Annotated in this window: 45 protein-coding genes and 1 tRNA gene (1 of these 46 running past the window's edge); 21 read left to right on the forward strand and 25 right to left on the reverse strand. The window is 34.9% G+C overall.

All coding sequences use genetic code 11. The features are described from left to right. The first annotated feature begins 158 nt into the window (after positions 1-158). The 3 genes from IPZ78_RS08860 (at position 159) to IPZ78_RS08870 (ending at position 1,921) form a co-directional block, all read left to right on the forward strand. Positions 159-602: a hypothetical protein gene (locus tag IPZ78_RS08860; protein ID WP_225552818.1), complete on the forward strand. Its 444-nt coding sequence runs from the start codon at positions 159-161 to the stop codon at positions 600-602. Between the two features lie 319 nt (positions 603-921). Then, positions 922-1,224 (forward strand): hypothetical protein, encoded by a 303-nt coding sequence (locus IPZ78_RS08865; RefSeq protein WP_225552820.1) that lies wholly within the window; start codon positions 922-924, stop codon positions 1,222-1,224. A gap of 355 nt (positions 1,225-1,579) precedes the next feature. Continuing rightward, on the forward strand, positions 1,580-1,921 hold the full coding sequence (locus IPZ78_RS08870; protein ID WP_225552822.1) for a hypothetical protein: 342 nt from the start codon (positions 1,580-1,582) through the stop codon (positions 1,919-1,921). Positions 1,922-2,050: 129 nt separating this feature from the next. Here IPZ78_RS08870 and glpT read toward each other — a convergent pair whose 3' ends face one another. The 9 genes from glpT to IPZ78_RS08915 all read right to left on the reverse strand — a co-directional run bounded on the left by glpT (position 2,051) and on the right by IPZ78_RS08915 (position 16,640). Beyond that, positions 2,051-3,391 (reverse strand): glycerol-3-phosphate transporter, encoded by a 1,341-nt coding sequence (gene glpT, locus IPZ78_RS08875; protein ID WP_225552824.1) that lies wholly within the window; start codon positions 3,389-3,391, stop codon positions 2,051-2,053. Between the two features lie 18 nt (positions 3,392-3,409). Then, a complete protein-coding gene (locus tag IPZ78_RS08880) occupies positions 3,410-4,318 on the reverse strand; it encodes a glycerophosphodiester phosphodiesterase family protein (protein WP_225552826.1) in 909 nt (302 codons plus the stop codon). A gap of 44 nt (positions 4,319-4,362) precedes the next feature. Then, the gene (locus IPZ78_RS08885; RefSeq protein WP_225552828.1) at positions 4,363-6,324 is read right to left on the reverse strand and encodes a calcineurin-like phosphoesterase C-terminal domain-containing protein; all 1,962 of its coding nucleotides are present in this window, start codon (positions 6,322-6,324) and stop codon (positions 4,363-4,365) included. A 76-nt stretch (positions 6,325-6,400) separates the two neighbouring features. Further along, the gene (locus tag IPZ78_RS08890) at positions 6,401-7,966 is read right to left on the reverse strand and encodes a DUF5689 domain-containing protein (protein ID WP_225552830.1); all 1,566 of its coding nucleotides are present in this window, start codon (positions 7,964-7,966) and stop codon (positions 6,401-6,403) included. 11 nt (positions 7,967-7,977) lie between these two features. After that, positions 7,978-9,411, reverse strand: coding sequence for a SusD/RagB family nutrient-binding outer membrane lipoprotein (locus tag IPZ78_RS08895; protein ID WP_225552832.1), 1,434 nt, complete (start codon positions 9,409-9,411; stop codon positions 7,978-7,980). Between the two features lie 17 nt (positions 9,412-9,428). After that, positions 9,429-12,665 carry a SusC/RagA family TonB-linked outer membrane protein gene (locus tag IPZ78_RS08900; RefSeq protein ID WP_225552834.1) on the reverse strand — a complete coding sequence of 1,079 codons (3,237 nt, stop codon included), beginning with the start codon at positions 12,663-12,665 and terminating at the stop codon, positions 9,429-9,431. Between the two features lie 120 nt (positions 12,666-12,785). Next, positions 12,786-13,511, reverse strand: coding sequence for an MIP/aquaporin family protein (locus IPZ78_RS08905; RefSeq protein ID WP_225552836.1), 726 nt, complete (start codon positions 13,509-13,511; stop codon positions 12,786-12,788). A 28-nt stretch (positions 13,512-13,539) separates the two neighbouring features. Continuing rightward, positions 13,540-15,042: a glycerol kinase GlpK gene (glpK, locus tag IPZ78_RS08910; RefSeq protein ID WP_225552837.1), complete on the reverse strand. Its 1,503-nt coding sequence runs from the start codon at positions 15,040-15,042 to the stop codon at positions 13,540-13,542. 32 nt (positions 15,043-15,074) lie between these two features. Further along, positions 15,075-16,640, reverse strand: a complete 1,566-nt coding sequence (locus tag IPZ78_RS08915) for a glycerol-3-phosphate dehydrogenase/oxidase (protein WP_225552838.1) — start codon at positions 16,638-16,640, stop codon at positions 15,075-15,077. Positions 16,641-16,768: 128 nt separating this feature from the next. Between IPZ78_RS08915 and IPZ78_RS08920 the strand changes: the two genes are divergently transcribed. Together IPZ78_RS08920 and IPZ78_RS08925 are read left to right on the forward strand one after the other, a co-directional pair. Then, on the forward strand, positions 16,769-17,530 hold the full coding sequence (locus IPZ78_RS08920; RefSeq protein WP_225552840.1) for a DeoR/GlpR family DNA-binding transcription regulator: 762 nt from the start codon (positions 16,769-16,771) through the stop codon (positions 17,528-17,530). Positions 17,531-17,572: 42 nt separating this feature from the next. After that, positions 17,573-19,357, forward strand: a complete 1,785-nt coding sequence (locus IPZ78_RS08925) for an ABC transporter ATP-binding protein (protein ID WP_225552842.1) — start codon at positions 17,573-17,575, stop codon at positions 19,355-19,357. On the opposite strand, the gene IPZ78_RS08930 is transcribed toward IPZ78_RS08925, so the two are convergent. The 3 genes from IPZ78_RS08930 to IPZ78_RS08940 all read right to left on the reverse strand — a co-directional run bounded on the left by IPZ78_RS08930 (position 19,354) and on the right by IPZ78_RS08940 (position 22,900). Beyond that, the gene (locus tag IPZ78_RS08930) at positions 19,354-19,950 is read right to left on the reverse strand and encodes a DUF4126 domain-containing protein (RefSeq protein ID WP_225552844.1); all 597 of its coding nucleotides are present in this window, start codon (positions 19,948-19,950) and stop codon (positions 19,354-19,356) included. The two genes, IPZ78_RS08925 and IPZ78_RS08930, sit on opposite strands and share 4 nt — an antisense overlap. A gap of 107 nt (positions 19,951-20,057) precedes the next feature. After that, positions 20,058-21,617, reverse strand: coding sequence for a PorV/PorQ family protein (locus tag IPZ78_RS08935; RefSeq protein ID WP_225552846.1), 1,560 nt, complete (start codon positions 21,615-21,617; stop codon positions 20,058-20,060). 59 nt (positions 21,618-21,676) lie between these two features. Next, a complete protein-coding gene (locus IPZ78_RS08940; RefSeq protein ID WP_225552848.1) occupies positions 21,677-22,900 on the reverse strand; it encodes a hypothetical protein in 1,224 nt (407 codons plus the stop codon). 172 nt (positions 22,901-23,072) lie between these two features. Here IPZ78_RS08940 and proS point away from each other — a divergent pair, with 172 nt between their 5' ends. The 4 genes from proS to IPZ78_RS08960 all read left to right on the forward strand — a co-directional run bounded on the left by proS (position 23,073) and on the right by IPZ78_RS08960 (position 27,007). Next, positions 23,073-24,545, forward strand: a complete 1,473-nt coding sequence (gene proS / locus IPZ78_RS08945) for a proline--tRNA ligase (RefSeq protein WP_225552851.1) — start codon at positions 23,073-23,075, stop codon at positions 24,543-24,545. Positions 24,546-24,611: 66 nt separating this feature from the next. After that, complete coding sequence (locus IPZ78_RS08950; protein ID WP_225552853.1) at positions 24,612-25,385, forward strand: NAD-dependent epimerase/dehydratase family protein; 774 nt, start codon at positions 24,612-24,614, stop codon at positions 25,383-25,385. A gap of 106 nt (positions 25,386-25,491) precedes the next feature. Further along, entirely contained in the window at positions 25,492-26,223 is a 732-nt protein-coding gene (locus IPZ78_RS08955; protein ID WP_225552959.1) for a DUF3658 domain-containing protein, read from the forward strand. 1 nt (position 26,224) lies between these two features. Beyond that, complete coding sequence (locus tag IPZ78_RS08960; RefSeq protein ID WP_225552855.1) at positions 26,225-27,007, forward strand: TIGR02757 family protein; 783 nt, start codon at positions 26,225-26,227, stop codon at positions 27,005-27,007. Positions 27,008-27,037: 30 nt separating this feature from the next. Here the strand turns inward: IPZ78_RS08960 and IPZ78_RS08965 are convergent, their stop codons facing one another. The 5 genes from IPZ78_RS08965 to IPZ78_RS08985 all read right to left on the reverse strand — a co-directional run bounded on the left by IPZ78_RS08965 (position 27,038) and on the right by IPZ78_RS08985 (position 32,910). Then, positions 27,038-27,472: a GNAT family N-acetyltransferase gene (locus tag IPZ78_RS08965; RefSeq protein WP_225552857.1), complete on the reverse strand. Its 435-nt coding sequence runs from the start codon at positions 27,470-27,472 to the stop codon at positions 27,038-27,040. Further along, positions 27,469-28,467, reverse strand: a complete 999-nt coding sequence (gene gap / locus IPZ78_RS08970) for a type I glyceraldehyde-3-phosphate dehydrogenase (protein ID WP_225552859.1) — start codon at positions 28,465-28,467, stop codon at positions 27,469-27,471. The genes IPZ78_RS08965 and gap overlap by 4 nt, the downstream gene beginning before the upstream one ends. 4 nt (positions 28,468-28,471) lie before the next feature. Continuing rightward, positions 28,472-29,104: a peroxiredoxin family protein gene (locus IPZ78_RS08975; protein ID WP_225552861.1), complete on the reverse strand. Its 633-nt coding sequence runs from the start codon at positions 29,102-29,104 to the stop codon at positions 28,472-28,474. Positions 29,105-29,239: 135 nt separating this feature from the next. Next, on the reverse strand, positions 29,240-32,230 hold the full coding sequence (gene secDF, locus IPZ78_RS08980) for a protein translocase subunit SecDF (RefSeq protein WP_225552863.1): 2,991 nt from the start codon (positions 32,228-32,230) through the stop codon (positions 29,240-29,242). A 203-nt stretch (positions 32,231-32,433) separates the two neighbouring features. Then, entirely contained in the window at positions 32,434-32,910 is a 477-nt protein-coding gene (locus IPZ78_RS08985) for a hypothetical protein (RefSeq protein WP_225552865.1), read from the reverse strand. Positions 32,911-33,236: 326 nt separating this feature from the next. Between IPZ78_RS08985 and guaB the strand changes: the two genes are divergently transcribed. The 6 genes from guaB (at position 33,237) to IPZ78_RS09015 (ending at position 41,405) form a co-directional block, all read left to right on the forward strand. Further along, positions 33,237-34,712 carry an IMP dehydrogenase gene (gene guaB / locus IPZ78_RS08990; protein WP_225552867.1) on the forward strand — a complete coding sequence of 492 codons (1,476 nt, stop codon included), beginning with the start codon at positions 33,237-33,239 and terminating at the stop codon, positions 34,710-34,712. Positions 34,713-35,109: 397 nt separating this feature from the next. Next, on the forward strand, positions 35,110-37,686 hold the full coding sequence (locus IPZ78_RS08995) for a phosphoenolpyruvate carboxylase (RefSeq protein ID WP_225552869.1): 2,577 nt from the start codon (positions 35,110-35,112) through the stop codon (positions 37,684-37,686). A gap of 71 nt (positions 37,687-37,757) precedes the next feature. Next, positions 37,758-38,315 carry a hypothetical protein gene (locus tag IPZ78_RS09000; RefSeq protein WP_225552871.1) on the forward strand — a complete coding sequence of 186 codons (558 nt, stop codon included), beginning with the start codon at positions 37,758-37,760 and terminating at the stop codon, positions 38,313-38,315. Between the two features lie 234 nt (positions 38,316-38,549). Further along, a complete protein-coding gene (asnB, locus tag IPZ78_RS09005) occupies positions 38,550-40,238 on the forward strand; it encodes an asparagine synthase B (protein ID WP_225552873.1) in 1,689 nt (562 codons plus the stop codon). 122 nt (positions 40,239-40,360) lie between these two features. Beyond that, positions 40,361-40,434 (forward strand) — tRNA-Asn (locus IPZ78_RS09010). Positions 40,435-40,493: 59 nt separating this feature from the next. Continuing rightward, positions 40,494-41,405, forward strand: coding sequence for a PfkB family carbohydrate kinase (locus IPZ78_RS09015; protein ID WP_225552875.1), 912 nt, complete (start codon positions 40,494-40,496; stop codon positions 41,403-41,405). Positions 41,406-41,441: 36 nt separating this feature from the next. On the opposite strand, the gene IPZ78_RS09020 is transcribed toward IPZ78_RS09015, so the two are convergent. From IPZ78_RS09020 to murB, 3 genes are all read right to left on the reverse strand, one after another. Further along, entirely contained in the window at positions 41,442-41,684 is a 243-nt protein-coding gene (locus tag IPZ78_RS09020) for a cytochrome b5 domain-containing protein (RefSeq protein ID WP_225552877.1), read from the reverse strand. 24 nt (positions 41,685-41,708) lie between these two features. Beyond that, positions 41,709-42,212 carry an RNA polymerase sigma factor gene (locus tag IPZ78_RS09025; protein WP_225552878.1) on the reverse strand — a complete coding sequence of 168 codons (504 nt, stop codon included), beginning with the start codon at positions 42,210-42,212 and terminating at the stop codon, positions 41,709-41,711. 204 nt (positions 42,213-42,416) lie between these two features. Beyond that, on the reverse strand, positions 42,417-43,433 hold the full coding sequence (gene murB / locus IPZ78_RS09030) for a UDP-N-acetylmuramate dehydrogenase (protein WP_225552880.1): 1,017 nt from the start codon (positions 43,431-43,433) through the stop codon (positions 42,417-42,419). A 108-nt stretch (positions 43,434-43,541) separates the two neighbouring features. Between murB and IPZ78_RS09035 the strand changes: the two genes are divergently transcribed. Continuing rightward, a complete protein-coding gene (locus IPZ78_RS09035; protein ID WP_225552882.1) occupies positions 43,542-44,150 on the forward strand; it encodes a TetR/AcrR family transcriptional regulator in 609 nt (202 codons plus the stop codon). On the opposite strand, the gene IPZ78_RS09040 is transcribed toward IPZ78_RS09035, so the two are convergent. The 5 genes from IPZ78_RS09040 to IPZ78_RS09060 form a co-directional block, all read right to left on the reverse strand. Further along, positions 44,147-45,118: a YpdA family putative bacillithiol disulfide reductase gene (locus IPZ78_RS09040; protein WP_225552885.1), complete on the reverse strand. Its 972-nt coding sequence runs from the start codon at positions 45,116-45,118 to the stop codon at positions 44,147-44,149. The genes IPZ78_RS09035 and IPZ78_RS09040 overlap by 4 nt on opposite strands. Before the next feature lie 6 nt (positions 45,119-45,124). Continuing rightward, positions 45,125-47,269 (reverse strand): FUSC family protein, encoded by a 2,145-nt coding sequence (locus IPZ78_RS09045; protein ID WP_225552887.1) that lies wholly within the window; start codon positions 47,267-47,269, stop codon positions 45,125-45,127. A gap of 137 nt (positions 47,270-47,406) precedes the next feature. Then, positions 47,407-47,994 (reverse strand): YceI family protein, encoded by a 588-nt coding sequence (locus tag IPZ78_RS09050; RefSeq protein WP_225552889.1) that lies wholly within the window; start codon positions 47,992-47,994, stop codon positions 47,407-47,409. Positions 47,995-48,086: 92 nt separating this feature from the next. Next, on the reverse strand, positions 48,087-49,178 hold the full coding sequence (locus tag IPZ78_RS09055) for an MBL fold metallo-hydrolase (protein WP_225552891.1): 1,092 nt from the start codon (positions 49,176-49,178) through the stop codon (positions 48,087-48,089). 151 nt (positions 49,179-49,329) lie between these two features. Then, complete coding sequence (locus IPZ78_RS09060) at positions 49,330-50,043, reverse strand: FadR/GntR family transcriptional regulator (RefSeq protein ID WP_225552893.1); 714 nt, start codon at positions 50,041-50,043, stop codon at positions 49,330-49,332. Positions 50,044-50,173: 130 nt separating this feature from the next. On the opposite strand from IPZ78_RS09060, the gene IPZ78_RS09065 reads away from it, so the two are divergent. The 5 genes in view from IPZ78_RS09065 to IPZ78_RS09085 are tightly spaced (at most 50 nt apart) and all read left to right on the forward strand, a layout consistent with a single transcriptional unit that may run on beyond the window. Continuing rightward, a complete protein-coding gene (locus IPZ78_RS09065; RefSeq protein WP_225552895.1) occupies positions 50,174-53,533 on the forward strand; it encodes a SusC/RagA family TonB-linked outer membrane protein in 3,360 nt (1,119 codons plus the stop codon). Between the two features lie 20 nt (positions 53,534-53,553). Beyond that, on the forward strand, positions 53,554-55,107 hold the full coding sequence (locus IPZ78_RS09070) for a RagB/SusD family nutrient uptake outer membrane protein (RefSeq protein ID WP_225552898.1): 1,554 nt from the start codon (positions 53,554-53,556) through the stop codon (positions 55,105-55,107). Positions 55,108-55,150: 43 nt separating this feature from the next. Continuing rightward, positions 55,151-56,068 (forward strand): dihydrodipicolinate synthase family protein, encoded by a 918-nt coding sequence (locus tag IPZ78_RS09075; protein ID WP_225552899.1) that lies wholly within the window; start codon positions 55,151-55,153, stop codon positions 56,066-56,068. A 50-nt stretch (positions 56,069-56,118) separates the two neighbouring features. Beyond that, entirely contained in the window at positions 56,119-57,192 is a 1,074-nt protein-coding gene (locus tag IPZ78_RS09080) for a Kelch repeat-containing protein (protein ID WP_225552901.1), read from the forward strand. A gap of 20 nt (positions 57,193-57,212) precedes the next feature. Continuing rightward, a protein-coding gene (locus IPZ78_RS09085) for an MFS transporter (RefSeq protein WP_225552903.1) crosses the window boundary here: on the forward strand, positions 57,213-57,671 show its start. The gene runs 768 nt beyond the window's last position; 459 of the gene's 1,227 nt are visible here — the first part of the coding sequence; the start codon lies at positions 57,213-57,215; the stop codon falls past the right edge of the window.

Genomic DNA, 57,671 nt, shown 5'->3' on the forward strand with positions numbered 1-57,671 from the left:
TTTCAGGGGATCACTTTGGCCTGGCGAAAGGGGGACACTTTGCTTTGGCAGAAAGGGATCACTTTCCTTTGGTAGAGGGGGACAGTTTCTGATGGTTTAGGGGGATCATTTTGGAGTGGTTTATCCAGGTATCAGAAAATTCGAGTGAATTAAGAAACATGATAAATGAGGGCGACAGCTTGTACACCGATTATTTTCTTCTTCAAGAGGAGGTTGATAATAGCCTTTTTTATAAAATTCTTTTCCCACAAGTTTACAATCAAAACCTTAATAGAATCACGGAAGTGGGTGTAGAAACTAACTATTCTGCTTATGACAAAAATGTTAAACTTCCTATTGAAGTGTCAATTAATGTAGTTGATAGTGAGGAGAATTATCTCTATGTTGATCATTATTTTATTTACGAAAAGGAGAATGAAATAATTCCATTTTTACAATTTTATAATAATCAACAAATCTATGATTACTATTGTAAGAACTGTACATCTTATTCATTTGATAAATATGGACGGATACCTCGTGGGATGACTATTTCTCAAGAAACTATTGAAAGCCAGGTTGATTACCTTGAATATTTATCCGTCAGATTAGCTGAGTCATAATTAGACTTGACAAGTAAACTTATTGGAAAATTCGAGTAATAATAAATGAATATTACATTTTTTACGCAAAAAGTATATATACGATTTATATCTTTAGATTATCAAGGTAAATAATATTTGGTGGATAATACAGGCTGAATTGTAGAGTAATTCTTTCGGGTTGTGTTAACGTATTTATAGGAGACTAATTATGAAGATATTAATTTATATGATCTATTTTTTGATCTTTACGTTTTGTTATTATTTTTTGAATCGTAAATTATCTAATAAATGGATATTGATAGGTTATCCTTTATTATTTGTTGTGTCAATTTTACCAATGAAAATTTTAACGGATTTGTTGATTAAAGAAATTGGAAGACAACCTGCTAAATATATTATGGTATTGATTTTAATGGCATTAGCTTCTTTTACTTTGTTTAATTTGTTTTATGCAATTGTTAATTTCATGATTGGATTACAGAAGACATTTCATCAAGAGTTCAATCAATCTAATCTAGGGAAAAATCCCGTCATGTATTTTATTGACAATGCTAGTAATTTAAGAAATATGTTACACTTACTGTTTTATTTTGCGGGCGTAATATTGTATGCTGTCTTTATCTATAAATTTAAAATTTGATTATGAAAAATATAAAAAGTATTATTATTGTTGTTGGAGTATTGTAGCCTTACCATTAGAGAGAATTTTAATGTTAAATTTTTGGAAGAAGACCCGGAACAAAATGAGTTTGATGATTTGTTAGACCAAATGATTGCAGATAGTAAATCAAAAAAACAGTAAAAAAGAATCCAGACAAATACATCAAAAACTAAAGTCATATGGAAGAATTAAGTGATTTGCTATACGATTCTATCGTTGCAAACTTAGATAAGGGAGACTAATTATGAAGATATTAATTTATATGATCTATTTTTTGATCTTTACCTTTTGTTATTTTATTTTGAATAAGAAATTGTCTAACAGGTGGGTTTTAATGGGATATCCTTTGTTTTTTGTTTTGTCTCTTTATCCTGCTTTCCTATTTTCAAGACATCTTATTTCTGAAATTGGTGAAGAAGATGCTTCTGAATGGGTGAAATTAATTTTATTTGCGTTGGCTATGTTTACATTATTTAATTTTTTTTATGGGATTATTAATCTAATGGTTAATGGACAGAAAAATTTTCATGAAACCTATAATTCATCGAATCTGAATAAAGGGTCAGTGAAACTTTTTAGGGATAATGAAAATGGAATTAAAAATGCGGCTCACTTTTTCTTTTATACCGGTGGAGTTATACTTTATGCTATAGTAATTTATCAATCAAAAATTTAAATAGGAGAGATTCTTATGTTATTTTGAATAGGTAAAATAATACCCCTTGTTGATCAAATGAAATTATTTTGATAAAAAGGGGTATATGATTACAATCCCACTATTTTATAGGATTAATATTATTGAAAGCTATTTTGTTTTCAAAAATTCTTTTTCTCTTTGCCAAGTGAAAGCTGTAAAAATAATAGCTAGTACACAAGCTGCTGCTATAGCTTCGAAAGAAGCGTCCCAACCATTGGTATCTACTAAACCACCTAATGCTGCATTCGCTAATAAGTCTCCTATAAAATAACCAAAGAGTCCTGTCAGACCTGCTGCTGTTCCTGCTGCTTTTTTGGGTACAAGATCTAAAGCTTGAACGCCAATAAGCATAACAGGACCATAAATTAGAAATCCTATAGCCCAAAGTGAAATGTTAACTAACATTTGTGATGTGCCTGGTGTTAACCAATACATCAGTACTGCAATCAGTGTTAACGACATATAGATTATAGTAACAGGTGCACGTCTACCTTTGAATAATTTATCACTCATGATACCACACAAAATAGTACCAGGTATAGCGGCTAATTCGTAAATAGAGGCTGACCATGTCGCTTCGGAAGCGGTAAATCCCTTTGCTTCTTGTAAAAATGTAGGAGCCCAGTTAATAATTCCGTTGCGTACTAAATATACAAAGGCATTGGCTATAGCTATGAACCACAATAACTTATTGTTGAAGACATATTTAAAAAAGATATCTTTTGCAGAAAACTCTTTTTCTTGTGATTCCTCGTATGTTTTTGGGTAGTCATCTTTGTATTTTTCAATAGGAGGGAGTCCACAGGACTGAGGTGTATCTCTGACCAAAAAAAGTGTAATTATAGCAACAAGCAAAGCCGCTAAACCAGGAAAGTACAATCTCGCTTGCCAATTTAGGAAGAGTTCAACTCCTAGTATAGCTAATGGCCCTACCAAAAATCCTCCTACATTATGTGCTAAATTCCAAATGGACATGGTCGTTCCACGTTCTTTGATGGAGAACCAGTGTACGACTACTCTTCCTGATGCAGGCCAGCCCATGCCCTGTACCCATCCGTTAATAAATAACAGGACAAACATAATCCCCACAGAAGAAGTCGCTAAAGGCGAAAATCCCATGAATATCATTGTTAAAGATGATAAAATAAGTCCTGTAGCTAAAAAGTAACGTGCATTGCTACGATCAGATACATTACCCATCATGAACTTACTAAGACCATAGGCAATAGAAATCGCTGACATAGCAAACCCTAATTCGGCCTTAGTATATCCTAAATTATCTTGTAAATCTTTGACCGCAAAGGAGAAATTTTTACGTACGAAATAGTAAGCGGCATATCCAAAAAATATACCAGCAAAAACTTGAAGACGTAGTTTCTTGTACTCTGAATCAATTTTATCTTCAGGAAGTAATTCTTTATGCTTCGGTGGTTTTAAAAAATTCAACATCTAATTCTATAATTTTAATTAAAATAAGTTAGGGTAGTCTGAAATAATACCATCGACTTTTAAGGCTTTTAAAGCTTCAATTTCTTCTTTTGTATTCACTGTCCAAGGAATAATTTTCACACCCAATTTGTGTGCACTTTCTACGAATTGTTTTGTGACAATCTTATAATTTGGGCTGATAATAAAAGGTTTGTAGCCTAACTCATCTACTAATTCTTGGGGTGACTTTTTGTTTTTTGCATCGATCAAAAATGAAGTACGAATAGAAGGGTATTCTTTGTTGATATACTGTATAGTTCGCTTGTCAAAAGATTGAATTACCGTACGACTTTCAATGCCTTTTTCAAATACTACTTTCAACAATAAATCAGAAAATTCTTTTGGCTCAGGGTGTGCTTTATTATCTTTTTTCTCGCTACTCTTTGTTTCGATATTATAAAACATCTTTTTGCCTTTAGATGCAGCATATTTTTCAGACTCATCGACCAAATTTTCCAACAGATCGATTTTGGTAGAGACTTTCTTTTGTTGCGGGAAATCTACATTTCCTTTCAATCCCAAATCAAATTGTTGTAATTGTTTATAGGTATAATCGTATACTAATCCTTTAATATCTTTTCCTGCTAATTCTTTACCATTAGCGTAGGTAACAAATTTTGGGTTTAAAAAATCATCGTGAAATACCACTACTTTCTTGTCCTTGGTGATATGACAATCCATCTCCAATGTGGTAACAACTGGTAAATCTATGGCAACTTTCATCGCACCAGTCGAGTTCTCAGGATATAATCCTCTGGCTCCTCTATGCCCTTCGTAGGCGAATGAAGGAAAGTTTGAATCTATATTTATTGAATTTTTCACTGCGCAGGAATAATTAAATGCTAAAGTTGCAATAATTGCAATTGATAATTTATAAGTTTTGTGCATAGTCCGTATTTTCAAAAATAGTTAATTATTATATGTAGGGAATTTTATTTCATGGAGGTTGAGAAGGCTTTAGGTCTAATCATAGTTTCTCTATATATATTACCGAACTCATCTTCAATTGTAATTTCTATTGTAGAAGTAGGGGACGAAGCTTTAGTCAAAAACATATGTGACGTGTTATACGAAACAAAAGAAGAAGTCGGATTGGCATTTGCATTTAGCCTTTTCATTGGATATGAAATAATGTGTAATGGGTCATATTTCGTGACGCGACGAACAATCAAATCTTTATTGTTTTCCCTAACATAGATTTTCCATTTGGGACTATATCCCCAAATGTTTAATAGGATTTCATTAGAAGTATTTGATTTTGCATATTCGCCAGCATATTCTGCGACTTTAGCTTTAAAGCTACTATTTGCATTTATAGCGTATTTTTCGGCAGTAATATGGATTGTATTTAAATCATATGCTCTAAACTGATACTCTTTAGGATAGCCGATGCTCTTATAATAAAGTTTTTGCTGAGTACCATCGTTCTCTAATAGACCATAACCTCCTGGACTACCATCTTTACAAATATGATTGTTGGAATAACCGTCTTTGCCCGTCCACCACCAAGTTGCACTGACAGAAGCAATGTTATATTCTGATATTTTTGTATTTTCTTGTACAGCAGTCGAATTAATGTGGGTATGACCAGACATAATTTTGACGTTGGAAAAATCTGCTAAAGCTCCTACAAATTCAGTTGCATTGGTTAATTTGGTGGAAAAGCTATTTTCAGTATTGGGTGTAGAATAAAATGGGATATGCATTGCTACAACGATGGGGGTAGATTTGTCATTGATCATTGCCAAATCTTGTTTCAACCAGTTTATTTGATTTTGTGTAATTGTAGCTTTGTAATTTCTGTCACCAATAACACCATTATTAGCATCAGCATTTAGCCAAAGATTATTATCAAGTACAATATAATGGACTTTACCAATATTGAAGGAATAATACGTTGGGCCGAGTGTATTTCTATATTTATCTTCCGCTAGAAAGTCATTTGAGCTATATGGATCGTTGTCATGATTTCCCATCACATGAAAAATAGGGAAATCAAAATCTTTTATTTGATTTTTGAATTCTTGCAGCCCATAATTATTTTCATACCAATAAATATCCCAAGTTTGATCTCCCAATGTCATAGCATAGAATTTCTTGTTTTGTGCACGAGCTTCTTTTGCTAAATTATTTATATCAACCTTGAATCCATTGTTAAATTGAGAAATATCATTATTACGATTCGCTAAATGCATATCTGCTAAGAAAGCAATTACATGATCATTATTATTAATTGGAGTTAATTCAAAGTCAATTATTTCTGACGTCTGCTGATTAAAGGTAACATATTTGAAAAATTGAGGAGTAGAATTGACTGTTTTGACTTCATAATTTGATGGGATTGATATAAATACATATCCATTTGTTTTTTTTGAAGGTAGATGATATATCCCATTTTCATCTGTTTTGGTAACAGATTCTCCATCAGAAACGACTACATTCGCTAATCCCTTAGAATTACTGAATACTGTACCTTTGATGGTCATTCCAGTTTTATCAGAAATATTAGCGTTGAACGCTTTTAAAATGTTGGTTTCCCCGAGAAGCTTACTGAAATTATCTCTTTTGACAAAAATCTCGTATTTACCATCTGTAAGGCTGGGGGATAATGAAATTACAATATTAGAAGGATTCAATTTCGTGATTTCACATTTTATATCTACTGCGATCGATTTATTTCTTAAAACAATGCTATCAGAGGATTTAAAGCCATGACCACTTAAAGTAAGCAATCCAATATTATCAATATAATATATAGGTGATATGACAAATTCTTTTATTTGAATATCATTACCTATTGATGTGATTACATCTTTCTTATCTGGTGATTGACTTTTACATCCTAACAAGAGTATAAGACATAATAGCAAATGTAGAGTATAATATATTTTCACAGAATTATAGGATATTTTGGTTATTCAGATAATATATAACATCAGCTGTAAATCATACAGCTGATGTTATTGCATATTAGTCTTCTTGAATTGTTGTTCCGTCACCAGATTCGATTTCGGATAGCACAGAAGCTTTTGTTAATGTTGTAAATGTATACCCTCTAGGTGTAGTCCACTGACGTTTTGTAGTGTTGAATACTCCCCCTAGTTTCACAAATGCACCTAGATCTGTAGGAGTAATATGTGGAATTCGGTATGTATTTGTTCCCATCGAGAAGAACGGCTGTAAAGAGCTGTCATCAGTATTCGTGATTCTATAATGATCGTTGTTACTAATGCGGTAACCTTTTTCATTTTCCACGTCTACGATAGTAGTGTTGCTGTTTCCTCCAAACCATACTACATCAATAGGTACAGATTTTTCAGTAACATTTACACCAATAAACACAGCCATACCACCTGCATTTCCTGAATTTGGCAGTAGCCCAGAGCTCGCATTACCTAATCCATCACCTGCTGTATTTGAATATTGAATATATCTAGCCCAATTCGCACTATTTATTGAGGTAGAGTTAGGGCCATTGATTCGACGTTGATGCCCACCTACATAAAAGTAATCTCCTTTTTTTACAGCTCCTTCAGTAATATTGAATTTGTAAGTTCTTCCACCTCCTGTAGCCCATCCTGCGCCTGGTGCTGCACCTGGGTTAGGTGTTGCTGCACCTGCATTGGTACTTAAGACTAGTGAGAATGGAACCTCATTGAAGTTAATATCAACGTTTGCTTTCAACTGAATATATTCATAATTTCCATCTCCACCATTTGGATCATTTAGAAAACCAGTAATAATTAGAGGATTGGAACCAATATATTCAGGTACTTCAGGATCAGATATATCTTCAATATCTTTTAAATGTCTAGGAAAGATATCAAATTTATAATTTTCACTTTTTGTACCTAGTGGAATACCTGTAACATTGATATTTCTTGGTAATATTTCATTTGCAAAAGTTGCAGAGGCAAGCGTAACTATATTTACGGTATCAGCACCATTAATCATTGTCTTACTTCCAGTAAGTGTTTCTTGAGCTGTAGGTCTTGGATACATTTCGCCTCCTACGATTTTTATAATAGTACTTTCGAACTCGTTAGGTTTAGCATTAAGTGTACCTGCATTTGTATTTCTTACCGTGAATTTATTTCCACTAGAAACTTTCTCTATATCAGATTCTGATATACCATCTAAGTATAAGAAACCGTCTTTATTAAGAGATTTATCTGCTATGTTAATTACAAGTGAATCTCCGGGAAGGTAAGAAGCAGCATTTAACATTTTGAAAGCGATACCACGTGTGCGATTTCTTTTATCCTGTTGAATAATTACGATGTCTTCAGGTAAGTTACTATCAGAATGGTCTGATACCACAACACCATAAATCTTTTTAGCATTGCTAATTTTTTCGCTTGTTAATTTGACTTCACTTCCTCGATATAATGCTCTGATATCTTCAATTGCGATATATGGACTGAATTCCCCAATATAGTTTTGTTCTTTATTTTCACATGATGATAAAAGTGCTACACTGGCGAACAGACCAACGAAAGCTTTACCTATATTTATTTTATTCAATATGCTTTTCATAATCTATGAATTTATGGTTTTTGCCACCAAACTAATGTGTTGACATCATCTTGCCCTTGTCTCTGTACTGCGATATTATAGTTTTCTTTATTGGCAGATTGGACATATACTGGGTAATTTAATCTAGCTGGCATTTTTCTATCGTTCAAATGCCCTGATAAGATAGGAAGTTCTGGTAAGCCAGTACGTCTATATTCAAACCAAGATTGTAAATCTGTGAAGAAAAGGGCGTAGTATTTTTGCTGATGAATCAATTTCATTTTCGAATGTACATCTGCAGTTTCATTCCAAATAATATGTTCGCCAGTCAAATAATTAGTAGGTAATTCTAATCCCCACATTTCTATTGCGCTCTTTGTACCTCTTTCGTAATAAGTTTGTGCAGATTTACTAGTGTATCCTTTTACAGCCGCTTCTGCTAGAATAAACTGCAACTCAGCATAATTTAAGATATTACCTAATAGTGGCTCTACCATAAGTGTAGTAGGGAAAGCCGATTTTCCTAATGGATTACTTCCAATAGGATATCCACTAGGCACACCCGCATACTCCCCATCATATAGGGAAGCCCATTTTTGAATTCGAGGGTCTGACCATTCATTTAGATTATCGACAAAGAAAGTTGATAATTTCGGACCATACCAATCTCCAGGTCTCCATGTTGCAAATGGAGAAACATATGGAGAAACACCAGTCCATCTTAAAATAGCCGACTCCTCATTGTTTCCTATAACAGGAAAATCACTAGGAGATTCATCCACCATCTGTTTGATTTTATTAATAGCATTTAATTCTGTCTTATGCGCAATTCTCAATAATAATCTCAGATGTAGTGAATTTCCAAATTTGCGCCATGAAGCAACATTACCTTGATAAATCGGATCACTAGAACTAGGAACATTCGTGGCACCTCTTAAATATACATTAGCTGTATCTAATGCTTGTGAAATCCCTCTGTACACATCCATTTGAGTGTCAAAGGTAGGTGTAACATTATTTTCACGTCCTTGTAATGCATCAGCAAATGGGATATCTCCATATGTATCAGTTAAAATGGAGAATAACCATGCTTGGCAGATTAGTGATATACCCATGAAAGATTTATCTCCTTGTTTTTCAGCAAGATTATATATATCTCTGAAATTGTTTAATTGTACGTATGCATTGTTCCACATGTAATCGGCAACATTCGCGCGTATGTCATACCTGAATATTTTACCATCACTGTCTCCCATATTTACTGTGACTTGCATTAATTCATTAGTAACACCTTGGCTTCTGTTCATGCTGTATTCTACTGATTTTTTTAGCGCAGGAGCCAGTAAGTTACTAGGAGTTACATCAGATAATCCATTTGGGTTGGTATTGATATCTTCAAAGTTTTTATTACAAGATGAAAACCCAAGTAATAGTACAAATGATAAGATTATATTAACTTTTTTCATGTTTTTCCTTTCTTCTTTTAAATACCAATAACTATATTAAGACCAAATGTACGAGTAGAAGGCATTTGCCCTAATTCAAATCCCTTATTGATATCTGAGCCACCTAACGTACCAAATTCAGGGTCAAAAACTGGCCATTGTGTCCAAGTGAATAAATCTCTACCAAATACACCGATTGTAGCTCTTGTAAGTCCTATTCTGCTTAATTGTTTAGGTGATAGTGAATAGTCTAGTCGTGCTTCACGTAATTTTAAAAAGTCTGTTGAATAACTAGTTCCTTCCACATTGTCATTACCAAGGTGAGCATTATAGTAGTCCCAAATGTTTTCAGCGATATAATCATTCGGTCTGTATGTACCATCTCCATTATCAATTACGCCATTTCCAATAATTCCATTGTAACGTCCTGGAACTGTGTTTTTTGTCTTACCTTGATTAGCAAGGTTGGCTGCCGTTAATGAATAAGCTACAGCACCTATTTGCGCATCAAACAAGAAGCTTGCTCTAAATTGCTTGTAACGGAATTCGTTGTTAATACTTGCTCTCCACTCAGGATTTGTATTTCCAATATATTGCATTTCAGCACCTAATTGAGGGATACCATTTTCGTAAATTATGTCGCCATTAGGTGAACGTAAATAACCTCTGCCGTACAAGTCACCCATACTTCCGCCTACATAGGCGATAATAGCTCCTCTACTTCCTGGACCATTTTGTAAAATTATATTAGGTAATATGTCAGTTAACTCAATTACTTTGTTGCGGTTAGCTGTATATGTACCATTCAATTTCCATTGAAAATCTTTCTTTTGAATAGCTGTTGCGGCAGCTTCTATTTCGATACCACTATTACGTATTTGTCCTGCATTTAGAAGAATAGTACTATAACCAGAAGCTCTATCTGTAGTAGCTTGTAGATGTTGATTATATGTATTACCTACATAATAAGTAAAGCCTACAGTAAATTTATTCTTTAATAATCTCAAATCCGTACCAATCTCAAAACTGTTCGTGCGCAATGGCTCTAAGTTTGTATTTGGAATAGCGGTAGGGTTGGATGCTCCGCCGGGGAATGTAATCTCTGGATTATATGTATATGAAGTTAAGTATGCTTTCATACCTCCGCTACCCACACTAGCTATTGAAGAACGTAATTTCCAATAAGAGATAGCTTTTGGTAAATCAAATATCTCATTCAGAATTAAACTTAAATTGGCTGATGGATAGAAGAATGACGAATTACCTTTTCTCAAAGGAGTTGCTAAGGCACTATTCCAATCATTTCTTGCTGAAACGTCTACGAATACATAATCTCTGAAAGAGAAAGTTCCGATACCAAACCAGCTATTCAATACTAAACGGTCTTCTAATGGTGAAGTAACTACTAACCCTGCAGCATTAGCTAAGGTATAGTTGCCAGGTACTGCTAATGAATCGGCGTAATTTCTTTCTTGATTTCTTTCATTACGAATTGTACTTGTACCTATTGAAAAACTAGTTTTTATATCTTTATTAATTTCTTTATTGTAGTTAATCATTAAGTCGGCTCCGGTCTCTTGGTTGAAGATTGACTGGGTTCTATACATACCTTTTTTAAATTTTTCTGTATCGAAAGGACGTTGTTGTGATCGTCTCTCCAAACCCAAATCCAAATTGGTACGCGCCATAATGTTTAAGTTCTTTGAGAACTCATACCTAACTTCCACATTTCCAGTAATACCATGTCTATTGTTCTTGTTCAACATTTCATAAGAGATCAAGTAAGGATTATCAGGAAATGAACTGAATGGGTAATTTTGAAATTCATTTTCTTGGCCATTAGCCCAATAGTTTTTCAACCAATCTAATGGTGCATTTGGCATCCAGAATATATTCCAATACATCAGAGATTGATTATTGTATCCGGTAGAAGGTAAATTATCACTCTTATTTTGTTTGTAATTGATACGCGTTTGAATTTTTAATTTATCAGTTACTTTATGACTAGCATTTACAGATACCGTATTTCTATCATAACCCGTATTTGGGATTATCCATTTGTTATTCAGATTTGTGTATGAAAAACGCATATTGGTTTTATCATTACCACCGTCCAAAGTAACAGAATTTGTAAATGTTCTTCCAGTATCGAAAAATTCTTTTCTCGCATTTGGATATGGTAACCAAGGCGTTCTCTCTGTACCCCTAGTCTGGGTGATTGGATCAAATTGGTAATACATTTGCCCATCAAATTTAGGTCCCCAAGCTGAACTTGTACTTCTTGTACTTGCACCATCTGGAGATGCATTGTAAGAATAGTAATTAGCTCCCTCGACACCTTGACCATATTCATATTGATAATCTGGCCATCTAGAGATAGACTCTATTGTTGAATTTGAAGTTATAGTTACACCGACTCCTTTTTTATTTTTACCTGATTTTGTAGTAATAATAATGGCTCCATTTGCTCCCCTTTGTCCATACAAAGCTGTTGCATTAGGGCCTTTTAGTACCGTTATATTTTCAATATCTTCAGGGTTGATATCTGATAATCCAGATCCGTAATCAGCAGGTGAATCGCCTGAAAGGTAAGCGCCGTGGCCAGTACCGGTCATTTGTGCAGAACTAGAACTTACTACTATTCCGTCAACTACTATTAACGCATTGTTATCTCCAGTTAAGTTATTCTCGCCACGTAAAATGATTTTGTTAGATCCCGCAGGTCCAGCACCTGATCGTACTAAATTAACACCCGCTACTTTTCCTGATAATGCGTCTGTCCAGTTATTGGAAATGGCGTCGGTTAATTGTTCACCTTTTAATTCTGTGGCTGCATAGCCTAATGCTTTCTGTTCTCTTTTGATACCTAAAGCAGTTACAATAACCTCATCAATATCAGTAGATGATTCTGATAGTCGAATAGTGATATTGTCAGAAGAAGATGCGAATTTCTGAGAGTAAGATTCATATCCGATCAAATTAAATTTTACATCAGCACCAGCGGGTACATCAATTGCAAATGATCCATCAGCTTTTGAAGATGTTGAAGTTTTTCCATTTATTTGAATGGAAACATTTGATAGGGCTTGATTTGTATTACTGTCTAATACCTTTCCACTAATTTTGATTGTTTGTTGAACAACAAATGCATCTGTAGTTTCTATATTGGATGCATACACATTTCCTACAAATGGACTAGTTGTTAGTGCTAGCCAAAGAAATTTGGAATTAAATGGTTTTTTATACCCATTTCGCCATTTTTGATTATTAAACATAGGTGTATGATTATTTCGTTGCTAAATTGCGAAGTTTATATTAAGTAAATGTTAAGCTTTTGTTATGCTAGTTTTTTCTTAATTTTTATTTTAGGATTACTTAACAGTGGCCTTGAAGGATTAATAAATTAAAATATATAATCCTACTGCTACTGCGGACCCAATAAATGGTCCTACTATAGGAACCCAGGCATATTCTGAATTAAAACTTGCTTTATTTTTAATTGGTAAAAGGGCGTGAATTATTCTGGGACCCAGGTCGCGTGCGGGATTGATTGCATATCCTGTGGTGCCACCTAAGGAAAGACCAATAGCCCAGACTAAAAATGCCACAGGCAAAGCACCTATAGAACCTAAGCCAATAGGGGTGCTGTTGTCAAGTGCCGCATCTTTAAAATGAAGTATTGTAAATATTAATACAAAGGTTCCTAATATTTCACTCAATAAATTTCGAGGTAGATTTTTAATGGCTGGAGCGGTACAAAAAACAGCTTGTTTAGTACCTGGATCTTCTGTCTGGTCGAAATGATCTTTATACATTGCCCATACCAAAAACGCACCTACCATAGCACCTAATAATTGAGCTGCCATGTAACTTAAAGCTGTCGATAGAGTTAATTTCCCCATCATCAATACAGATAACGTTACAGCGCAATTAAGATGTGCTCCACTGTAAGGACCTGCTATCGTTACGCCTACAAAAACGGCAACTGCCCATGCGGTAGTAATTACTATCCAACCTGAATTGTTACCTTTTGTACCATTCAATACCACGTTTGCAACTACTCCACCTCCTAAAAGGATCATAACTGCAGTACCAATAAATTCTGCTAATATAGGTGTCATAATATTTGTTTTTTATTAGTAATAATTATTAGTCATTATAATTAGCCCAGAATTTTGCTGTTTCTGTAGCTCTTTTCCATTCACGCAACAATTCTTTATTTTTTGAAGAATCTGTTGATTGAGAAAAAGTTTTATCCTCTTTCCAAAGTGATTTCAATTCATCGATATCTTTCCAAAACCCAACAGCTAAACCTGCTAAAAAAGCAGCGCCCATTGCCGTTGTTTCTGTGATTGCTGGTCGGATTACCTTAGTTTGTACAATATCCGCTTGAAATTGCATTAGAAAATTGTTCCTAGTTGCACCACCATCTACTCGTACTTCTTGAATTTTGTTGGTGGAGTCATTTTCCATTGCTTTTAAGATATCATAGGTTTGATAGGCAATGCTTTCTAATGCTGCACGAGCGATGTGCGCATCTTTGGAACCACGAGAAAGACCCACAATAGTTCCACGTGCATTTGCATTCCAGTGTGGAGCACCCAAACCTGAAAATGCAGGTACTAAATATACCCCATTACTGTCGGATACACTTGTTGCTAATGCTTCAACTTCTGATGATTTTTTGATTATTCCCAATTCATCACGTAACCATTGGACAACAGCTCCACCAATGAAGATACTACCTTCTAAGGCATATTTCACATCGTTGCCGATCTTCCAGGCGACAGTCGTTACGAGTTTGTTTTTAGAGATTACGGGCTTGTTTCCGATGTTCATCAATAAGAAACATCCTGTTCCGTAGGTGTTTTTTACCATTCCTTCTTCGGTGCACAATTGACCAAAAAGCGCAGCTTGTTGATCTCCTGCAATACCCGCAATTGGAATATTGACATTACCAATTTCTAAGGAAGTATGTCCGTACAATTCCGAACTACTAGCTACCTGTGGTAACATAGATTGAGGTACATCAAAAATATCTAACAATTCTTGATCCCATTCTAATGTATTTATATTTAGTAATAAAGTTCTAGATGCGTTGGAAACATCAGTGACGTGTTTTTCACCATTGGTCAAATTGTAAACTAACCAAGAATCTACTGTTCCGAAAGCAAGTTCACCATTTTCAGCCATGCGTCTAGCGCCTTCTACATTATCTAAGATCCAATTAATCTTTGATGCCGAAAAATAGGCATCAATAAGTAAGCCTGTTTTTTCTTGAATTAACGTGTCTAATCCCCTTTCGGCAATTGATTTACAATAATCTGCTGTCCGACGATCTTGCCAAACAATAGCATTATAAATAGGTTTGCCCGTTTTGCGATGCCAGACGATAGTTGTTTCACGTTGATTGGTGATGCCTATACCTTTTATAGAATCAAGTTTGACATGCGCTTTTGCAATAGCCTCAGTCATCACAGCAAGCTGTGTAGACCAAATTTCTTGTGCGTCGTGTTCCACCCATCCAGATTTAGGATAGATTTGTTTAAATTCTTTCTGTGCGACTTCCACAATCTCCCCATTGTGGTTGAATAAGATAGCACGAGAACTCGTTGTACCTTGATCTAAGGAAAGAATGTATTCCTTTTTCATCTCTAATTTGGTTTATATCGTTATCTATTATTTTATAATGTGTAGTTTTTGACTAATGCATTATAACTTGCTAATTGCTCATCAATCCAATTTTGATCTTTTTGAAGTTCTTGAGCCATCAATGCTGCTACTCGCGGAGCGGCTTCTAAGGAGGATTTCGCATCTAATAAAAGAAAACGAATCCTGCGGGCTAAGAAATCTTCAATATTATAAATCATTTCGTTTCTACTAGCCCATACCACTTCAGCTTCTATGAAATCAAATCTTTCATGTAGTTTGTTTCCTAATGATGGTGTTTCTATAATTAATTTTTTAATTTCTTCAGTGTCTGACCCATAAACTTGCCAGTGTCCATCACGTTTTTCTGTTGAATATCCATGAATTTGTAAAGTAGTAGTTGTACATTCTTTGTATGGTAAGGCAGCTACTGAGATAGCCATATTTACAGTTTCTTCAGCCATTTTACGATACGTAGTCCATTTACCACCCGTAATCGTCACTAAACCCGAATTACTTTTGATTAATTTATGATCACGAGAGATTTCTTTAGTACTGTTGCTGTCGCTACTAGTCGGAGCAGCAAGAGGTCGTAATCCAGCAAATACACTTAATACATCTTCTCTTTTTGGTGCATTTTCAAGATATGCATCGGCTGTGTTTAATATAAATTCAATTTCTTCTTCCAGTGGTCTTGGTTCAATCTGGTGTTCGTTTAAAGGCGTGTCTGTAGTTCCTAAAAGAACTTTATCATGCCATGGCACACCAAATAGTACACGACCATCACTAGTTTCAGGAATCATTAATGCATCAATATTTCCCAAAAACTTTTTATCAATAACAATATGTGCTCCTTGACTTGGACGTACTAAGTTTTTGTGTGTAGCTACATCTAATTTTAAAATATCATCTACAAAGATGCCTGTAGCATTAATAACTGATTTTGATCTGATTGTATATTTTTTATTTGAATCTCTTTCGATAAACTCTATGCCATTCACTATGCCTTCACTATTTTTCGTAATCGCTGTTACATCTGCATAATTTAAAACCACTGCTCCATTTTCATGGGCTGTTTGTCCAAGGTTTAATGCTAATCTTGCATCATCAAATTGTCCATCAAAATATTGGATACCACCGATGAGATTCTTTTGCTTTACTTTAGGTAATTTTTCGACAACCTCAGCTTTATTTAATAACGTCGATTTTCCAATGCGAAGATTTCCAGCCAACCAATCATAAAGTTTTAAACCAATTAAAAACTTCATTTTGCCAAAAAAATTATACGATGGAATCACAAAGCTTTGTACAAAAGAAACGTGAGGTGCATTTTTGAATATAAGCCCTCTTTCTTTAAGAGCAGACATCACAAGTTTTATGTCCCCATTCGCCAAATAACGGACACCTCCATGTACTAATTTGGTACTTTTACTTGATGTGCCTTTTGCAAAGTCATATTTTTCAACGAGTAATGTTTTATAACCTCTGGATGCGGCATCTACAGCTATACCAAGCCCAGTTGCGCCACCCCCAATTATTGTAACATCCCAATCTTGTGTGCTTTCAATGCTTCTTATAGCTTCGTTTCTAGTAAATTTCATTTTGATATGCTGTAATTATGTTTTGGTTATGAGGTAAAAATACTAAAAAACGTAAATAAACGAAAGAAAAGGAAAATATATTTTTCTTTTTCTTTCGTTTTGGAATATTTTGATAATTTTAAACTATTATGAACAATGTCGAACGCCATCAGCACATTATAAAAGAAGTAAATCTTAAAGGACATGTTTCTGTAGTAGAGCTATGTGAAACTTTGGGAGTATCTTCGGTAACCATTCGTAAGGATTTACAATTTCTAGAAGATTCTGGATTAGTGTATCGTACACATGGCGGTGTAACTAAACAAAACCCTTATCAGACCGATCGTTCAGTAATTGAAAAGGAAAAGATTCATGAGGATGAAAAACGAATAATAGCAAAAGCAGCAGCTAATTTTGTGACGACAAATGATTCTATTATAATTGGTTCAGGTACAACAACTCAATTTTTTGCACGTGAAATTTTGCCACAGGGACATCTTACTGTTGTTACTTCAGCACTTAATGTAACCCTCGAGTTGCTAAAGTATATTAATGTCGAAGTAATACAATTAGGAGGACCGGTACGTCATACATCTTCTTCTGTTACGGGGCAATATGCTATCCATATTCTAAATCAATTTTTTTGTTCCAAATTATTTTTGGGGGTCGATGGTATTGATTTGGATTATGGAATATCGACAACCAGTGCACAAGAGGCTTTATTAAATCAAAAGATGATAGATGTAGCACACGAAGTAATCATATTGGCAGATTCTAGTAAATTTGGACGTAAAAGCTTTGGTAAAATAGCGGATTTCTCGAATATTGATGTGATAATAAGTGATGATATCCCGCCAGCTTTTCAGGAATTGTTTGATTCTCTTGGAATCAAGACAATAGTTTGTAAATAATTCTTTTTAAACAAAAAGGGTTACTTATTGTTATATTCACTTATGACAATAAGTAATCTGTACAAAAATATACTACCATTTGTAAAACCCTACAAGAATCTCATATTTATCGCATTAGGATTGACTGTAATTGGTTCATTTGCAGCACAGATTAATGCCTTTGTGCTGAAATATACAGTCGATAAAATAAGTGACTTATTAGTAAATAAGACGCCTCTTAATCAGGGGCTTCATATCGTTGGTATCATTTCGGCTATTTTACTGGGGAAGGAAATCATTTATTCGATAGTCCAATTTGGTCAGAAATTTTATGGTGAAAAGCTGAAAATCATGATTGCTCGCGACTTTTCACAAAGTATTGTGCAAAAAATACTGACCTATAGAATGGCTTTTTATACGAATGAAGAGAATGAATCGGGTAAGCTTCAAACACGGATTGATGCAGGAATCAGCTCATTAACTAGATTAGTACAAAATTTCTTTATCGATATATTACCACTCTTTACTACCGCTATAGTTGCATTGGTATTTATGTTTCTTGCCAACTTTTATGTAGGGTTGGTTGGGTTAATTACAGTTCCTATTTATTTTTACATTTCGCAAAGGCAAGCTGCTCGGCTTTCTGGATTTAGACGAAATATGCGTTATTTCAGAGAGAACAAAAACAATCAAATAATTAATCTTATCGACTCTATCACGGTTATCAAATCATTCGTACGTGAAAAAGAAGAGGCTGCCCGTCATCAGCAAATACAGTACGATATGACGGAAAATCAAATGTCAACGCGTAAGACGAGCTATATTTTTGATAGTCTCAAAAGTTTTATTGAACAGATTGGTATTGTGCTTGTTATTATTTTGACTGCTTATTTTGTGTTAGATGAGCAGATGACATTAGGCGCAATTATGTTTCATATTATGTTGTTTAATAATGTATCTGCACCTATAAGACAATTACATCGTATTTACGACGAAGTTAATGATGCATTAATATATTCGGAGAGTTTTTTTGTTATTCTAAAAGCTGATGATCAAAAGGAGTCAACTGGAACCTATCGTCCTACACATATAACAGGAGCTATTGAAATGCGCAACGTGAATTTTGAATACCCGAATGGGATATCTGCTTTGCATAATGTATCCATGAAAATCGAACCTAATCAAATTACGGCTTTAGTAGGTTTAAGTGGCGCTGGAAAAAGTACGGTTATAAATGTTTTAGATAAGTTTTACTATCCTTCATCAGGTCAAATATTTTTAGATGGAGTTGATTTGAGTGAATACGATACACATTTTCTACGCGAAAATATTGGGTTGGTTTTGCAAAAGAATCATATTTTCAAAGGAACTATCGCTGATAATATTCGCTATGGAAAGATTGATAGTTCTATTGATGAAGTAAAGAGAGCTGCTATGAAAGCTTATATACATGAGCAAATTATAGAATTGCCCAAAGGATACGATTCAGAGGCACATTTGCTTTCTGGCGGGCAGCAACAGCGAATTGCTATAGCACGAATGTTTTTGAAAAATCCACCTATAATTTTTTTGGATGAACCTACAGCCAATTTGGATGCCATTGCAACAGAGCAAATCAAAAACAGTCTTGATGCCATTAAAGTGGGAAGAACTGTAGTTATCGTTTCTCATTCCATCTCTCAAATTATTGATGCATCTCATATTATTGTGATGGAAAAGGGGAGGGTTGTAGAAGATGGTACGCATGAAGATTTATACGATTTGAAAGGTGTTTATCATCGTATTTTCTCAGCTATGGCTAATAGCTTGAATCTTGATAAGATAACGAAAAGTATGCAAGATAATTAGGATTCAGAATTACTCGGTTTTGAAGAGTTTTTGTTCCATATTTTTCGACCAAAGCGAAAGAAATAGTAAAGTATAACAACCGTTATTATGGTAGCTAGTATTGGAAGAAAAACAGCTAGTACACTCATTAGTGTTGCGCCTGTGTTTTCTACTGTTGATACGACAGAATTTCCTAATCCACCAGTGCTTGTTGAAGAAGCTACACGTAATCCTGATAATGCGGTACTTATTGTTGCTGCAGTACCCCCACCAGCTATAATGCCAAGACCCCATTTTAGTATTTCATTGCTTTCTGCAAATTGTGATGAGAATAAAACTGTCCCAGCTATTGCTGATAATGGAATAGCTATTGAGTCCATTATATTATCAACGAAAGGAATATAATAAGCTAGTATTTCAAATAACATCGCCACACCTAATACAATAAGTGCTGGTAAAGATGCTAACCAAATCCAGTCTTCTTGCATTGGAATCCAATTGAAATAGGAGGCTAAGCTAACAAAAAATAAGGGTAAAAAAACGCGGAACCCAGTTGCGGAGGCTAATCCTATTCCAATAAAAACACTTAATAAATAAGAACCTATTTCTCCCATGGTTTTGGATTTATACTTAAAAGTAAGATTCTTAAATAAATAAAACAAAAAGAGTGAAAACAAAATAAAGTCTTCACTCTCACTATATATCTTTAGTAAAAGGTCTACTAAAACTTAGCACCTAATGTCAATACAGCGTTGGTTCTATTATGTTTAATATCAGCTACAGGTTCGTAACTTCCATTGTCGTGCCAAAATTGACTTAGTGTATAAGGAGATGAGCTGTAAGAATTCACCTGATGTACTACTGCAAGATCCATATATATACTATTACTTAATTTGAATCCAAGCCCAGCACTTCCGCTCATATTTGAATCGTCAGCATATTGGTAAGGATTTCCAAAATAATTAAATCCAGCACGTGCGCTTATCATATTATTAAGTAGGTATTCTCCTCCTAGACGCACATTTAAAGCACCTTTCAACTCGTCTTTAATTATATTATTAATTTCAGTATATGAATTTAATCGAGTAGGATTATTATAACGAATGGTATTGTAAGTCAAGTACTCCATCTCCGCGCTGAAAAGTCCTCTGTTAAAGAATTTAGTAGCTCCTAAAGCAAATTTCCAAGGCGTGGTAAGACTATAATCTTGGTCGCTAGAGTACATGTCTGACTCGTAAGTATGAAAACTTGTTGTTGAATTTATATCTGGATAAAAGCTAACATCTGTAAAAGCATCAGTTCTTTCGGAGATACTTAACCATGTTGGTGTAGTCAATGTTAATCCAATATTCCAGTCTGTAGCAGGTTTAAATATCATACCTAATTTAAAATCTACTCCAGCTCCCTCGTTTGTCTGAGAATAATCATCTAATAAATGATAGCTTTTGTCACCAAATTTGATATAATCAGCTGAATTAGGATTAGCAAAATCAGAGTCAGGATTATCTTTAGCTACGTCTTGCGCTAGCTTTGTAAAACCATTTTCTTCGAAAATTTTACTTTTCTCGTATTTGAAAAAGGATAAACCTAATGTAGCACCAATATAAAATGTATTATTGTAATTTCCGCCAATTGCTATGGCTGTATTACTGTGTGATCCTTTGGTCAATACATCATTTAGTTGATCTTTGTCGTAAAATTCTTCTGCTAATGGGAAATAACCTAGAGAGTTATCTTTGAATTTTTCAACTAGATATGAATCGTAAAAATCATTTCTAAAATCAATGTCAGCATCCATTAAATCTGTTAAATTGTTAACATAGGATGTTGCAGAATTAATTCCATTATAAATTAGTGAATTGTTGAAATCTTGCTTTTTGTTATAGCTTACCCCCATATTGAAGTTTTGCCAACCTGCATAATCACCAATTTGATTGTGGTTAGGAAAGTTAAATACCACGCCTACCTGCCCAATTCCAAATTTCCCTTTGTTGCTAGATGAGTTAGTGCCTAAAAAGTCAGTTTTGTTGCCGTTTTGCAAATAATCAAATGTAATGGATATATCGGATTGGCTAAAGAAACCCAATCCAGCAGGATTACCGTTAATAGAAGTAATATCGCCTCCGAGTGAAGTTTGAACATTTCCCATCCCTTTAATACGGGCAGATGCCGGGTTGTCATCTTTACTAAAAGTTACAGCATCATTGACAGATTGTGCATTCGCATATCCCCAGTAAAGGCTTGAAACAAAAATGGATAAAACTATATTTTTAATTTTCATGTTATCTTAAATTGTTTTTATGTAAATGCCAGTCTAGAAAGACTGGCATTATTAATATCTTAACGTCTTGAAGATCTGCCACTAGAACCTGAAGAACTTGACCCACTTGATGATGATCCACTTGATGAACCTCTTGATGATGATCCTGAAGAGCTTGATGGTGTATACGACGAGCCACTACTTCTAGATGAACTAGGAGGTGTGTATGATGAACCAGAATCTCTAGACGAACTAGATGGAGACGAATTTGTTGGTCTAACGCTTCTGTCCGAAGTAGTAGATCTTGTAGAAGAACGATCGGTAGTTGTAGGGCGAGATGATCTATCAGTACTCGGTGATACAGTTCTACCTTGGGTGCCTCTTTGTATTGTTTCTCTATCAGAAGAAACGCCTCTAGAAGATGTTCCTCTTTGAATGGATCCTCTATTTCCTGTAGAATTAGTTCTGTCACTCACACTGCGACTACTCGTGCCACGATTGATTGTACCGTTCTCTGTACGTGTAGAACTCCCACGACTTGATGATCTATCATTATTTCTTACTGCGGAACGTGTCCCTGTGACAATTCTGCCGCTAGCATCTCTACTTACACTACGTGAAACTGTATTTGCGGATCTTCGATCTGATGAACGACTACTTACACGTGAATCGTACATGCCTCGATTGTTTGAACGAACGGATGCGTAATTTGTACGTGGTCTATATCCATTTCCATAGCCTACGTTACCATAATTACCGTAATAAGGATGTCCCCAATGATTATAAAATGAATTATGTCCCCAGTAAGATCCGTAACGATAAGGATTGCCCCATCCAAATGAGTTGTAAGGATTTCCCCATCCCCAGTTATAGCCAAAATTTGAATATGGATAGCCCCAGCCAAAACCTAATGACCAGTTAGAGCCCCAACCCCAGTTTGACCATCCTAGCCCCATTCCTCCATAGCCGTAACCAAACCATGGATCAAAGAACGGATCATAATATGTCATACCTGGTGTTGAATAATAAAAACGATTGATACGATTTGCATAAGTCAAATCTTCATAACCCTCTTCTTCATATTCTTCATCAGAATATTCGTCCGCGTAATATTGATTATTTTGCTGAGCATATTCTTCGTCAGAATAATAATAATCTGGACTTTGGTAAGGTTGGTCTACATTTGCTTGACGATTGTTATACATATCATCTTTATAAGCAATTTGTCTACCTGTCGAACACGAGCTAATAGCTACTGCTATTGCTACGGTCAAACTTCCTGTAAGTAATCTATTCGCTTTCATAATATCTTTATCACTTGTTGTTGTGGAAAATCCAACGTCTTTTTATTATCTTAGACGCGAATTTTAGCAAAGGTTTAATACCCCTTATCAAAAATAGAAATAAATATTTACAGGAAGGAAATATATACATTTTAAGTATGTTTTTTCTGATTAACAAGGTGATATAAATAAAATGAGCAAAGGAATAACAAGTCGTAGTGAAGACTATTCACAATGGTATAATGATCTAGTTATCAAGGCGGATTTGGCAGAGAATTCTGCGGTAAGAGGTTGTATGGTGATTAAGCCTTATGGTTATGCTATTTGGGAGCGTATGCAAGCTATTTTGGATAAGCGTTTCAAAGAAACTGGACATAGTAATGCGTATTTTCCTTTGTTTATCCCCAAATCATTTTTCTCTAAGGAAGCTTCGCACGTAGAAGGATTCGCGAAAGAGTGTGCTGTGGTAACACATTATCGTCTTAAAGATGATGGTACTGGTAATATCATTGTGGATGAAGATGCTAAATTGGAAGAAGAATTAATCGTTCGTCCGACTTCCGAAACTATTATTTGGAATACATATAGAGGATGGATAGAATCATACCGTGACTTACCTATTTTGGTCAATCAATGGGCGAATGTGGTGCGTTGGGAGATGCGTACACGTTTATTTTTGCGTACAGCAGAATTTTTGTGGCAAGAAGGCCATACGGCACATGCTACATCTGAAGAGGCAATTGCAGAAACAGAACAAATGATAAATGTGTATGCCGAATTTGCAGAAAATACTTTAGCAGTGCCAGTTATTCGTGGTCGTAAAACAGAATCAGAGCGATTTGCGGGTGCGTTAGATACCTATACTATTGAAGCATTGATGCAAGATGGTAAAGCGTTGCAGGCAGGTACTTCTCATTTCTTAGGTCAAAATTTTGCGAAAGCTTTTGATGTTAAATTCACTTCAAAAGAAGGTAAGCAAGAGCATGTATGGGCTACTTCTTGGGGTGTCTCTACCCGTTTGATGGGCGCTTTGATTATGGCTCACTCGGATGATCAAGGTTTGGTGTTACCACCTAAATTAGCTCCAATTCAAGTGGTAATTGTACCAATTTTCAAATCGGAGGAAGAAAAAGCTAACATTGATGCTTTTGTCAATAGTTTGAATGCTGAATTGAAAGCTCAAGATGTTTCAATAAAATATGATGACCGCGATACGCAACGTCCAGGATTTAAATTTGCAGAATGGGAATTGAAAGGTGTTCCTTTACGTGTAGCTATTGGTGCGCGTGATATGCAAAATGGGACAGTGGAATTGGCACGTCGTGATACGCAAACCAAGGAAACTGTTGCACAGGAAGGATTGGGAAGTCATATTGTTGCGTTATTAGATGAAATTCAAGATAATATATTCCAAAAAGCATTGAATTTCCGTGATTCACATATTACAGAAGTAAATTCGTACGAAGAATTCAAGGATGTGTTAGAAAACAAAGGTGGTTTTGTTTCTTGTCACTGGGATGGTACGCCTGAAACAGAGAAACGTGTGAAAGAAGAAACAAAAGCGACTACTCGTTGTATTCCGTTGGACTTCGAAGAAGAAGATGGAGTTTGTATCTTCACGGGTAAACCTTCTAAGAAACGCGTTCTATTCGCAAAATCGTATTAATAGTACATACATATTATTTGAGAAGCGCAAAGATTATTCTTTGCGCTTTTTGTTTAAATTAGCTAGATGAGAATATTGATTTTAGGATGCGGTTGGGTAGGGGAAGAGATTGCAAAGTATTATATCGATAAAGGTTTTGAAGTGTATGCGACTTGTACTTCGGAGGAGAAAAAGAATTACCTTAATTTATTAGGTTTGCATGTTGCAATAGTAGATTTTGATAAGGAGAATTCTATATTAGAATTTCCTACTACTTTTAATTACGTGCTGAATAGTATTCCTGCAAGCTCTAAAAATTCAGTCGATGAAATCTCCAACCGATTTGCGCATGTAAGTAATTACCTTAAAAATATTACATATCAAAGGCAACTCTACTTGAGTTCCATAGGAATCTATCCCGATAAGGATGGCATTTTTACAGAAGACTTTGCAGATGATTTAAATGAAAGATTATTTGTTGCAGAGCAGAAAATTACTTTTAAAAACACTCATATTTATCGTTTAGGAGGATTATTTGGTAACAACCGAATTTTTGCGAAATATTTTGAAAATAGGATTTGTTCAACAGGTGATCAACTTGCTAACTTTATCCATGTGGACGATGTGGTAGAATTGATTGTACAAGGATTTGAAACAGATCTTAATCATCCAATTTATAATCTCGTAGCGCCTGAACACCCGCCGAAGAAAGAGGTAATTCTAGCTTCAGCTCAAAAATATAATTTTCAATTGCCTTCAGATTTTCAACCAGAACATTCTTTTCAAAAAATGGTTGATGGTTCGAAAATTATTAAAGAGCTTAATTATAGTTTTAAGTATATTTCTCCTTTGGATTTTTAAACCTAAACCAATGAAAAAAGAATATCATATCATCTATGGAGAACAAGCAAAAGCTGTGTTTTAACAAAGTCAGATTGTTGATTTTTCTAATTCAAATATTGAGTTAATCACATTAATGGATAATTTGAATGAAGGAAAATTGTATGATCTAAAAACCTTGAAAGGAATTGAGGATCGTGTAAAATGGTTTGAGGATTTCTACGGTGAAGATATTTGGAGTGACCTAAGAAAGAAAAATGTAAAAGACTGTAAATTGTTATTGGAAAGAATTCAACAGCATGATCGAGTATTTATTTGGTTGGGAAATGATGCTAGTGAATATGTATGGAAATGTGCAGTTGTTGATTTTTTGAAAGATTTAAACGTAGATATTTATAGTATTGATTGGCAAAATGTATTTGGATATAATGTTCGTGGACAAGAAATAAATTTAGGCTACTTAAGCATTTGTAATCCAGAAAATGCATTTGTTGCAGGTCAAAATTTTAGAGTGTTAGCCAAAAATGAAAAGCAGAATCTAATTGATGAATGGAATAGAATATTAATTAATAATACTGATTTGAGGAATTTAAATAATGGAACTTTGGAAGAGGGAGATATTAGTTTTTTTGATGAAATGCTAATTAATAGATGTAATAATGAGTTTCAAGCTGGTCCTCGAGTTGTTGGATTCACTTTAGCGGATATGTATTTTAAATTTAAAAGTGGAGGTATTGGTGATTTCTTTCTGTTTGAGCGACTTGAGCAATTGGCTGAAATGGGAAAATTAGAGATAGCTGAATTAGTTTATCGTAAGCCAGATGCTGCGAACTGGTTTAAAGTAAGATTCAATAATTAATATGTCAGATTTTAATCTTAAAGAATTTTTAGACAGTAAGGTTGACGAATACAATCAACCGAATTTTATAGCGAACGATCCGATTTGTATTCCGCATCTATTTACGAAAAAGCAGGATATAGAAATCATGGGTTTTATAGCTTCTATTTTGGCTTGGGGACAGCGAAAAACTATTATCAATAAGTGTAGAGAACTGATTGAGCGCATGGACGGTTCACCTCATGAATTTATTATGAATCATCAAGAGGAGGATTTGAAGGCTTTGTTGGGATTTAAGCATCGTACATTTAATGATACGGACTTGCTCTATTTTGTTGAATTCTTTCGCTATCACTATACTCGTTTTGATTCTTTGGAAGATGCTTTTTTGATCGGACAGGAAAAGTTGAAACCAAAAGAAATTTCGATTGAAAAATCATTAAATGAATTTAAGCAGTATTTCTTTTCGTTGCCTGATTTCCCTTTACGTACTAGGAAACATGTTAGTTCGCCAGTACAAAAATCTACTTGTAAGCGTCTAAATATGTTTTTACGGTGGATGGTTCGTGTAGATAATAGGGGAGTTGATTTTGGTATTTGGAATCGAATATCAGCATCACAATTGATCTGCCCATGTGATGTGCATGTGGAACGTGTAGCGCGAAAATTTCATTTAATTACTTTAGACAAATTAACTTGGAAAGCTGCTGTAGAATTAACTGGTAATTTGTTACTTTTAGATAAAAATGACCCTGTCAAATACGATTTTGCGCTATTTGGTTTAGGAGTAGAACGAGAAATGTAAAAGGCTTTATTAATTTTAAAGCCTTTTTAGTTAAAGCAGCTTATACATTTCACGATGTGGTCCTATTCCTGGGATATCAAATTCGTCTGAAATAAATTCGAAACCCAAAGCTTCATAGAAAGGAAAGGCTATCGTTCTGGCGTTGAACCACATGTATTCTATTCCCAACTGGTTTTTGAGGTGTTCTATAGCTGCATTTAACAATTCCGCCGCATAACCTTTGCGTCTATGATCTGGATGAGTTGCCATGCCACGTAAGCGGTAAGCATCTTTGGGGATTTTGCCGTGATTATCTTTCATGCATGTTAATATGCAAACTAACTCATTATTATTAGTGAAATAGCCTAAATGAAATGTTGTAGGAATAGTATCATGATCAAAAATACATTCAGCTTCGGGTAAGCCATCTCGTAATACTAATGAACGTAATGTTAACGTTTGTTGGGCTGTGATAAAACGTATCATCTCTTACTCAATTTTTCTAATATGTCTACTAAGCGATTGGAATATCCAAATTCATTATCATACCACCCGACAACTTTTACTAAGCCACCTACGATGGAAGTTAATTGTGCATCAAATACACAAGAATACGGATTGTTTATGATGTCGACAGATACAATTGGGTCTTCGGTGTAACAGAGGACTTGTTTTAATTCATTCGCGGCAGCACTTTTAAATTTTTCATTGATTTCGCTAACTGTAGTTTCATTCTTCAATGTACAGGTGAAATCAGTCAAAGAGCCATTTAAAACGGGAACACGTATTCCTGCACCGCCTAATTTACCTTCTAAATGTGGAAATACATTGGTGATAGCCTTTGCTGCCCCAGTACTGGTAGGAATGATAGATGATGAAGCTGCACGTGCTCTTCGTAAATCTCGATGAGGAGCATCATGCAAATTTTGGTCACCCGTCATGGAGTGTACGGTGGTAATATAACCATCTTGAATTCCCCAATTCTCATCTAATATTTTTACCAATGGAGCTACATTATTTGTAGTACATGATGCATTAGAAAAGATAGGTGCATCCCAGTCAAAATTAATGTCATTAATTCCTAGTACGACAGTAGGAACTTCCTTATCTGGTGATGGAGCAGAAATAATTACTTGTTTTGCACCAGCGATTAAGTGTAGATTCGATTTTTCTCTAGTCGTAAAATATCCGGTAGATTCTATTACTACATCAATTTCAAGTTTTACCCAAGGTAAATCTGTTGGATTTTTTTCTTGGGTAACTAAAATTTTATGCCCATTAATTGATAAATAATTTTCGTCATATGTCACTTCTCCACCAAAGGGACCATGAACCGAGTCATACTTAAATAAATGAGCTAGGGTAGATGTGCTTGTTAAATCATTAATAGCAACAACTTCAATATCATTTAAATTTCTTTTGAGCAAATTGCGAAGGGTATGTCTTCCAATTCGCCCAAATCCATTTATTGCTATTTTCATTCGCTTATTTTGTGTATTCTGTTAGAATGAAATCAATTTTTTTATCTCCGTCCCAATGTGATTGTAATTTGCCTTCGGCAGTATATACATAGTTTGCTGGGAATTGTTTAGGCACATGGATCTTTTGAATGAAATCTTGATTTTTATCGTACAATACTTCTACATTAGGTTTACCCACCAATTCTTTTCCAAAAGTCTCTAAGAAATTGGCCATTAATGCAGGGTCATTCATAGAGATAAAATAAAGATTTACATTTTTGATTTTAGCATAGTTCTTTCCTAATTGTCCAGCCTCTATCTGGCAATGCCCACAACTTGGATCGAATAAAATGAATGCAGTTTTTTTACCCTTTGGGATATCGTCATTAGTAAACGATATACCCGACTTTACTTTGTAAAATTTGAATGGAGGTAAGACTTGTGCTGGCGCTTTTTGCGATAGTTCTTCTATTTTTTGTTGTTGTTCTGCTGCTTTGGAGGTATGGCTATGGCTGCTGTGGTCGTGACCTGCATGATCATGTCCATCATGGTTTTCTACATTTGCAGTAGAATTTGTATTCGTATTAGAAGAGTTTGAGCAACCCGATATCCCAAGTATTGTACTTAGTAATAGAGTCGAAAGCGTCATTTTTTTCATATAAATTGTTATTTATACAAATCTATAAAAAATATGTGGGGTTGTCTGTATAGGCTTTTTTTATGATGAATTTGTGATAAACAAAAAGGGGTTATCTATTCCGATAACCCCTTTTTTATATGCTCCAGTTTTTTATTATGGAGTAACAACTTTTGGTTCTGCATTTTTAGGTTTAGCAATGTTAGCACTATTCTTTCCTAAATCATATACTGCAGGTGCAGCTAACATGATAGAAGAGTATGTACCTACGACTATACCTACTAAGATTGCAAAAGCAAATCCTCTAATAACTTCTCCACCGAAAATAAATAATACAATCAATACGAATATTAAAGTTAATGATGTAATAATTGTACGACTTAAAGTGGTGTTAATTGCATGATTAATAACCTCACCAAAACTTCTGTTTACTCCAGCTGATTTGTTGATATCTTCGCGGATACGGTCAAATACAACTACGGTATCATTCACAGAATAACCCAGTACTGTTAAGAATGCAGCTACGAAATGCTGGTCAATATCCAAAGAGAATGGTACAATACCATCTAATATTGAGAATAAACCTAATAAAATCAATCCGTCATGTATAGTTGCAACTGCAGCACCAGCTGAATATTGCCATTTGTGGAAACGAACTAAGATGTATACTGCGATAATTAAGATTGAAATTACTGCAGACCACCCAGCTCTTTCTGTAATATCTGATGCAATTGAAGGTCCTACTTTTTGTGACGAAAGGATCTCGAAATCATTACCCGAAACTTTAGCCAATCCACTGTTTAGTTTACCTAATACTTCTGCATCTGCTTCATCTGATGTCTCTGTAATATGATAAGTCGTTGTAACACGTATTTGATTTGTTGAGCCAAATGTTTTTACCTCAGTAGTAGATTCAAAAACTTCATCTAAGTTTTTACGTACCTCTTCCAAGTTTACTGCATTGTCATAACGAACAGTATATGTACGACCTCCCTGGAAATCCACTCCTAAACTAAATCCTTTTGTGAAAATAGAGATAAGAGAAATAGCAATCGCTACTAAAGAGATAGCGTAATAAATTTTACGTTTTTTGATGAATTGGTAGTTAGCGCCAAGTAAAGTGTTTGCTGACCAAGGGAAAGATACACTGATTTTCATCTCTCTCTTCAGCATAAATTCGAAAATTAAGCGAGAAATAAAGATAGATGTAAATAGTGATGTAATAATACCTACCATTAATGTCGTTGCAAATCCTAAAATAGGTCCTGAACCGAAGAAAAATAATACAACACCTACTAAGAAAGTAGTGATTTGAGAATCCAAGATTGAAGACATCGCATGTTTGTATCCTTCTTCAATTGCTTGTTTCATATTTTTTCCGTTACGGATTTCTTCACGAATACGCTCGTAGATAAGTACGTTAGCATCTACAGCTGTACCCATTGTCAATACGATACCGGCAATACCTGGTAATGTTAATACAGCATTTAATGAAGCTAGAATACCCATCAAGAAGAATACGTTGAAAATTACCGCAATATTTGCTGCCCAACCCGCTCTGTTATAATAAGCAACCATGAAAAGCATAACTACAACAACGGCAATCATAGAAGAGTTAACACCAGCATCAATAGCTGCTTGACCTAATGATGGACCTACAATTGCTTCTTCAACGATTTTAGCGGTAGTAGGAAGACGTCCTGATTTTAATACGTTAGCTAAATCTTTCGTGTCTTCAATAGTGAAGTTACCCGATATGGATGAGTTACCTCCTGCGATTTCTGATTGCACAGTAGGGGCAGAGTATACTACATTGTCTAATACAATAGCAATTGCTTCTTTCTTTTGTGAAGCTTTAGCTGTTACGCGACGCCATTCTTTAGCTCCATATGAGTTCATCTTCATACTTACTACAGGAGAATTTGTTTGTGGATCAAACTCATCTCTTGCGTCTGTAATCACATCACCTGAAAGTACTGCGCCAGTTTCACCAGCACTTACTTTGATAGCATATAAAGATAATATTTCAGCGTTTTGCTCTGGTTTTACAGCCCATAGTAATTTAACATTTGCTGGAATTAGCGATTTTACTTCTGGTCTGTTGAAATATGCATTAACTTTTGATGTGTCTTTTAATGCTGCAGAACCTACTTGTGGACCAGGAATTAATTCTGGCTGTCCGTTTGGACCTTGATATACTGCTGGATACAAAACACTAAATAAAGGGTTTTGAGCAGTTAAGTTTGCTAAATCAGCAGTTGAATCCGTTTTTGCTGAAGTATTTCCACCTAGACTAGCTAATAATTTATTCTCTTTCTTAGTGGTGTCTGCTACAGTTGAGTCTGACTTCGCTACAGTGTTCTCTGTAGATTTCAATGAAGAGGCTAAAGTACTATTGATAGTGTTCAATAGACCATGTACTTCCACATTGTTATGTGTCTCGAAGAATTCTAATTTAGCTGAACCCTGTAACAATTTACGAACACGATCTGCATCATTTACACCTGGTAATTCGATTAAGATACGGTTTGTACCTTGTTGAATCTGAATGTTAGGAGATGCTACACCAAATTTGTCAATACGAGTACGTAAAACTTTGTATGAGTTTTGGATAGCATTGTCTGCTTCTAATTGCAAAAATTTCTTAACATCAGCTTCAGAACTAGTGTTAGTAATGAATGTCGAATTATCTTTTGTTGCGAAAAAAGATGCTAGAGATGCTGTTGCACCTGATGCTTTGTATTCATCAATAAATAAATCTACAATAGATTTGTTTGTTGATTTACTTTTTTGAATTGCTGTGTTCAACGCATTGTTGAATTTTTCATCTTTTGGATTGTTTGCTAGATTTTGAATCAATTCATCCAATGAAATTTCCATTGTTACGTTCATACCACCTTTTAGGTCTAGACCTAAAGGCAACTCTTGTGCTTTACATTCTCTGTATGTGTATTTAGCAATACCTAAATTGTACACTACTTCTCCAGCGATAGAATCTAAATAAGATTTCTCTTTAGAAATGTCTCCGCCAGCATAAGCTTTAGCGTCTCGCTCTACTTTCCTAGTAACAAATGTAAATGATAACGCGTATAGACAGGCTAATGTCAATACGGCTACCAAAAATTTAATCAGCCCTTTGCTCTGCATTTTCTTAATCGTCTATTAATTTGATATAGTTTATGTTTTATTACGATGTAATGATAAAAATATTTACCAAGATTCGCAAAGGTATAAAAAAAATAGATAAAGAAAACAATAGAAAAAATAGAATAACTATATGTGGGATATAGTTTTAGCTTTTAAAAAAAAATAAAAAGGGGAAATCTATTGATTTCCCCTTTTTGAATGTTTTATTTTAAAACATATTTGATACCAAATGTGAATTGGCTACCGTCAAAACCTGTATCATGATTTAAACCTAAATAAGGTTTGTAATCTAAGTGAAGACCAATTGGAATAGTAGGGATTTTGTATTCTAAACCTATTTGAGGACGTAATCCAATAAATGTTTCAGAGTTACCTTCCCAGCTCCAAAAGCCAACTTGTGCACCTACACCCGCATACCAATGTAAACCTTCAGCACCATTGATAGGTTTTTCGTATTGCCAATCAGCACCAACATTTACCCAGTTACTACGGAATGAAGCTTGTAATTGTAATGCTTGAGGACCTTGAAGAGCTGTCTTGTATTGTATACCAACGTTTGATCCGTCTCCTCCGTCAAAAACAACACCTAATGCTGATTTAAAAGGAGTTTGAGCTTTAGCTTCGTTAGCACCGAAAGATAATGCAGCTACTGCGATTAAAGATAAAAATACTTTTTTCATAATCTATATTTTGTTTTTAGAGAAAGAACTTAAGGTTAATCCTGAGTTCAGTTTTTCAATTTTATTGTGATTAAGCAAATATGTTGCCAAATATTTTAATCATTGAAATTCATCGCTGATTTTTTAAACCTATTTGACGAATTAGATATCTGAAATGAATTAATTAAAAATAACAATATATTTTGTTTAATGCAACGGCGCCTTTAATTATCTCCGAAGATTGTTTTAAATATTATTAATGCTTTGAAAAAACATTTTTATTAGTATTTGTTAAATAATTTTGTATCTTTGTCTGGCAAATAGAAAACCCAAGAAAGGTATTTGCCATGCAATTAGATCCACAAAAATTCGTAGCTGAAGGTCTTACTTACGACGATGTATTATTAATACCAGCTTATTCAGAAATATTACCAAGAGATGTTGATACTAGCACATTTCTTACACGCAAAATCAAATTAAATATTCCTTTAGTATCTGCTGCAATGGATACAGTTACTGAGTCAGATTTGGCTATTGCTATAGCGCAGGCTGGAGGCATTGGTATGTTGCACAAGAATATGACTATCGCACAGCAGGCTGCAGAGGTTCGCAAAGTTAAGCGTTCAGAGAGTGGTATGATTCAAGATCCTGTCACTTTGTTAAAGGATGCGACTGTAGGTGATGCTTTTAGTATCATGAAGGAACACAAAATTGGTGGTATTCCAGTTATAGATGCCGATGGCAAACTGGTAGGTATTGTTACTAATCGTGATTTACGTTTCCAAAAGGACATGACTCGTCCGATTAGTGAGTTGATGACAAAGGATAATCTAGTTGTAGCTCCAGTAGGAACGGATTTGGTAAAAGCAGAAGAAATTTTGCAAAATGAAAAAATTGAAAAACTACCTGTAGTAGATGATAATAATATCCTTAAGGGACTTATTACATTTAAAGATATTCAAAAATACAAACACTATCCTAACGCAGCTAAAGATGAGCATGGTAGACTTTTGGTTGGTGCAGCAGTAGGGGTGACGGCAGACACTATCGAGCGTGTAGATGCATTAGTTGCTGCTGGTGTAGATGTAGTAACTATTGACACTGCTCACGGCCACTCTTTGGGTGTGATCAATAAGCTAAAGGAAGTAAAAGCTAAGCATCCAAATTTACAAGTTATCGTAGGTAATATTGCTACTGGTGCTGCTGCTAAGGCTTTGGCGGACGCAGGTGCTGATGGGGTAAAAGTGGGGATTGGTCCTGGTTCAATATGTACGACACGTATTATCGCAGGTGTTGGTGTTCCTCAATTATACGCCGTTTACGAAGTGGCTAAAGCATTAAAAGGTACTGGTGTTCCTTTGATTGCTGATGGCGGTATTAAACAAACAGGTGATATTGCTAAAGCAATTGCTGCAGGTGCGGATACAATTATGGCTGGTTCATTGTTTGCTGGAGTGGAAGAAGCGCCAGGAGAAACTATTTTGTTAGAAGGTCGTAAATTCAAATCATACCGAGGTATGGGATCTGTTGAAGCGATGGAGAAAGGATCAAAAGATCGTTATTTCCAAGATGTAGAAGCGGATATCAAAAAGTTAGTGCCAGAAGGTATTGTTGGTCGTGTTCCTTATAAAGGGACTTTGGCTGAAGTTGTATATCAATATATTGGTGGATTGAGAGCGTCGATGGGTTATTGTGGAGCAGGAAGTATTGCAAAGCTTAAAGAGGCGCAGTTCGTACGTATAACAGGTGCTGGTTTGAGAGAGTCGCATCCACATAATATTCAAATTACAAAAGAAGCTCCTAACTATAATAGTAGAGGTTAGTCTTATTTGTATTAAAAGTTTAAAAGCCTAGATTTTTCTAGGCTTTTTTTTTGAAATTATTTAATAATTATTAAACTAATTGGGTACGTAATTGAATAGTGTATTCAATAATTTGTTTTTTTATGGGAAAGGAGATAGCTTATGGAACAATCACTATAGGGACTTGTAGTAACAAGAGATAGAGTGATATTGTTCTTAGAAAGGGTAGGAATTGAAAGGGGGGCAAAAAAAAGAAAGCTATTGAAGGTTACTTTTTTTTTTGTTATTTTATTTTTTTATTAAAACTTGTGTTTTAATTTTATTTTCGCAAAAAAAAGCTTTAAAAAATATAAAATTTGCATACATTTGAGTTTTAGATAGTATTTATTAGCTATACCAAGATATTAAAACAGTCATAATGAAATTAAGTCAAAAGCAGGTCGTATTTGAAAATGAGGTTCTAACAAGATTTGATCTTTTTAAAAGCTTGTTCTTAACACTTCCATTTCAAAGAGTAAAGCATACAGGTACACTATTACCCTTTTTTGCTGCACATTGTGAAAGAGGTGTAGAACAACATTTGCCACCTGAAAATATTATTGATAGCTTTTTTGGGCAGTATGAACAGTATATAGAGGAAAGTGATCGCGTTGATTTGCTTTTTCGTATTGTTCAGTATATTGAACGTCAAGTGGTTTTGTTTGATGCCATTGAGGATTCCTCGTTTCAAGCTATAGGTAAGACTGATGAGACAGCTGGCTTAGATTCTTTATTTAAATTGGCACAGACTGATAAAAAACTGAAAAGCCGAATTGTAGAGAAACTTAAGGATTTTTCTGTACGATTAGTATTGACAGCTCATCCGACGCAGTTTTATCCTGGGCCAGTATTAGGTATTATTAATGATTTAATAGAAGCAATTAAAAATAACGATATTCCGAATATCAATTTGCTTTTACAACAGCTAGGAAAAACACCATTTATAAATAAAAATAAACCTACACCAGTAGATGAAGCTGCAAGTTTGGCTTGGTATTTAGAGAATGTTTTTTATAAAGTAACTTCTAGTATTCATTCCAAAATTGATAATGAATTAGAATTACCTTCAGATGATGTAAAGCAATTAATTGAACTTGGATTTTGGCCAGGTGGAGACCGGGATGGTAATCCGAATGTAACAGTCGAAAGCACAAAGAAGGTTGCGACTATGTTACGTACTATTTTATTTAGATGCTATTATCGTGACTTTAGAGTTGTAAAAAGAAGAATTACATTTCGAGGTGCTGAACAGTACTTAGAAAATTTACAAGAATTATTATATAACAATAGTTTCAATCCAGTTGAAAATCCAGTTGACGAGACGGGTAGGATTTTGGAGAACTTGAATAGTATTAAAGATGTATTGAATACTTCGCACAATGGCTTGTTTGTCGAATTAGTCGAAGATTTGATCAGAAAAGTAAATACTTTCGGTTGTTACTTCACAACATTAGATATCCGTCAAGACAGTTCGATTCTTCGCAATACAATTAGTTATTTGGTAGATAATTTCGATGGAAAAACAGGATTAGACGTTTCTGATTTGGAGGCCTCGGAAGATAACAAACAAAAAGCTTTCAAATTCAATGAAGAGCAGTTGGAGTTTTCTGATAAGGCAGATCCATTGATACAGGATACTTTGGGGGTAATTCGTTTGCTCAAAAATATTCAAGCGTCAGGTTCTGAGCGAGCGGCGCAACGTTTTATAATTTCGAATTGCCAACAAGCTTCTGATATATTAGGTTTGATGCAATTGTTTTTGTGGCAAGGGTGGAAGAAGGAGTCTTTGACAATTGATTTTGTGCCATTGTTTGAGACCGTAGATGATTTGTCAAGAGCGCGTGTTGTGATGGAATCATTATATACAAATGATGTATATGCTAAACATCTAAAGCGTCGTGGTAATAAGCAAACTATCATGTTGGGATTCTCAGATAGTACAAAGGACGGCGGTTATTTAATGGCTAACTGGTCAATCTATAAAGCTAAAATTGAATTAACAGCCTTGGCACGTGAGTATAATGTGGATTTGGTTTTCTTTGATGGTCGTGGTGGACCGCCAGCACGCGGAGGTGGTAAGACACAAAGATTCTACGCAGCTATGGGGGGAGAGATTGAAAATAAACACATTCAATTGACTATACAGGGTCAAACAATTAGTAGTCAATACGGTTCGTTGGATACAGCACAATATAATATTGAGCAATTATTACATGCGGGATTAATTTCTGAAATCAAGCAAAATAATAGCGATACATTAACAGATAAGCAGAAAAATGTAATAGACGATATGGCTGCTGAAAGTCATCGTAAATTTTTATCTCTGCGCAATCATCCACAGTTTCTCAAGTATTTGGAGAAATTAAGTCCTTTGAAAGCTCTGTCATCTATTAATATTAGTAGTAGACCTGTAAAGCGTAATTCAGATAAAGAACTTAGATTGCAAGATTTGCGTGCTATATCATTTGTAACTTCATGGAGTCAATTAAAGCAAAATATTCCTGGATTCTTTGGTGTAGGGAGTGCAATGCAGTGGGCAGAAGAAAATAATTTGTGGTCTTATGTGAAGAATTTATATCAAAATTCAGGCTTCTTTAATACGTTGATAGATAATTGTATGATGTCTATGACAAAGTCGAATTTTGATATCACCGCTTATATGAAAGATGATAAGGAGTTTGGAGAATTTTGGACGATGTTGCATGAAGAGTACGAAAAGACAAAAGCCTATTTGTTGAAGTTAAGTAATTCTAATGTTTTAATGGAAAACTATCCAGTGGAAAGAGCTTCTATATTGGAAAGAGAGAAGATTATCTTGCCACTTCTTATAATTCAACATTATGCAATTCGAACTATTGATACGAATAAATTGTCCAATGAACAGCAAGAAGTGTATCGTAAAATAATTGGACGTACGATTTATGGCGTTGTTAATGCAGGTCGTAATTTAGCATAATACTAAATCATAAAGTTTTAGGGACTTTGTAATATAATTTTATATTTTTGTATTCGATAAATTGAATAGAAATGAAATTTAATACTTTATTTGTTGCGGCGATTTGTGCAGGTTCGTTAATGACTTCATGTGTGCATGATACTGCAAAAGAAAATCAGTTGAAATTCACTCATACATCTTTGGTTGATGGGGATGCATTTGCTTATATCCAAACTGTTGGTGAAACAGCTTTAGATGGTGTTAAGTATGCTGAATATGCTGAAAAATCAGGTGATGCTAAAGCAGTAGAAATTGCATCTCAGGTAAAAGCTTTTTATACACAATTATTACCAGAATTGGACTCATTATCAACTGTTAATAATGTTGATTTTCCTATAAAAGGAATTCCTCAAGGGCATGGTGAGTCTGACACTACTGCTACAGTAGATTCTACAGCTCAAGTTGCTCATCAACATTTTGATTACGTTCATCACGCGCAGCATGAGATCTCAGTAGTTAAAGACAAATTGAAGCGTATGACTCGTAATACGAATCAAGATGTTCAGAATTTTGGAAAAAAACAATTAGTCTTGGCTTCAGAGTTGTATACACAAATTGGTGGTAAAGAGGAAGCTCACGGTCATCATTAATATTTAAGATATTTTATCATAACGAAAGGCGTCAAATTACTTGACGCCTTTTTTTATTTTTCAAAATTTCATATTTCACACCCTTATATCATTTGTTTTGTTTTATTTTTATAAAAAACCAGCATTAAATATTAAAATTTCAATAAAAATGCAAAAATGTTATGATATTTGTTTTTTATAGCGTTATTTTGTGTTATTAAATAATTGATAATTAAATCAAAGAAAATATAAACTATGTGTGGTATCATTGGAGCATTTGAATTAGTACAAGAGGAGTCTGCGATTAGACCCCAAGTGTTAGAGATGTCAAAACGTATTCGTCACCGCGGACCAGATTGGTCAGGTATCTTTAGCTCATCAAAAGCTATCTTGGCACACGAACGTTTGGCTATTGTAGATCCAAAATCTGGAAGTCAACCTTTGTTTAGCCCTGATGGGAAAGTTGTGTTAGCTGTGAATGGTGAAATTTATAACCATCAAGAATTAAGAAATTCATTACCACATTATAATTTTGCAACGAATTCAGATTCTGAGGTTGTATTGGCATTATATTTAGAAAACGGTCCAAGTTTTGTTGAAGATTTAAACGGTATTTTTGGATTTGCATTGTATGACTCGAGAGAAGATTCTTTCTTTATAGCACGAGATCATATGGGGATTATTCCTTTGTACTATGGTCTTGATGAAGCAGGTCAGTTTTTTGTTTCTTCCGAACTGAAATCATTAGAAGGATTTTGTTCTACTATTGAGCAATTCCCTCCGGGACATTATATCTATAGCAAAGAAGGTCTAGAACCTAAAAAGTGGTATTCGCGTGAGTGGGAATCATATGATACTGTTAAAGATAATGTGACAAGTATTGATGATTTACGTGATGCTTTAGAGGCAGCCGTGCATCGCCAATTGATGTCTGATGTTCCTTATGGTGTATTATTATCAGGAGGCCTTGATTCTTCAGTAATTGCTGCTGTAACTAAAAAATTTGCATCAAAGCGTATTGAATCAGGTGATCAAGAAGAAGCATGGTATCCACAATTACATTCTTTTGCAGTAGGACTAAAAGGTGCTCCAGATTTAATAGCTGCTCAAAAAGCTGCCGATCATATTGGTACGATCCATCATGAAGTAAATTTCACTATTCAAGAAGGTTTAGATGCTATTCGTGATGTGATTTATCATCTAGAAACCTATGATGTTACGACTATTAGAGCGTCTACACCTATGTACTTGTTGGCTCGTGTTATCAAATCTATGGGGATTAAAATGGTGTTATCTGGTGAAGGTTCTGATGAGTTGTTTGGTGGTTACTTATATTTTCATAAGGCTCCAAATCCTCAAGAGTTTCATGAAGAGACTGTTCGTAAACTGAAAAAATTATACTTGTATGATTGTTTACGTGCAAATAAATCGTTAGCAGCATGGGGAGTAGAGGGACGTGTTCCGTTCTTGGACAAAGAATTTATGGATATAGCTATGCGATTGAATCCTGCTGACAAGATGATTAAAGATGGTCGCATGGAGAAATGGGTTGTTCGTAAATCCTTTGAAGATTACTTGCCAGAAAGTATTGCTTGGCGTCAAAAGGAGCAATTCTCGGATGGGGTGGGATATAGCTGGATTGATACATTGAAGGAGCAAGCTGAAACAAAAGTTACAGATGTAGAATTTGAAACTGCAGCAACAAGATTCCCAATCAATACGCCCAAAAATAAGGAAGAATATTATTACCGTTCGATATTTGAATCACATTTTCCGTCAGAAGCAGCAGCTAAAACAGTTCCTTCAGTGAAATCTGTAGCTTGTAGTACACCAGAAGCTTTGTTGTGGGATGCTTCATTCCAAAACTTAAATGATCCTTCAGGTAGAGCGGTCGCTAGCGTACATAATGAGAGTTATGATAAAGTAAAAGAAGAGGTAAATTAGGTAAGATATAACTATTAGTAAGGGAGTCTAAACAGTTGCAAAGAAAATTTTAAAATACTTTTTGAATCATTATTATTAAGTATTATCTTTGTGCCGTCAGCAGGGAAACCTACTAATATGATTCCTGAATAGCTCAGTTGGTTAGAGCATCTGACTGTTAATCAGAGGGTCGCTGGTTCGAGCCCAGCTTCAGGAGCAAAATTTAAACCGGCTTAAAGGCCGGTTTTTTTATTTGAACTTAGCTTAAGTAATAAAATGAGTTTAGTTATTGTTGGTACTGTAGCTTTTGATGCTATTGAAACACCATTTGGAAAGACGGACAAGATAGTAGGTGGTGCTGCGACATTTGCTGGCTTCTCAGCTTCTTACCTTTACGATAATGTGAAATTAGTAAGTGTTATTGGTGAAGATTTTGTTGATAATATAAATGTTATTACATCTCGAGGTATTAATGTAGAGGGTGTGGAGATGGTAAAAGGGGCGAAATCGTTTTTTTGGTCAGGAAAATATCACAATGATATGAATAGTCGAGATACATTAGTGACTGAGCTTAATGTATTGGCTGATTTCGATCCGAAGATTCCTTCTTCATACCAAGATTGTGAATATTTATTGTTGGGTAATTTAACTCCACAAATTCAATTAGACACATTAAATCGTTTAGAAAAACAACCAAAGTTAGTCGTATTAGACACGATGAATTTTTGGATGGATGTAGCACTTGATGATTTAAAAAAGGTTTTGAAGAGGGTTGATGTATTGACAATCAATGACTCGGAAGCTCGTCAATTATCCGGGGAATATTCTTTGGTGAAAGCAGCAAAGAAAATCTTAGCAATGGGTCCAAAGTATTTGATTATCAAAAAAGGTGAACATGGGGCATTACTTTTTGGAGAAGATCAAATTTTTTCAGCACCAGCGTTGCCATTAGCTGAAGTTTTTGATCCGACGGGAGCTGGTGATACTTTTGCAGGAGGTTTTATTGGGTATTTGGCTAAGGTTAAGACTGTTAATTTCAATAATATGAAAAATGCTATCATATATGGATCAGCAATGGCATCATTTTGTGTAGAGAAATTTGGAACCGAGCGATTGCAGAATTTGACAAATGAAGAGATTTCGACACGTTTGCAACAGTTTGTATCGTTAGCAAAATTTGATATATAGATTACAATAAATTATAAATTTAAATAGGGAAAATGGTTAAGCCATTTTCCCTATTTTATTGAATTTTTGGAATACAGATGCTGAGTGAGGGGCGTCTTTTAGTTCTTCTGTCAGATCTTGACCTGCCCAATGTTCATAATGCATACCTTTTTTCCAGAGTCGACTAGAGGTTACATCATAAATGTAGCCATTATATCCTACCCATATTTCAGGTTTATCCTGCCCATTTCTTAATGCTAGCTGAGATTTGGTATATACATTCAAATTTTCATCACTCATAACGCAAATCTACCAAACAAATTTTTATTTGTAGGTGGATAGAGTTTTTTTCATTGTTTTTCTGGCAACATGTATTCTCGTTTTTACAGTTCCAATTGGGATATTTAAATGCTCAGATATTTCATGATATTTATATCCCTCAAAATACATGGTAAATGGGGTGTAGTAATCTTCTGCTAATGAGGATAGTGCGGAATTGATGTCCTCTAAAACAAATTTGTTTTCGCCTTGATTCTTTGTTGCGGAATGAACAAGATTTACGTGCGATATTTCTTCTTCTTTGGTTATAAAACTATTTGACTTAGTAATCCGTCTATAGTTATTGATGAAAGTGTTCTTCATGATTGTATACAACCATCCTTTGAGATTTGTTCCATCTCTGAAGTTTTTGAAGTAAGTAACAGCCTTTAGGAGTGTGTCCTGAACCAAATCGTTTGCATCGTCTTGGTCTTTAGTAAAATTACGTGCATAAGATTTTAATGAGTCCGACTGTTCAACGACTAATGTATTAAATTCAAATCTGTTCATAGCTTTGTGTTTGTAATGAATAAATTAGTAGTTTATACTACGGTTAACTAAATATACACAAAGACTATGCTAAAATTTTATTGGCAAAGATTAAATTTTTGTTATGTAAAAATAAATATTAACTAAAATTAAGTTTAAACGACTTTAAACCAAATTTTTTAATTTTAAAGTTTTTGAAGTTTTTAAGAATTGTGGAAAACTTTTTTACAAAATATTAACTTCTCTTTCTAGTTCTATGCCGAATTTTTTCAAAACAGAGTCAATTATTTCTTGTGATATCTGGAAAATTTCTTTTCCAGTAGCATTTCCTTTATTTGTTATTACTAATGCTTGGTTTTTCCAAATGGCCACTTCGCCAATTTCTTTGCCTTTCCAGCCACATTGCTCTATTAACCATCCTGCGGCTACTTTGCTGCATTGCTCATCAATGGTATAGGAAATAATAGTTGGAAATAACTGTTTTAATGACTCTAGTTGAGAATTACTTATGATTGGATTTTTGAAAAAACTACCCGCATTACCGATCATACTAGGGTCTGGTAGTTTTTCGACACGGATAAAAGACACTACTTCGGCAACATCTTTAATAGAAGGTGTTTGAATATTACGTTTGGTTAATTCTAATTCAATGGCTCCGTAAGATGTATTTCTTTTAGTATGAAGATTCAGTTTATATGTGACTGATACTATAATGTATCTACCTTTGTATTTGCTTTTAAAAATACTATCTCTATAGGAGAATCCACAGTCATGGTTGCTAAAGGTTTTAAATTCGCCTGTCAGTGTGTCAAAAGCTCTACATGTATACATCACATCCATTAGTTCTGTACCATAAGCTCCAATATTTTGAATAGGAGAGGCTCCCACAGTGCCGGGTATCAATGCCATATTTTCTAATCCTGGAAAATCATGATTTACAGCATACCATACGAAGTCATTCCAAACTTCACCAGCAGCAGCGGTAAGAAAGATGTTAGAACCTTCTATGAAATGTTGAATACCTTTATTTGATATTTTGATAATAGTTCCATCAAAATTCTTTGTGAAAAGAATATTGCTCCCACCTCCGATTACAAAAAAACGATCCTTAAATATTCCTGCCTTGAATAAATCAATTAATTTCTTTTCGTCTTGAATATCTATAAATTGGGTGGCTGATGACTGTACTCTAAAGGTATTGAAGTCTTTTAAAAATATATTTCTCTGAATTTCCACTAGCATTGATTTTGACTTTTTGAACGATTTTAATGAATTAAAGTAGTATATTTATTTCATTTAATCGGTGTAAAGATAGCATAAGCCGATGAATACCTGAAAAAATATTGGAATATGGCAAATAACGCAGATGAGAAGAGAATAAGGATATTAGAAACAGCCAAAAGACGCTTTGCACATTATGGTATGGCAAAGACAACAATGGCTGAAATTGCGAAGGATTTGTCTTTTTCTAAAGCTTTATTATATTATTATTTTCCTGACAAAAACAGTTTGTATGCTGCCGTATTAGGGCATGTAATTGAGGAATGTCAAGTTTTGATTGAGGAATTAATTGCTAAATCAAAAAATGTACTGGAAGGAGTAAATATGGTGTTGGACGTGGGGATGGAGTTTAAAAAGAAGTATTTCTATTTATTAGAATATACCATCTTAATGCGTAAGGAATTACCAGCAGAGTTAGATAAGTTGATCATAGATTCGTTTGAAAGTCAGCGTAAAACAATAGAGCAGGTATTTCAAATGGGTGTAGATTCTGGTGAATTAAAAAAGATTGACGTAGAAGATACAGCGCGCATTTTCGTGTTTAGTACATTAGGAATGCGTATGTCAGTACTCAAGGATTTTAAGAATGATTTTATTCCAGATAAATGTGAGTTTGACGAAATACTTGATATGCAGAAAAAGTTAGCTGAAATTTTTGTAAATGGATTGAAGGCTTAGCTTTTTGCTAAAATCGATTCCATAATCATTTTAGCGTGCACTCTAGAGTTTTCTATAAACCATAGATGTGTATTTAGTCCACCACATACAACCCCAGCTAGGTATAAGCCCTTAATGTTCGTTTCCATGGTGTTGAGATCGTGTTCTGGAATCATATCGTCATCATCCGGTATGTTAATTTGAAATTTTTTGAGTAATTCAAAATTAGGTCTATATCCAGTTAATGTTAATACAAAATCATTAGCAATGGTAATTTCGGTATTTTTTGTGCTTATAACGACCTTGTCTGACAGTATTTCTTTTAGTTGACTTTCAAAATAAACAGTAATTGATCCCTCGGCGATTCTATTCATAATATCAGGTCGGACCCAATATTTGACACGGTGACTAATATCTGTTCCGCGTATGACTAAAGTTACTTTTGCGCCTTTGCGATACGTCTCTAAGGCGGCATCAATAGAAGAATTGCTCGCACCCACTATGACCACATTTTGTCCCGCATAATAATGTGGATCATTATAATAATGACTAACCTTTGGTAAATCTTCTCCTGGAATATTTAAGTATATAGGGATATCGTAAAATCCTGTCGCTACAATGATATTTCTAGCTTTATATTGATTTTTGGATGTTTGGATATGAAATATTTCTCCCTGTTTCTGATATGATAAAACCTCTTCGAATAATTTCGTGTTTAGGTTAAACTTATCGTGTACACGTCGGTAATATTCTAAAGCCTCAGCTCTTTTGGGCTTTGGATTAGTGGTGACAAAAGGTATTTCTTCAATCTCTAATCTTTCAGATGAAGAGAAGAAAGTCATATTGGTAGGGTAGTTGTAAAGAGAGTTTACAAGACAACCCTTATCAACTATTAGATGTGAAAGATGATTGTTTTTAGCGGCTATAGCACAGGCAATACCAATTGGTCCAGCACCAATTATCAAAACATCGTATACGGTGTGATCCATTTTAAATTAAATTTCTTTCGAAGCTAATGTAGTTACATTCTTTTGTAAATCACCTGAAATTTTGACTAAAAATTGTAGTTGATCAGTAATTAATAGTGTTTCATCATCGATAGAATCTACAGATTGTTTTTCAATTGTTTTTACATAATTGATCTGTTGAGAATCATTCAACGCAATTTCATTAATTGATTTTTCCAAGTGCCCCAAACATTTGAGCAATAGTTTTACATGTGTATTATTGTATGACTCCGTGGTCGTATTGTATAGTTGTGTAAGTAAAGTTGCTGTATAGGAAGAAAATATATGATTTAAAATAACAAATCTATTTACCTCTTTTGTGTTCTTTTGTCTCCATTTAGGCTCGGTAATTAGACGCTGGAAGGTAGAGCCCATATTGGCGGAGGCAATGTAGACTTCTTTACGTGCTAGTTTGTATTCGGTTACTGAAATCTTCTTGTCTGATAATAATATAATAGCTTGTGCTAAATATTTATAATTAGCAATTAGCAAGTTTCGCATGTTATTACGAATTTGGAAACTTTCCCAATTTGGAAAAATTATATAGCTAGATAAAAAGGCAATTGAGCCTCCAATAAAGGTATCAATAATACGTTCTTTAGCCATTTCTAATGTATTGACACCCGTAAAACTTAGCATGATAAGTACATATGGGGTCATGAAAATAACAGCCAGGATATAATTCACGCGGAATAGGCTATAGGCTATTAGGAAGAAAAAGATTAAAATAGCAAAGCGAATAGTAACATCAGGGACAGTCAAAAGTATGATGCCTCCAATTATACCGCCGATAATAGTTCCTATTAATCGTTGAAGATTTCTTTCTTTGGTAAGTCCAAATCCCGGTTTAAGAATGACTAAAATTGTTAATAGAATCCAATATGTCGTAAAACTTGAATAGTTGAAAATGTTAAATAGAAAATAAGTGCCGGAGAGTACGATTGCCATCCGTAGGGCATGTCTAAATACACTTGAATCTAGACTCAAATTGTCCTTAAAGTTTTGCCAATTTAATATATCTCTATTTATAAATTTATTAGATTCTTTTATTTCCTCTTTGTTCAGGTCGTCTGCTTTAAAGAATACATAAGTATACATGTTTTGAACATGTTTTGTAATTGTTCGAATATTGATTACAATTTTCTTTAACGGTATAGAGTTTACAGAATTTGATGCATCAAATTCTTCAATTTTTATTCTTATCCGCTCTATTTCATCTTCAAAATCATATAATTGTTTGGGTTGCTTATTAGCATGGAGTTTAAAGGCGAAGTTGTCCAGTTCGTGCGCTATTTTATCAATGATATTTTTGATTTCTTCTAATATTCCTGATTCAGTGTATTTGTTTCTTATTTCGGTATAATCATAATGTGTGGTCATACTTTGTTCAAACAAGTCGACCATTTCATTGAAAACAAGTGTGAGGTAGCGTCCCTCTTTAGTCGTGTCTTTTATTGATCGTTTACTTTGGAATAAGATATCACGTACATTCTCTTGATGTTCATTGACTCCGATTTGTTTTTCAATAAGTTTGATGTAATTATCATCAGCATCTTTTTTTAAGTCATAAAAATTGGCTTTTAGACGTAAATAGTCCGCGATATGGACAATAGTTTCTGAGAGTTCTTGCTGCGCTATTCGATACGGGCGGACACGCATTAGCGAAAAACTGATTAACATATACCATACTGCTCCTATAATAAACAGCCCTAAATAACGCATCTCTTCTTGAAACGAAAACTGAGCATCAATATTAATAAGCATAATAAGAATCCCCATCATGCCAACTGTCGCCGCCCTTACATTGAATACAGAAAACATAGAAAAAATGAACGATAATACAGCTATTATTACGCTCATTATGTAAATGTTATCGTTGGCTAAGGCGGTTGCGATGATTGCTATAATCGAAAATAATGTACAATAAAGCATTCCCCATCTACGGTGCCTTGGTGCACCTGGAGTATCAGACAATCCAATAATAAGTGCTCCTAGGGAGATAAAAGTGCCCATGACAAATTCTCCTAGAAATGCACAGACAATAACAGGAATGATGGTTCCTAGGGTAATGCGTAAGCCTTCCGCGAAGTATTGACTATAAAAAAAACTGCTTAATTCTTGTGTTTTTTTCATCAGGTTATTAGAGATTATTATTCTGTCTTATTTTGCTTACAATTTAGTTGTTTCTTTTGGCTGAATAAAATATTATTACAGTAAAAAAGCTATTAAGAGGATTCTTAATAGCTTTTAATATTAGTGTAGTGTGTTTTTTAGTTTTTTACGACCTCAACATTTACCGTGATTTGAATTTCAGGTGCAACAGCAAATACCCCAGAAGGTAATTTGTCTGCATAGTTAATACCGTAGTCAAAACGATTTATTGATGTAGTTGCTGTAAAGCCAGCTCTAGTTTTACCCCAAGGATCTGTGATGATCCCGTTGTTTTGAGTTACTTTGAAAGTTACTTTTTTTGTAACATCACGAATAGTTAAGTCACCAGTTAATTTGTATTTTCCTTTTTTACCTTTCAAAACTGCATTTTCTAATTTCATAGTTGGAAATTTTGCTGCACTAAAGAAATCGTCGGATTTTAAGTGATTATCACGCATTTCTACACGTGTATCAATACTGTTTATATCAATGTTAAAGTTGATTTTCGCGTTGTTAAAATCTGTCGCTGTAGAAGATTCCAAATTACCATCTAATTTTTTGAATTGGCCATCAACGAAAGCAATTCCTAAATGTTTTACTTCAAATCTTGCGTTAGTGTGGGCCGGGTCAACCGACCATTTAACCTGAGCTACAGCAACATTTGTCAATAGGATAAATGCGGCTAAAATGTTTACTATTGTTTTCATGTGTTTCTTATTTGACTACAAAGTTTCACATTTAATTTTATGCAAAACTTAATCTATATTAAGAAATACAATTTATACGTAATTTGTTTGGTTTAATCGATACCATTCCACCAATGTGGAAATTTCTTGTACGTATCTAATGAAACAACTTCGCCTATTTTAGGGGTAATTATTGGGAAATTTTGTACTTCAGCAGATTTTGTAACTCTGATTAGAGGTTCATCCCAAGCGTGATTGGCAAGAGGAAATTTTGATGAATGTACGGGGATGGTGTATTTGGCAAGCAAATCTTTCGATGCTTGAATTACTTCCTCAGGCATCATGTGTATGTATTTCCACATTTGATTGTATTGGCCATTTTCTAAAATAGCATAATCGAATGGGCCGAATTTTTCACCTATTTCTTTGAAATGTTTGCCATACCCACTATCTCCTCCAATGTATATTTTTTTAGTATTTGATTTTAATACGAAAGAAGACCATAATGTAGTATTACGAGTGAATGTGCGTCCTGAGAAATGCCTTGAAGTAGTGGAAGTGAAATTTAGACCATCAACTTGCGCTTCTTCGCCCCAAAATAATTCGGTGATTTGATTAGCAGGGTATCCCCATTTCTCTAGGTGTGCTCCAACACCTAAACCTGTTACGATATGTTTGACGTTGCTTTTGATACTTTGAAAAGTGTTGTAATCTAAATGATCCCAATGGTCATGTGTGATTATCATAATATCAATAGGAGGAAAGTCCGCTGCAGAATAATTGTAAGTCATCGAAAATGCTTTGACACTAATGCGTATAGGAGATGCATATTCACTAAAGACAGGGTCCACCAATATTCTTTTTTTGTCTAATTGAAGGTAATAAGATGAGTGACCAAACCATACGTATATATTGCTGTCGAGAGGTAGATTTTTGAGATCTGTTTCAATTACAGGAATTGGAACAGATGGTGTATTTCTAATTTTCTTGCTGAAAAAGAACCCACGTAGCATGTCTGTATAACTTGTTCCTTCTGCTAATGCAGGTGTAAATTCTAAATTGTCGAAAGCCCCATCTTTGTAATTTGATGCTTTCTGCATACGTGAAAGTCTTTCTCCATTCGCATTTGCACCAAAGCGTTCAGAACGCATGTATAGAAGCCCACCGACTATTGATATTACAAGAAGGATTAGAAGGATTTGCATAAGTCTTTTGATTATTTTTCTTAACATAACGAATCTAAAATAGATTAAAATATTTAATTAGAAAGTCATTTTAATAATAAAAAACTTCTTTATTTTGATAAGAGGTGTATGAAAAAAGAAAACCGTGAATTTTGATTTCACGGTTTTCTTTTTATGCTAAAATCCGAGCAAAATGGTTGTTTAAGTGAACGCGGATAGCTTTTCGGTAAGCATCAGCGTCCCTTTTCTTAAGTACTTCGACTAATTCTTTATGTGAAATAAAATCACCTTCCACAATAGGTTTTTCTAGTATTCCAGATTGATGTACATATTGAAATATAGGAATTAGTAAATCTTGAAGTTCTAATAACATGCTATTGCCTAAGATTTCATATAGTTTTCCATGAAACTTTTTCTCATCTTCAATACTCCATGGTAAAGCTGTATCCCCAGATACAATGTTTTCGGTCAATAATTCAAGTTCTTGAATATCTTGATCCGTTATTTTGTTGATTATAAAGTCAGCAATACCCACCTCTAAAGCAAGACGCATTTCAAAAAGATCTTTCAGGGTACCATTATCCAATAATGATGGATGAAATACTTTTTTGAAAGACCCCAATACATCTGGATTAGTAATGACGGCCCCTTTGTGTTTTTTTGATTCTATGAGTCCAATACTCTTAAGGCGTAAAAGGGCTTCACGAACTACGGTACGACTTACACCCAGCTTTTCTGTTAATTCTAGCTCTTTAGGGAGTATATCTCCAACTTTTAGTTTATTAACCTTTATAAAATCGACAATTGAATTTTCAGCTTTATCAACTAAGCTTGAGGTATCTATGTTTTTGAGTACCGTTGAACTCTCTGTGATTGAGTTGCTCATAATGAATCTCTTATTAAACAACAAATATATAAAAATAATTGAATTAATATTTGGAATTCAAGTATTATGTTATACATTTGATATTAATTATGTTATACATAATACTACTTGTGTATTTAAACCTTAAGTTATGCGAAAAATTCTAATATTAATTTTATTATGCTTTATGCAAATAGCTGCATATTCGCAAGCAATTCTCAAAGGCTTGGTTCAATCCGAACAGCGTACAGCACTAATAGGGGTAAGTGTTGTTAACGAGTCTAGTAAGAGCAGCACGATATCCAATGCTCAAGGAGAATTTTCAATCTCTGTTAATACAGGTGATATCTTAAAATTTACTTCTATAGGATATGTCACATATTCTACAAAAGTTCAAGATTTTAATTTTTTGACGGTTAATTTAGTTCCTGATGATCAAGAGCTGGATGAAGTCGTAGTTGTAGGTTATGGTACAGTGAAGCGGACCAAAATCACTTCATCTGTTTCAACTTTAGATAACAAAATTCTGGAATCTGGTATGCGTGCTAACCCAGTACAAGCTTTGGCTGGTACAGTTCCAGGCTTGCGTGTCTCAACAGGATCTGGTCGTCCAGGATCAATGGCAAGTATTGTTTTGCGTGGAGGAACACATTTTGATGGATCGGGCAGTCCGTTGATTATTGTTGATGGACAAGTGCGAAGTAGTCTTTCAGATATTAATCCCGAAGAAATTGAACGTTTGGATGTACAAAAAGATGCTTCGGCAACGGCGATTTACGGTGCAAGAGCAAGTAATGGGGTGGTAATCGTAACAACTAAAAACGGGAAAAACGGAAGATCGTCTTTGGATTTCAAGGTGAATAGAGGTATTAATTATCTAAATGTACCCTATAATTACTTGAGTAGTGAAGACTATATTCATTGGAGTCGATTAGGCGCAGCTGAGGCAATTAAGATGGGTACTCTAGCGAATAATTCATTAGGCTCACCGGGTCCGAGAGGAACAGGAAATGCTTATTTTGCAAATGATGGTGTAACTCCTTTAGACGGAAATTTTGTGAACGCTGGAAGATGGAGTTTGATGCGCTTGAATGATCAAAATAGATTTTTATTAGATCAAGGCTGGAAAACCATGAAAGACGCTATTCCAACAAATGCTGTAGGAAATTATGATGCTAATGGAGAATATTATGATTTGATATTCGAAGATTTTAATTACGGAAATTTAGCCTTTCATAAGACTTCACCATCACAAGATTATAATTTCTCACTTTCAGGAGGTAATGATAAAGCAAAATACTTTAGTAGTGTTGGAATTTATGATGAAGATGGATTGTCGTTAAGTACATTTTATCGCAGATACAATTTTGCCTTAAATACGGATTACAAAATCAAAGATTGGATTACTTCAGAGTCTCGTGTTAATTGGACGCGTGCTAATTGGCGAGATCAATCTTTGTTTAATGGTGAAGCAAATTACTGGGGACGTATGTTGTCTGCCCCTCCAACGCTAAGAAGCAAAAGTCCAGTTACTGGCGATTGGATATTGGGTAGAGATGCCAGCGATGGTAATCCATTAGTTAATATTGATAAATTTATTCGTCGTTCACAAAACGATAAATTTACCCTTAACCAAGGCTTAGCTATTAATTTTTTGCCTGAATTAACTTTGCGAGTGAAAGGTATATTATTTTATGAAGAGGAATATCACGAGTCATTTGATAAAGATTACAGATCAGGCTTTTTGAGTACAACCAATCCTAATGCTGGATGGAGTAGACAAAGAGGTAGTTCAGCTAGTTTTTGGCGTAGAATCTCCCAAACGTATAATGCTGTTTTGAATTATGAAAAATCATTTGGACAACATAATGTGAATGCTTTAGCAGGTGGTGAATATTTTGATGCTTATTACCGTTCATTGAATGCATCAGGAGCATTAGCACCGACAGATGATTTTATGTCATTAGGATTGACAACTAATACTTCTGATAATCCAACAAGAGGTACAAATTCTTCACACAGTAATGATAGAATTATATCTCAGTTTGCTCGTGTCAATTATGATTTTGATGATAAGTATTTAGCTTCATTTACTTTCCGTGGAGATGGAATCTCCCGCTTACATAGTGATAATAGATGGGGATTCTTTCCAGCAGCTTCAGTTGGTTGGATAGCTTCGCGCGAGGATTTTATTAGTGAAAATGCAACTTGGTTAAACTTCTTAAAGTTGAGAGCGAGTTGGGGTAAAAACGGTAATATAGGAATAGGAACAAATAATGCCATTGGTATTTATGAAGTACAAGGAAGTTATGGTGTGACAGGAGCCTACGATCAGACTAGAGGTTTCTTATTCTCGAATCCAACGCTTCCAGAGCTTACTTGGGAAAAAACGAACACCACTGAAGTGGGAGCGGATATTGGTTTGTTAAATAACAGACTAAATCTATCAATAGCTTATTATAACAGAATTACATCAGATAAACTTGCTTACATATCACTTCCTGAATCGGCTGGTATTCCATCTATTCGTACAAACAATGGAACAATGCGTAACAGAGGCTTAGAGTTAGAAGCAGGATACCGTTTGATACAAAATGAACAGTTTAATTGGTCATTGAATGCTAATGCTTCATATGTTCGTAATAAAATCATCAAACTTCCATTTAATGGAAATGATAACAATCGTCAGGGTGGTACGCAAGTATACGACCCAGCAAGTGGATCATTGATTTGGGTTGAAGGTTTACAAGAGGGGATGGAATGGGGTGCTATTTATGGTTTCAATATGGTAGGTGTTATTCGTACTGAAGAAGAATTAGCAAATTATAATGTACGTGATGATGCGGCAGGTGAAGTGTATAGTACAGGTGGTGCAGCAGGTAGACGTGTAGCAAGTCAAAAAGTAATTACTGAACAAGGATTAACAGGTTATCTTCCGACACAACTGGGGGATGCGATGTGGGAGGATGTGAATGGTGATGGCATAATTAACCAAAATGACCGTGTGAAATTAGGAAATACATTACCAAGATGGACTGGAGGTTTTAATACTACATTGAGCTATAAAAACTTCTCACTATTTGCTCGCCTAGATTTTGCGTTAGGACATGTCCAAATGGATAGACAGCATGTATGGTCGCTCGGCTCTATGCAAGGAGAGTTTAACGCTGGAGAGATAATAAAAGATACATGGACTAAAGAAAATCCGAATGCGAAGTATCCGAGATACACGTGGGCAGATCAAAATAATATGAAAAACTTTGATCGACCTAGTAATCTTTTCTATGTTAATTCGAATTATTTAGCATTCAGAGAAGTGTCGTTGAGCTACTCTGTACCTAAGCAATGGATTAGTCGTGCCAAGATTCAAGATTTGACTTTGAATATTACGGGTCAGAACTTAGGGTACTTATCTAATAGTTTGCTTACACTACCAGAGCGTACAGGATTTCAAAATAGTGCATATACTATTCCAACCATGTTGATTTTTGGAGGAAAAATTTCTTTCTAATCTTTAATTGATATAAAGCAATGAAAAAATATATAAAAATATTTGGTGTTATCGTTTCCTTACTTGGGGCTACTTCATGTAATAAGTCTTTAGATATTGCTCCAGAGGATTATTTTGCTGATGTGAATTATTGGCAAACGGAGACGCAGGTGGACAATTTTATGACAGGTATTCATTCTCAACTACGCGGGCAGCAGTTCCAATTGTTTAGATTGGGAGAGCTTCGTGGAGGGGCATTGATTACAATTCCTACGTTTCCTGTTTCACTGAGCGAAGTGAATTCTATAGAAAATAGTATGACTGAAGTAACTCCAGGCTTGGGAGCGTGGGCTGGGTTTATGAATCCTATTCTTCAGATCAATCTATTTATCGAAAAAGTAAATACTATTACATTTCTTTCTGATTCTAAAAAAAGTACGCTTTTGGGGCAAGCGCATGGCTTAAGGGCGTTCTATTATTTTCATTTGTTACGTACTTATGGAGGAGTTCCGTTGCGTACATCTGCTGATGTGTTGAATAGCCGTCCAGATCAGGTGGCTTTGCGATTGGCCCGTTCTACGGAAGAAGAAACGTTAGCTCTAGTGAAAACTGACATAGCTAAATCACTTGAAAATTTTGGAAATGTACAAGGCTCTAATAAAGCGTATTGGACGTTGAATGCAACAAGAATGCTAAAAGGAGAGGTTTTTTTGTGGTCTGCTAAAGTATATGGTACAAATACTGATCTTGCAGAAGCCAAGACAGCCTTAGAAGCGGTGTCAGGATATAGTTTGTTGCCAAATTTTGCCAATGTAATTAAGACAAAACGTAATGCAGAAATAATTTTCACACTGCCTTTTCAATTCAATGAAGCGGAAGCTTCTGCTTCAGCAGCATTTTTGTATGACTTGCCAAATTTCAGTGGCTTGTATTTTAAAGACACAGTGAGCAGCACAGCAGAAGCCTTAGTTGACCCATTGGTGTTGCAGCAAACCTCTGCGCAGACTATTCAACGTTATGGCTATAAATATCAATTATTCCAATCATTTAATCTTAATGATCAACGTCGTAATGCAACATTCTATGATTTTTATGCATTAGATCGTTCTGTAGCGCCTCAGCGTGTGACTGTTCGTAATATAGTTTTGACTAAGTTTTTAGGGACAATTAATAATAATATTCGTAATTATACGGACGATTGGCCTATCTACCGTGAAGCAGATAGATTGTTGATGTTGGCTGAAATAGCAAATGCGCAAGGTGAAAACCCACAAAGCTATATTCAACTCGTTAGAAATAGAGCATTCAATGGTACAGATCCAATACCTTTTGTTAATGGCACCAAGGATGCAAATGAAATTGCCATTTTTGAAGAACGTATGAAAGAGTTTGTATGGGAAGGGAAACGTTGGTACGATATACGCCGCATGAAATTCGGAAATAATCCACTAGTGTTTCAATCCTCTAACCATCCATACGGGGTTTTGAATCAAGCTACAGAAGCGTATAAAGTATTATGGCCAATCGGTAGAGATGTGTGGACTAATGATCCATTAGTAGATCAAACACCAGGATACGAAACGACAAAACCTTAATACGTTGAATAAAAAAAAAATATTACACAATAAAATAAAAATAATGAAAAAAATTGATGGCTTGTTAGCTGCTCCTTTTACTCCATTTGATGAATCTGGAAATCTTAATGTTGATATTATTCCATCATATTATCAATTATTAAAATCTAATGGTGTGACTGGCGCGTTTATATGTGGATCTACTGGTGAAGGTGTATCCTTAACATTTGATGAGAAGGTGACAGTTTTAAAGGCATGGGCTAATTTAACTAAAGAAGATGCGGATTTTGCTTTGATGATGTTTTTGGGAGGAACCAATATCAAAGAATGTAAAGAGTTGGCTAAAATATCCGAAGAAGTAGGTGCGGATGCTATATCTTTTACATCACCTTACTATTTCAAGCCTGCAAATGTCGTTCAATTGGCAAAATGTTGTGCAGAAATAGCCTCCGTTGCACCTAATACGTCATTTTATTATTATCATATTCCGGTATTGACGGGTGGAAATTATGCGATGTACGATTTGTTGAAAGAGATCGATGGCAAGATACCTACATTCGAAGGTATAAAATATACACACGAAGATTTCATGGACTTTTTATCGTGTATGAACTTTGAGAATGGAAAATATAATATGTTGTGGGGTAGGGATGAAAATATGCTGTCATCACTTGTGCTAGGTTGTACTGGAGCAGTCGGTAGTACGTACAATTACGCAGCACCTTTGTACCATGATTTAATGAAAGCGTATCAAGATGGTAATTTGTTGGAAGCAAATGCACTGCAACAAAAATCAATAGATATGATTCGTTTGTTAGGTAAATACGGAGGGATTGCTACGGGTAAAGCATACATGAAGTTAATTGGCGTTGATTGTGGTGAATTTAGATTACCTATTGCTAATATGAGTCGTGAATCATTTGAAAATTTCAAGACTGATGTAGCTGCTTTGAACTTCGAATCATTTAAATCTAAAATCTAATGAATCGTCTGGGTTGGATTCTTTGTTGTATAGTGGTGTCATCATGTAATATGAAGGATAGAAATTTGGAAATTGAGTGGAATGTTGCAGGTAAATTGCCTGAAGGAGCAGACAATGCTGCGCATATCGGAGTTGCAGGGGCAGTTACAGGTATCCTATCGGATATGTTGGTGGTAGCAGGTGGTGCTAATTTTCCCAAGGAAATGCCTTGGGATGGCGGCACAAAGGCTTATAGTAAAGAAGTATATCTGTACACAAAGGGACAAAATAATGAATTTATACTTTCCAATACACAGTCATTTGAAGATAGCGTAGCTTATGCTGCGAATGTTTCATTTGATAACTCAATTTATTCTATAGGTGGAGAAAGAAATGGAAAGGCAACATCGGATGTCTACAGGTATTTTATTGAAAATAAATCGTTCAAACGTGTTCAGTTACCTTCTTTACCGCTGAGTTTGACAAATGGTGCTGCTGTGCAAGTGGGAGGGGATCTTTATTTCGTTGGTGGCGAAAATGCAGACTTAGTTTCTAATAAAATTTATAGACTACATCTTTCTGCGGGAGGGGGAGAGTGGGAAGAGTTTTTTGAAATGCCTAAACCTCTTACACATATGGTCGTTGCATCGGATGCAAAGGATAATATCTATATCATAGGTGGTCGTAAAAGAAATACGAATGCTAAGAGTGATATGTATAATGAAGTTTATTCCATAAATGTAGATTCAAAAAAAGTAGAACTTTTGGATACCTTACCAGAAGCTCTAGCAGCAGGAACAGGAGGCTATGCAAATGGCAATCTGATTGTGATTGGAGGTGATAATGCCCAGACTTTTCACAGGGTGGAAGAGTTAATTGGCGCAATAAACTTAGAATCTGACGAAAGCAAAAAGGCTGAACTCATTACTAAAAAGAATGACATACAGCGTGCACATTCAGGCTTTTCTCCTAATGTATGGTATTACAATTTGGAAGAAAGGACTTGGAAAGCGTCAAATCAAATAAAAGGTGCTAGTCCTGTGACTACAACAGCAATTATCCATAAAAACTTAATAGTGATTCCAAGTGGTGAGGTGCGCGCAGGTGTACGGACGGATCAAATCTTGATGGGCAAGATAAAATAGAGTTGTATAAAACTGTAATTATGAAAAATAGTAAAATATATCCTTGGGTAGTTGTTGGCCTACTTTGGTTTGTCGCATTACTCAATTACATGGATAGACAAATTTTATCTACGATGCGACCAGCGATGGCGATGGATATTGTTTCATTGGAAAGTGCTGCCGTATTTGGTAATCTAATGGCTGTGTTTTTATGGATATATGGCTGTATGAGTCCAGTTGCTGGTGTATTGGCAGATAAGATTAATAGAAAATGGTTAATTATCTCAAGTCTATTTGTTTGGTCGGGTGTCACACTTCTCATGGGGTACGCTACATCTTATGAACAATTATATGCACTACGTGCTGTGATGGGTGTGAGTGAAGCGATTTACATACCAGCGGGATTGTCGCTTATTGCAGATTATCACAGTGACAAATCAAGATCTTTAGCTGTAGGTATTCATATGACGGGCTTATATTTTGGACAAGCTTTGGGTGGA

It is taken from the genome of Sphingobacterium bovistauri, from assembly GCF_020295405.1.
Taxonomy (GTDB): Bacteria; Bacteroidota; Bacteroidia; order Sphingobacteriales; family Sphingobacteriaceae; genus Sphingobacterium; species Sphingobacterium bovistauri.

What these genes read in the sequence shown, in the direction of transcription:
- IPZ78_RS08860 (WP_225552818.1), top strand. Translation starts at nt 159, where the DNA reads ATGATAAATGAGGGCGACAGCTTGTACACCGATTATTTTCTTCTTCAA.
- IPZ78_RS08865 (WP_225552820.1), top strand. Translation starts at nt 922, where the DNA reads ATGAAAATTTTAACGGATTTGTTGATTAAAGAAATTGGAAGACAACCT.
- IPZ78_RS08870 (WP_225552822.1), top strand. Translation starts at nt 1,580, where the DNA reads ATGGGATATCCTTTGTTTTTTGTTTTGTCTCTTTATCCTGCTTTCCTA.
- glpT (WP_225552824.1), bottom strand. Translation starts at nt 3,391, where the DNA reads ATGTTGAATTTTTTAAAACCACCGAAGCATAAAGAATTACTTCCTGAA.
- IPZ78_RS08880 (WP_225552826.1), bottom strand. Translation starts at nt 4,318, where the DNA reads ATGCACAAAACTTATAAATTATCAATTGCAATTATTGCAACTTTAGCA.
- IPZ78_RS08890 (WP_225552830.1), bottom strand. Translation starts at nt 7,966, where the DNA reads ATGAAAAGCATATTGAATAAAATAAATATAGGTAAAGCTTTCGTTGGT.
- IPZ78_RS08895 (WP_225552832.1), bottom strand. Translation starts at nt 9,411, where the DNA reads ATGAAAAAAGTTAATATAATCTTATCATTTGTACTATTACTTGGGTTT.
- IPZ78_RS08900 (WP_225552834.1), bottom strand. Translation starts at nt 12,665, where the DNA reads ATGTTTAATAATCAAAAATGGCGAAATGGGTATAAAAAACCATTTAAT.
- IPZ78_RS08905 (WP_225552836.1), bottom strand. Translation starts at nt 13,511, where the DNA reads ATGACACCTATATTAGCAGAATTTATTGGTACTGCAGTTATGATCCTT.
- glpK (WP_225552837.1), bottom strand. Translation starts at nt 15,042, where the DNA reads ATGAAAAAGGAATACATTCTTTCCTTAGATCAAGGTACAACGAGTTCT.
- IPZ78_RS08915 (WP_225552838.1), bottom strand. Translation starts at nt 16,640, where the DNA reads ATGAAATTTACTAGAAACGAAGCTATAAGAAGCATTGAAAGCACACAA.
- IPZ78_RS08920 (WP_225552840.1), top strand. Translation starts at nt 16,769, where the DNA reads ATGAACAATGTCGAACGCCATCAGCACATTATAAAAGAAGTAAATCTT.
- IPZ78_RS08925 (WP_225552842.1), top strand. Translation starts at nt 17,573, where the DNA reads ATGACAATAAGTAATCTGTACAAAAATATACTACCATTTGTAAAACCC.
- IPZ78_RS08930 (WP_225552844.1), bottom strand. Translation starts at nt 19,950, where the DNA reads ATGGGAGAAATAGGTTCTTATTTATTAAGTGTTTTTATTGGAATAGGA.
- IPZ78_RS08935 (WP_225552846.1), bottom strand. Translation starts at nt 21,617, where the DNA reads ATGAAAATTAAAAATATAGTTTTATCCATTTTTGTTTCAAGCCTTTAC.
- IPZ78_RS08940 (WP_225552848.1), bottom strand. Translation starts at nt 22,900, where the DNA reads ATGAAAGCGAATAGATTACTTACAGGAAGTTTGACCGTAGCAATAGCA.
- proS (WP_225552851.1), top strand. Translation starts at nt 23,073, where the DNA reads ATGAGCAAAGGAATAACAAGTCGTAGTGAAGACTATTCACAATGGTAT.
- IPZ78_RS08950 (WP_225552853.1), top strand. Translation starts at nt 24,612, where the DNA reads ATGAGAATATTGATTTTAGGATGCGGTTGGGTAGGGGAAGAGATTGCA.
- IPZ78_RS08960 (WP_225552855.1), top strand. Translation starts at nt 26,225, where the DNA reads ATGTCAGATTTTAATCTTAAAGAATTTTTAGACAGTAAGGTTGACGAA.
- IPZ78_RS08965 (WP_225552857.1), bottom strand. Translation starts at nt 27,472, where the DNA reads ATGATACGTTTTATCACAGCCCAACAAACGTTAACATTACGTTCATTA.
- gap (WP_225552859.1), bottom strand. Translation starts at nt 28,467, where the DNA reads ATGAAAATAGCAATAAATGGATTTGGGCGAATTGGAAGACATACCCTT.
- IPZ78_RS08975 (WP_225552861.1), bottom strand. Translation starts at nt 29,104, where the DNA reads ATGAAAAAAATGACGCTTTCGACTCTATTACTAAGTACAATACTTGGG.
- secDF (WP_225552863.1), bottom strand. Translation starts at nt 32,230, where the DNA reads ATGCAGAGCAAAGGGCTGATTAAATTTTTGGTAGCCGTATTGACATTA.
- IPZ78_RS08985 (WP_225552865.1), bottom strand. Translation starts at nt 32,910, where the DNA reads ATGAAAAAAGTATTTTTATCTTTAATCGCAGTAGCTGCATTATCTTTC.
- guaB (WP_225552867.1), top strand. Translation starts at nt 33,237, where the DNA reads ATGCAATTAGATCCACAAAAATTCGTAGCTGAAGGTCTTACTTACGAC.
- IPZ78_RS08995 (WP_225552869.1), top strand. Translation starts at nt 35,110, where the DNA reads ATGAAATTAAGTCAAAAGCAGGTCGTATTTGAAAATGAGGTTCTAACA.
- IPZ78_RS09000 (WP_225552871.1), top strand. Translation starts at nt 37,758, where the DNA reads ATGAAATTTAATACTTTATTTGTTGCGGCGATTTGTGCAGGTTCGTTA.
- asnB (WP_225552873.1), top strand. Translation starts at nt 38,550, where the DNA reads ATGTGTGGTATCATTGGAGCATTTGAATTAGTACAAGAGGAGTCTGCG.
- IPZ78_RS09015 (WP_225552875.1), top strand. Translation starts at nt 40,494, where the DNA reads ATGAGTTTAGTTATTGTTGGTACTGTAGCTTTTGATGCTATTGAAACA.
- IPZ78_RS09020 (WP_225552877.1), bottom strand. Translation starts at nt 41,684, where the DNA reads ATGAGTGATGAAAATTTGAATGTATATACCAAATCTCAGCTAGCATTA.
- IPZ78_RS09025 (WP_225552878.1), bottom strand. Translation starts at nt 42,212, where the DNA reads ATGAACAGATTTGAATTTAATACATTAGTCGTTGAACAGTCGGACTCA.
- murB (WP_225552880.1), bottom strand. Translation starts at nt 43,433, where the DNA reads ATGCTAGTGGAAATTCAGAGAAATATATTTTTAAAAGACTTCAATACC.
- IPZ78_RS09035 (WP_225552882.1), top strand. Translation starts at nt 43,542, where the DNA reads ATGGCAAATAACGCAGATGAGAAGAGAATAAGGATATTAGAAACAGCC.
- IPZ78_RS09040 (WP_225552885.1), bottom strand. Translation starts at nt 45,118, where the DNA reads ATGGATCACACCGTATACGATGTTTTGATAATTGGTGCTGGACCAATT.
- IPZ78_RS09045 (WP_225552887.1), bottom strand. Translation starts at nt 47,269, where the DNA reads ATGAAAAAAACACAAGAATTAAGCAGTTTTTTTTATAGTCAATACTTC.
- IPZ78_RS09050 (WP_225552889.1), bottom strand. Translation starts at nt 47,994, where the DNA reads ATGAAAACAATAGTAAACATTTTAGCCGCATTTATCCTATTGACAAAT.
- IPZ78_RS09055 (WP_225552891.1), bottom strand. Translation starts at nt 49,178, where the DNA reads ATGCAAATCCTTCTAATCCTTCTTGTAATATCAATAGTCGGTGGGCTT.
- IPZ78_RS09060 (WP_225552893.1), bottom strand. Translation starts at nt 50,043, where the DNA reads ATGAGCAACTCAATCACAGAGAGTTCAACGGTACTCAAAAACATAGAT.
- IPZ78_RS09065 (WP_225552895.1), top strand. Translation starts at nt 50,174, where the DNA reads ATGCGAAAAATTCTAATATTAATTTTATTATGCTTTATGCAAATAGCT.
- IPZ78_RS09070 (WP_225552898.1), top strand. Translation starts at nt 53,554, where the DNA reads ATGAAAAAATATATAAAAATATTTGGTGTTATCGTTTCCTTACTTGGG.
- IPZ78_RS09075 (WP_225552899.1), top strand. Translation starts at nt 55,151, where the DNA reads ATGAAAAAAATTGATGGCTTGTTAGCTGCTCCTTTTACTCCATTTGAT.
- IPZ78_RS09080 (WP_225552901.1), top strand. Translation starts at nt 56,119, where the DNA reads ATGAAGGATAGAAATTTGGAAATTGAGTGGAATGTTGCAGGTAAATTG.